The sequence below is a fragment of the Peribacillus sp. NPDC101480 genome (assembly GCF_050277335.1).
In the GTDB taxonomy this organism is placed as follows: domain Bacteria; phylum Bacillota; class Bacilli; order Bacillales; family DSM-1321; genus Peribacillus.
The window spans coordinates 1,213,235-1,270,905 of sequence record NZ_JBNNSB010000001.1; the positions used below are offsets into that span (position 1 = coordinate 1,213,235).

Below are 57,671 nucleotides of genomic sequence, written 5' to 3' on the forward strand. Positions count from 1 at the left end.
TCCTGAATTAATTTTTAAAGGAGGATTTATTCATGCAAACTTTTCCGGTGCAAGATGTCAAGCATTACATCAATGGTCAATTTGTTGATGGAATCTCAGGAAAAACATTTGAAAATCTAGGCCCTTTTAATAATCAAGCAATCAATAATGTGGCAGAAGGATTTAAAGAGGATATTGATCAAGCGGTAGCCGCCGCAAGAGCTGCATTCGATAACGGTCCATGGAGAACGATGAAAGTGGAAGAAAGATTGAAGTACATTAATAGGATTGCTGATTTAATTGAAGAGAATGCCGAAGAAATTTCCTTTTTGGAATCCCTTGATACAGGGTTGCCGATTAGCCAGACAAAAAAACAGGCGGCAAGGGGAGCGGAGAATTTCCGTTTTTATTCTGAAATGGTGAAAAGCAGGCTGATAGGGGAGTCGTATCAAGTGGATGACACTTTCATCAATTATACGATTCATAAATCGATAGGAGTCGCAGGATTAATCACTCCTTGGAATGCGCCTTTCATGTTAGAAACCTGGAAGATCGCCCCGGCTCTGGCTACAGGTAATACATGTGTCCTTAAACCGGCGGAGTGGTCTCCATTGACTGCCAATAAATTAGCACAAATCATTGACCAATCCGGTCTGCCAAAGGGCGTATTCAATATCGTTCACGGTTTTGGGGAGACAGCTGGGGCGTCCTTGGTTGCCCATCCAGAGGTCCAATTGATATCCTTTACCGGAGAAACGACAACTGGCGCTGAAATCATTAAAAATGGTGCGGATACGATGAAACGTTTTTCCATGGAACTCGGAGGTAAATCACCAGCCGTCATTTTTGAAGATGCCGATCTGGAAAAGGCCCTGGATTCGGTGGTTTGGGGAATCTATTCATTCAATGGGGAGCGATGCACAGCCAATTCCAGATTATTTGTCCATGAATCGATAATAGACCAGTTCGTTGCAGAATTGAAGGAACGTGTTCATAGTATCAAAATTGGAAACCCAATGGATCCAGAAACGGAAATCGGACCGCTGATCCATCGTGACCACTTTAATAATGTCTCCCGTTATCTGGATATAGCAAAAGATGAAGGGGCTGAAATTGTAAGCGGTGCGATACCAAGTGCGTTCAACGAAGGGAATTATATTGCCCCGACGCTTCTCTTGAACTGTACAAATGATATGACGGTAGCACAAGAAGAGATTTTTGGACCAGTCATGGCAGTCATTCCTTTCAAGACCGAAGAGGAAGTACTGAGAATGGCTAATGATGTAAAGTATGGGCTTGCTGCATATGTATGGACAAATGATATGAAACGGGGACATAGGTTTGCTCAAGCTGTCGATAGTGGGATGGTATGGGTGAATTCCCAAAACGTAAGGGATTTGCGGATACCGTTTGGAGGATCGAAATATAGTGGGGTAGGACGTGAAGGTGGCCATTATAGCTTTGAATTCTATACGGAAACACAAGTTATCCACGTAGCAATTGGAGAACATCACATTCCCAAATTTGGGGACATAAAACGAAATGCCGTTTCTTCTGCTGAAAAATAATCGGGTGTCATAAAGAAGGGGAGAATACAATGAATTTTTCTATTATTCGTGTTGCGAGAACGATACTTAATGTAACGGATTTAGATAAATCAAGAGCCTTTTATGTGGATGCTTTAGGTTTTATTGAAACGGAAAGAACGAATGATCACATATATTTACGTGGTTTAGAGGAAGCGCATCATCACTCGCTTATCTTGCAAAAGGCAGAAAAGCCAAGCGTTGAAGCGATAGGATACAAGGTTGAAAAAGAGGAAGACCTTGAAGAATTGGAATCTTTCTTCCTGTCCAAGGGAATGAAAATGAAGTGGATGAAGGAAGGAACACAGCATGCACTAGGCAAGTCGCTCCGAGTTCAGGATATTTCAGGATTGCCAATCGAGTTTTTCAGCAAAATGGATAAAGCAGAGAGATTGCTGCAAAGATTCGATATGCATAGGGGGTCAAGGGTCCAAAGGATCGATCATGTGAATTGTAATGTAACAAATGTCCAAAAAGCCTATGATTTTTATGTGAAAGAATTAGGTTTTGCCTGCTCGGAAGATACAGTGGATGAGTCGGGCCAATTATGGGCTACGTGGCTACATAGAAAGCAAACCGTCCATGACCAGGCATTCATGAACGGAATCGGTCCAAGACTTCATCATGTAGGCTTCTTTCTGCCTGACCCCCTTGCAATTATCCATGCCTGTGATGTACTGGCATCACTTGGATATGCACAGTCCATCGAACGCGGACCAGGAAGGCATGGCCTATCCAATGCATTCTTCCTATATTTAAGAGACCCGGACGGTCACAGAATCGAATTATACAATGGGGATTACTTAACATCTGACCCTGATATCGAACCGATTCATTGGGATTTGAATGATCCAAGACGCCAGACATTTTGGGGAGCAAAAGCCCCGGATTCATGGTTTGATGAGGCTTCTGCTGTCCTTGATATAATATCAGGTGAAGAAGTTCCTCTTAAAGAACCGATTCTGGCAAAAAGCAAGCCTGAATTCATCATCTGAAAAAAGCGGGATTCAGGATGAATGATCGAGTGTTTCGGCAAAAACATACATTGACCGCACATTGTCATTGATAGGGCGCAAGCTAAGTCTATTGCGAAAGTGCAAGCCTTCTATAAGATATAGTCTGGGACAGGGCAGCAGGGGAACTAACTGCTGCCCTGTCTGTATGTTTCACCGGTTAGACAAAATGCGTTCGGAAAGCTTAGGGATGGGCTTAGCCCTTCTTGTGCAGATGAGTTGTTTGGGTTTTTGGAAAAGATTTGGCAATGGAAAGGCTCAATACTAGTTATAGTACCGTCCTTTGAAAAATAAATATCAGAAGAGGTGTGAAGAGATGGTTCGGTTGGAAAAAAACCTTCAAGAATCGGAACAAACTAATCTAGTGGATTATGAAAGGATTGTTGCTTCCAAAGAGTTTCAGAATATGCTTTCCGATAAAAAGAAATTCGTCATCCCTTTTACGATATTCTTTATGGGATATTCCCTGCTTTTGCCCTTCTTAGTTTTTTACACTGATATCCTGGATCACCCTTTCATTGGAGACATAACATGGGCGTGGGTGTACGGTGTCTCCATCACGGTTATGTCTGTATGGGTTTGCAGCGTATATGTAAGGAAATCCGAAAGAATCGATGAACAAATAAAAGAAATCATCGAGAAAGAAGGGCTTTGAATCATGAATTGGACAGTTATTATTCTTTTTGCACTAATGTCGATAGGCACCCTTTTCATTACGTATTTCGCTTCCAAAAAAACTAAAACGGCAGGCTCTTTTTATACGGCTGGGGGCGGTTTGACAGCTAGGCAAAATGGACTTGCATTGGCCGGGGATTTTATGTCGGCTTCCACATTTTTAGGGTTGATTGGAGCATTTTCCTTAACGGGGTATGATGGATTTTTCCTGATGTACGGAGCACTTGTTTCATTCCTTGTTGTATTATTCCTGGTGGCTGAACCTTTAAGGAACTTAGGGAAATACACATTGGCTGATATGGTGACTACAAGGTTTAAATATAAACAGGTCCGGGGAGTGACCGCTTTTAATACCTTGGTGATATCAGTCATGTACATGCTGGGTCAACTTGTTGCGGCAGGTGCTTTATTTAAATTGCTTTTAGACATCCCGTATAATACCTCTGTCATTATCGTAGGTCTTGTAATGTTGGTATTTGTACTATTTGGGGGGATGACGGCGACGAGCTGGGTGCAGATCATTAAAGCAATCCTGCTGATTGGCGGCGTGTTTATATTATTTATGATCGTCATGTGGAAGTTGAATTTTAGTTTCATCGGAATTTTCACGGAAATGAAAACAGCGACACCCATGGGAGCAGCTTACCTGAAGGCAGGTATTAAATATGCCAGTGGGTGGGATGCAGCTTCCTTGTCCCTGGGCCTAATTCTGGGAACGGCAGGTCTACCGCACATTTTAATACGTTTTCTGACTGTCCCGAATGCACAAGTGGCAAGGAAGTCGGTTGTTTGGGTGATGTGGATTATGGGTGCTTTTCATATCATGGTCATTTTTCTCGGATTCGGTGCTGCGAAGTTGGTTGGAACATCGAATATCATGACCGCTAATCCAGCGGGTAACATGGCTGCACCATTATTGGCCCAACTTGTGGGCGGGGACATCTTATTCGCCTTTATTGCGGCCGTTTCCTTTGCAACGATACTGGCAGTTGTTGCGGGAATCGTTTTAACAGGTGCTACGGCATTTTCACATGATTTTTACAATGAAATTTTAAAAGATGGAAAAGCAACGGAAAAACAGCAAATGACGATGGCTAGATGGGCGTCCATTGGTGTGACTGCACTTGCAATCGTTTTATCATTAGGTCTGCAGGAATTCAATGTAGCGTTTCTGGCATCGATTGCTTTTACATTGGCAGCCAGTTCGAATTTGCCGGTCATCCTTCTCACCATCTATTGGAAAAAATTCAATAAAACCGGTGCAATGGTCGGTATGATGACAGGTCTTTTTGGTACACTTTTGCTCGTGGCCTTAAGTCCAAATGTCTGGAACCCGGTTCCCGGAGCCACCATAATGACAGGTGACCCGATTTTCCCTTTGAATTCACCAGGAATCGTTTCCATTCCTCTTGGGTTCCTCGCATGCTATTTAGGTTCCCTGTTCAGTAACCGCAGGACAGATTTGGAAACGGTTACAAAAGACAATTATAATGAAATCCTCGTAAAGTCCAATACGGGTCATGATGTTAAGGGTGTTTTGCGACATTGAATGATATGCATATAAATAAAGTGCAGCTCATCGAACTTGTGAATCGATTTTTAAAAGCAGCCATCTAGGTTGCTTTTTTTCTTTTCAATGGAATAGAAATTCCAACCAACACCATAGATTATTAGAAAAGGTGCAAATGAAATGAAGATTTAAGGATAACTGGCCATTCATTCGGAAAAAGTTTCTAGAAATTTGACGGCGCCTTTGGAAAGATAGCGTTCTTCGAGCCAAATAAGCGCGGCTTCGGATTGTACTTCACAATCTATCAATTCGACTATATTTATACCCTGGGTTGAAAACGAATTGGATGTGGTACGTGGCATGATGGTAGCTCCTATTCCTTCCTTCACTAAAGATAATATCATTGCAGCATCAGGACATTCACATACAATCGTAGGTTCAAATCCATGTCTGAAGCACTCATCCACTATAAGCTCATATGTACCTTGACCGCTTACCCTATGCAGCAACAAGAGGGGAACTTCCTTGATTTGTTTAAATTCGATGAAGTCTGGGATATCCCAATCATGTGGGGTGACAAGTACAAAATCTTCCGGTGGAAGGTTAACCGACGAAAACTGATTACCATTAATTGGGAGTCGTACGATGGCCAACTCGATTTCCCTGTTTATTAAGCCTTCCGTTAAACGGAACGTATCACCTTCCATTAACTTGAATCGTATATCAGGGTATTTTACTCTAAAGGTTCTCATCCTTTGCGGAATGTAAGAAAAGCAGGTTTTTACAGACCCTATGGAAAGAGTGCCCTTTACCCCTTTACTGACTTCCTTCACTTCCAGAAGTGTTTCTTCAAACTGATTCAATAGAGCTTCAGCTTTTTTATATAAAACCTGACCAGTCTCAGTGAGTTTAAGTTTCTTTCCATTCCGATCGAAAAGTTTTTCACCAATTTCCATTTCCATCAATTTAAGTTGCTGGCTAAGAGGCGGTTGAGCCATATGTAATTTTTTTGCAGCTTTGGTTACTTGTTCTTCCTGAACGATTGTCACAAAATATTTTAACTGCCGGATGTCCATTTTATACACCTCATACATATGATTTACATATACATTTTGAATTTTTAAAGTATTTTATATATATCATAACACATGGTATATTTTGTTATATAAATTAATTCAATATTTGGAATTTTAATTGTAAGCGCTTCATTTATATCGATTTTAAAGGGGGATGCAAGCATGCCGGCTAAAACAGGTAAAGAATATATCGATAGGGTAGACAAAGCAAAGGCGAATGTATGGATCAATGGAGAGCAAGTAAAAGATAAGATCAGTCAACACCCAGCTTTTAAAGGGGTCATGAAAACACAGGCTGAATTATATGATTTGCAGCATGATTCCGCGAAAAATGACATCATGACTTATATTTCACCAACTTCAAACGAAAGAGTAGGGACCTCATTCATGCAGCCGCGGACAAAGGAAGACCTTGAAAAAAGGAGGAAGATGTTTCAAGAATGGGCAAGGCATAATAATGGAATGATGGGACGTTCCCCTGACTATATCAACAGTGGGATGATGGCGTACGGTACTGCAGCGGATATGTTCGGCACTCAGGATTCGGCATTTTCAAAAAATATGAAGGATTATTATGAGCTCTGCCGGGAAAAGGATTTGTCGTTGACACATACCTTGATTCAACCACAGGTTAATAGGGGAGTTAGTGCCGCAAAGCTTCCGGACCCTTACATCGCTGCAAGAATTGCTGGCAAGAATTCAGAAGGGCTTATTATAAAGGGAGCCAGATTATTAGCTACACAAGGAGGAATAACGGATGAAATCATGGTTTTCCCTTCGACATTGCTAAAACAATCAGAAGAAGAAAACCCTTATGCATTCGCATTCTCCATTCCAAATAATACACCGGGGTTGAAATTCATCTGTCGTGAATCATTCGACTATGGCAAATCACATTTTGACCATCCACTTGGTTCACGATTTGAGGAGATGGATACGATTATCGTTTTTGATGATGTAGTCGTTCCTTGGAATCGGGTATTTGCATATGGGGATGTCGGCATTTGCAACCAGGCATATAATGAAAGCAATGCAGTTGTTCATATGACCCATCAGGTGGTATCGAAGAATATCGCCAAAACTGAGTTCATTCTGGGGATTTTGCAACTTATGGCGGAAACCATCAATATCGGGCAATACCAGCATGTTCAGGAGAAAATATCGGAAGTCATCATGGCGCTTGAAACGCTAAAGGCTTTCATAACAGCTTCGGAGGCAAACGCGAAATTGGATAAATGGGGAATGATGACACCTGATTTTACACCATTAAACATTGCCCGTAATTATTATCCGAAGATTTACCCTAGATTCAGTGAAATAATGCAGCTTCTTGGAGCTAGCGGCTTAATGGCGATTCCAAATGAAGCCGATTTCAATTCGGAGCTTCGACCGGATTTGGATAAATATCTTCAAGCCGCGAATGGTGGAGCATATGACAGGGTCAAATTGTATCGTCTCGCATGGGATGTATGCATGAGTTCATTTGGATCCAGGCAAACGCTGTACGAAAGATTCTTTTTTGGAGATCCGGTCCGTATGGCGAGCGCTTTATATAACGGCTATGATAAACAGGAATATGTGGATCGTGTCAAGGAGTTCTTGAACCGTACTGAAAACCTTGCAGAAATCAACTGAGCGCGGCAGCAGTGGCAAAACATAATGATTTAAAGGCCTCCCCAATGAAGGGGGAGGCCTTTAAATATGAAATCTTGTTCATTTATGATATCGATCATGGATATTATTCTTTTTATATGTGCCAAAATTACTGAATTCCGTAAGTTCCATGGAGAGTGCAAGATATCTTTTTGAAAAGAGGGATGCCAAATGAGATTCCATCGTTTCGAATAGATGGTCACATACTTTGGTTTTATCACCGTCCTGGCGTCCAGCGCCAATTTTTAGGATGGCATGAACAAAGGCATCATCCTCTGTACCATCGGCAACACGATAATGCTTCAATTCAATGGCCCGGGATCGAATGCCGCCAATTGGAAAGATGGAAGGGTAAGATATCAGGACATCATTCACCTTCTTTAATAAGCCATCAATCTGGATTTCATCTTTGATATTATCCGTATATTCAATAATTATATGAGGCATGTGATTAGTCCCTTCCGTTAATTATGGATTTTTAGATGCGGCCGATCCCCGCCTTCAGTAAATGCATCGTCACCTACTATTGTGCTGACGAGTTTCCCGATTCCTTCAATTTCAGTGATGATTTCATCGCCTACAGCGGTATCCGCCAATCCTTCAGGTGTGCCTGTCAAAATGATATCGCCTGGACTCAATGTCATGAAGCTGCTGAAATATTCAATTAAATCAGCAATGCCGAAAATCATGTCTTTCGTGTTGCCTTGCTGAGTCAATTTTCCGTTGACGTAAGTTTTGATGGCAAGGTTCGAAGGATCTGGAATATCTTCGGCATCGACTAGCCAAGGTCCAATGGGGGTGCAGGTATCGCGATTTTTGACCTTTAAGTTTGGTCGGTAGTAATTCTCCAGATAATCACGTATTGCATAATCATTTGCAATCGTATATCCACTTACATACTTATAGGCTTCTTCCTTTTTTATGTTTTTCGCCTTTTTACCTATGACGACTGCAAGTTCACATTCATAATGCATATAAGCTGCATCAGCAGGCCGCCTTGTCTGCCCACGGTGGCCGATAAAGGTATTGGGACCTTTTAAGAACGCAAGGGGTTCTTCCGGGGCTTTAAAAGCAAGCTCCTTCGCATGGTCTGCATAATTCAGGCCAAGCGCGAAGACAGTTCGTGGTTCCACCGGGGGAAGCCAGACAACATCCTGCTCATTGACAATCCGTCCATCCGCCAATTTGAGCTGGCCATAATATTCACTTGCTGGATGTACGGCACCTGCATAGGCTACACGTGCTCTCTTCATAAAATCCCCTCCAGTGATAGTTTTTCCTCGGAAATGATAGTATTTTCCAAATGCCCGATTTCGTCTATTTCTATTCTGACATGATCATTGGCTTTTGCCAGCGGTGCATTCTCTGGAACTCCAACTAGAAGGACGTCACCCGTACTCAAAGTCATGAAGTCTGTTACATCCTCAATAAGGCGGGATATGGAGCGAATTAGATTTGAAGTTGAATTTTCTTGCTTTAGCTCTCCATTTATATATACACGGATTCCTAAAGAATCGGGGCTGGATATCGATTCCTTGGATACGACCCATGGACCGATCGGGCAAAATCCATCACGGGCTTTATGGCGGATAGCAGGACGGAAAACACTTTCATGTGGAACGCTAATATCATTGGCGATCGTAAAACCTTCTATATAATCCAATGCATGTTCTTTCTTGACTCTTGTAGCCGTTTTACCGATTACAATTCCCAGTGCGGCCCCGATTTCCAATTCAGGTATGCCGTTTGGAAGGGGAACTGGATTTGAAAAAGAAGAAAACGTGTTTCTAGGTTTAATATATAGGATCGGCCCTTTAGGAGGTTCATTATAAGGAGGATGGTCGATCTTTCCCTTCAATGCTTCCAATGATCCTTTATAGTTTAATAATGTTCCATATACCGTTCCTGAAATAGGGTTATCCAAATTGATTTGTGATACCTCATACTTATCACCGTTCATTAATATATAGCGGTTCGACAGTATTTCCATTTCTTCCGAATAATCTGACTTTTTGAGTTTCACTCTTGCTTTTGCCATGGACACTCACCCCTTGATTTTATTAATAATCATATATGATATCGTATATGATTTTTTGTTTAAGTTCAACATATTTAGATTATTCAGTAAAATCAGACAAAAAATGTTAGAAAAAAGAGGGGTTTCAACAGAAAAATGCCTTGAACATTTAGTTAGTATAAAGCTAGAAATCTAAATTGAAAGATTGTGAATGGGGGATGTTCCGATGATGAATGGCAAAGAGTATTTAGAAAGTTTACGAGACGGAAGAACGGTATTCTTGAACGGCGATAAGGTAGATGATGTTACGACACACCCAGCATATCGCAATTCTGCAAGGTCAATTGCCCAACTATATGATGCTCTCCATGATCCGGTTAGTGCTCGGATTTTAACGGCTAAGACAGATGAAGGCCATACTACCCATAAGTTCTTCAAGGCTTCAAAGAACGCAAAAGAGCTGCTTGAAGCAAGGGATGCCATAGCAGAATGGTCAAAATTGAGCTATGGTTTCATGGGTCGTACCCCTGATTACAAAGCTGCTTTTACAGGGTCATTGGGACCGTATAGCGATTTTTATAAGGGATTTGAAGATAATGCGAAAAGATGGTATGAAAAAACCACAAAGGACGTTCCCTTCTGTAACCACACAATTATAAATCCGGCAATGGACAGGAATAAACCGCTACATGAAAATAAAGAGGTATTTGTACGTACGGTGGAAGAGCGGGATGATGGAATAATCGTAAGTGGAGCTAAAATGGTTGGAACTTCAGCAGCACTTACGAATTATAATTTTGTCGCGAATTATTCTCCTGTCGATCTTGGGGAAGGGGATAGAAGCCATGCATTGATTTTCTTTGTGCCGATGAATGCGCCGGGATTAAAAATGATCAGCAGACAGTCTTTTGAAGAAACGGCTGCGAGGACAGGCACTCCTTTCGATTACCCGCTTTCTAGTCGGTTCGACGAGAATGAAGCAGTCATCGTCCTTGATCATGTATTCATCCCATGGGAGAATGTATTCGCCTATAATAATGTGGAAATTGCCAATGGATTTAGATCCAAGACTGGGTGGATGAACCGATATACATTTCATGGCTGTACACGCTATGCGGTGAAATTGGACTTTATGGCTGGGCTTCTGATGAAGGCTACGGAGATGGCAGGAACGAATCAATTTAGGGGAGTACAAGCCAACATCGGGGAAGTGCTTGCTTACAGGAATATGTTTTGGGCAATCTCGACAGCGATGGCTACAGATCCGATGGTAGGGCCGTATGGCACTGTTCTGCCCAATAGCACATACGCAACTGCATATAGGGTGTTTGCACCTATGGTATGGCCAAAGGTAAAACAGATATTTGAACAGGTTGTAGCAGGTAATCTCATTCAACTCCCATCAAGCTCCAAGGATTTTTTAAACCCTGAGGTCCGTCCGTATCTCGAAAAATATTATAAGGGTTCTGGCGGGGTTTCGGCAGTGGAAAGGGTAAAACTGATGAAACTTATATGGGATTCCATCGGAACTGAATTTGGTGGCAGGAATGAATTATATGAAATCAATTATGCGGGTAACCATGAAAATATTAGGCTGGAAACCATGAAAATGGCAGATTCAAATGGACAATCAGATAAATTCAAAGCTTTTGTGGACTTGGCAATGGACGATTATGACCTTCATGGCTGGACAAACGATAAGTGGATAAATGAAGATGAAGGCATTGATGCTGATTTGATCCGGCTCCGAACGAATTAATCTGAGTAGAAAAACGTGAAAAAGAATGGTTTGTATCGGACTCCCACCGGCTTTTCCACCACTGCATGATATGAATGCGTTTACATTTTTATCTTGATAGGTAAGGTGTGGAAAAAGTATAATATTATGTAAAAGGAAAGCCGTGGGGAATCATGACGAATCTTTTGAATCTTAAGAATGATGAAGGGGAAATTCATTTAAATGATGAGAGGATGATCCTGACTTCCTCTTCAATTTTCGGTACCCTAAGAAAAGACTTGATCGAGAATATTGGATTTGAAAGAATGAAGTCTTTTTTAATACGTTATGGCTGGAATATCGGAGTCAATGATGCTAAAAAGGGATTTGTCAACGGTAAAGGAAATACTGAGGCAAGGTCCAATCTTACATATGCTGCAGGGTTATACAAAAGTTAATACTACGAACCTGGAATTATCAATGGATAATCAAACGGATGTACACTCTGTAAAGGTGGAAGGGGTTTGGGTGAATTCCTATGAGGCAGAGGAACATATCACCCAGATAGGCATTGCGGAAAAGCCAGTCTGTTATACATTGACGGGTTATGCAAGTGGATTTTATTCGACGGTCTGCGGTCACGAAGTGATTTTTAAAGAAAGTGCCTGTAAGGGAGCAGGGCAATCAGAGTGTAGATACGAAGGTAAATCGATACATTTATGGGGCCTGGAGATTCAAGATGAGTTGAAATATTATAAAACCAAACCGATTGTACAAGAGCTTGCCGTAACATATGAAAAGCTGCTGGAGGAACGCAATAGTTTATCAAAAGTGATGGATATTCATAATTTGCTGACAGAGGAGTTAATTAACGGAAGAAGCCTTCAATCGATAGTGAGGATGGTTTATCAGAAAACGAAAATTCCTTTGTTGATGGAGAATTTCAATAGCAATCAGGTTTATCATGCTGGGTTTCACATAGGGAAGGTAAGGGAAGTCAGGAATCAGCTCAAACTGATGAGGGAAAATGGTCCTGCCACATTGGAGACCGGAAGAATCGTAAAAGATGGGATGGAGCTGCTTTATACTCCCATAACGTTACAAAATAAAACTTACGGCTATTGTGTTTTTGCGCAATCGGATCCGGTTGAAGGAAAAACGAACCTGGAAATCAATCGAATGATTCTTGAAAGGGTTTCCATGACCGGTTCCTTATTCCTCTTAAATGAGAAAAGCAGTTTTGAAGCCCTTGAAAGGGTAAAAGGTTTATTTCTTGAACAAATATTAAATGGAGAGTTTGCTTCCAGAGAAGAAATAATTAAAAAAAGCATGTATTTAGACGCTTCATTGGATCATCCTTTCACCATTGCGTTGCTTGGCTATGGTTTTTCCTCCGATCGGGGGACAGCGAATGACTATTTCATTCAGCAGAAAATCATCGAAGAGATTTATAGTTTCTTTAAAAAGCGGAATCAAGTTGTCTTAACAGCCTTAAGGGATGGTAATATCGTATTGCTTATACCGCTGAGTCCGGGAACTGAATATCAGCTTCGCACCAAGGAATGCATCAATCACTTATATACTGTTTTTAGCGGATATAACTTTAAAATGGGTCTTAGCACAATAAGTGATGAATTGGAACGGGCTCACGAGGTTTTTCAAGAAGCTTTAACCGCATTGAATATGAATGAAGGAACTCGGGATATTATCAAATTTGAAGAAGTAGATCTGCTATCCATTTTAATGCATACGGGGAGTACTCCAGCGGTACTAAAAAAGGCAGAGAAAATGCTGGCTCCTTTATTAATGAAAGATGACCCAAAAATGAAGGAATTATTGAAAACGCTTTATGTATTCCTGCAATGTGGTGGAAATCTTGAATGCAGTATGAAAGAATTGAACATTTCAATGAGTGGTTTACGGTATCGGATCAAAAGACTTGAAGAGCTGCTTTCCTGCCAAATAAGAAATCCTAAAAGTGCTTTTCAATTATATGCATCATTTGAAACTTTGTTGAAGGCGAAAATGATTACCATTGGTTGATAGGATTCAATCCCTTGTTGAAAATGGAAATGTTGAATGATACATATACCAAGATGACTTTACTGTAATGAGCTTTGGGCGATAGTGAAAAATAATCTACCATATAATCTGGCGGGTATGCTCCAAACATAATAAGAGTGATAGAAAAGGCATGGAAGTTCTACTTCAATTGATTTATTTGCTTGTAAGCAGGGCTATGGGTATAATAAGTAGAGTAAATTCCTTAGTAAGTTAAGCTATTTTTGGAGGTAAATTCCGTGAAAATTACAATAAAAGATGCTAGCAAATTCGTCGAACAAGAAGTAACCATTGGAGGCTGGCTTGCCAGCAAACGTTCCAGTGGGAAAATTGCTTTCCTTCAAATCCGTGATGGCTCTGGTTTCATTCAAGGTGTGGTCGTGAAAGCTGATGTGGGTGAAGAAATATTCGCTCGTGCGAAATCGGTTTCGCAAGAGTCATCCTTGTATGTAACAGGTGTCATTCAAAAGGATGAACGCTCGCCGTTCGGTTTTGAGTTACAGGTGAAAGATATTGAAATCATTCATGAATCATTGGATTATCCCATTACACCTAAAGCGCATGGTCCTGAATTCTTAATGGATAACCGCCATTTATGGCTGCGTTCAAAACGGCAGCATGCAGTCATGAAGATCCGTAATGAAATAATCCGTGCTACATATGAATTCTTTAATGAAGAAGGTTTCGTTAAAGTGGATCCCCCAATTTTAACTGGAAGCGCACCAGAGGGAACGAGTGAATTGTTCGCGACCAAGTACTTTGATGAGGATGCATACCTTTCACAAAGTGGTCAGCTCTATATGGAAGCGGCTGCCATGGCACTTGGGAAGGTATTTTCATTTGGACCTACCTTCAGGGCAGAAAAATCCAAAACAAGACGACATTTAATCGAGTTCTGGATGATTGAACCAGAAATGGCTTTTATCGAATTTAAAGAAAACCTGGAGGTTCAGGAGCAATTCGTTTCTTCAATCGTCCAATCCGTATTGAAAAACTGTCAGCTTGAGTTGAATACACTGGGCCGTGACATAGCGAAGCTTGAACAAATTCAAGCTCCTTTCCCGCGTATTACATATGATGAGGCCATTAAGTTCCTTCATGAACAAGGATTTAATGATATCCAATGGGGTGATGATTTTGGGGCTCCGCACGAAACTGCGATTGCGGAAAGTTATGATAAGCCCGTTTTCATAACTCATTACCCAACTAAAATCAAACCTTTTTATATGCAGCCAGACCCTGACAGGGAAGAAGTCGTTCTTTGTGCCGATTTGATCGCTCCAGAAGGATATGGAGAAATAATTGGCGGTTCAGAGCGGATTCATGATCAGGAATTGCTAGAGCAGAGAATCAATGAGCATGGCTTGAGCGAGGATGCTTACAAATGGTATATGGAATTAAGAAAATATGGCTCTGTACCGCATTCAGGCTTCGGTTTGGGATTGGAACGTACCGTTGCATGGATCAGTGGAGTCGAGCATGTCCGTGAAACCATCCCGTTCCCACGCCTATTAAATCGATTATATCCTTGATTCCGTAATGAAGCGGTTATCTTGCCATATTTGGCAGATAACCGTTTTTTGTTAAAATTATAAACTTATTCGGGGAGCCGTATTCATGTTATACTTAACCAGAGGTGTCCAAAAACATGAATAAAGAACATTTATATGCGTGGTTTAAGGAAGGAACGATAACGATTCCATCCTTTTTGCTGACTAACTATAGTACAATGGGACTAAATGAACAAGAAATGGTCCTTTTATTACAATTGCAAAGCTTCATAGATAAAGGTAACCATTTCCCTGCACCATCCCAACTTTCTGACCGAATGACATTGCAGGAAACGGAATGTCTATTCTTGATCCAGCGTTTGGTCCAAAGGGGATTTATTGAAATGATGGTTGAGGATAGCCAAGAAATCGGACAGGAAAAATACTCGTTGTCTCCACTTTATGAAAAAATGATGGACTGTTTCTTGAAAACTTTGAAACAGACAGAGTCTGCTGAAATCCAAAAAGCGGGGGAGAGTCTTTATACGATTTTTGAACAGGAGTTCGGCCGCCCTTTATCTCCTTATGAATGTGAGACATTGGCAATGTGGATGGAGGATGACCATCAACCCGAAATCATTAAGTCAGCTTTGAGGGAGTCTGTCATTTCCGGAAAATTGAATTTCCGATATATTGATCGAATTTTATTCGAGTGGAAAAAGAATGGAATTAAAACCTTGGAACAGGCAAGGGAGCAAGGACAAAAATTTAGAGTTCACCAAAAGAGGGACCGAAAGACGGAAAATGCACGACCATTGAAAGATGTGCCTTTCTATAACTGGCTTGAGCAGTAATGTAAATTGAAGGAGAACCAATATGTTGAATAAAGCTCAAATTCGATATTGTCTGGATACGATGGGTGAAATGTTTCCGGATGCCCATTGTGAGCTGAATCACTCCAATCCATTTGAATTGGTGATTGCTGTTGCCCTGTCAGCTCAGTGTACGGATGTATTAGTCAATAAAGTAACGAAGGATTTATTTCAAAAATATAAAACGCCTGAGGATTACATAAGCGTTCCGATAGAAGAGCTGGAAAATGATATTCGCTCAATCGGTTTGTTTCGTAACAAGGCTAAGAATATACAAAAGTTGTCGCGCATGCTGATCGAAGAATACGGTAAGGAAGTTCCCAGAGATCGTGATGAGCTTGTTAAATTGCCTGGCGTTGGCAGAAAGACGGCGAATGTAGTCGTTTCCGTTGCTTTTGATGTGCCTGCGATTGCTGTGGATACCCATGTAGAGCGTGTTTCCAAGCGTCTGGGATTATGCCGTTGGAAGGATAGTGTCCTTGATGTTGAGAAAACGTTGATGGCTAAGATACCAAAGGATGAATGGTCCGTTACGCATCACCGCCTGATATTCTTTGGACGCTATCATTGCAAGGCCCAGTCACCAAGATGTGAAACCTGCCCGCTTCTTGAATTATGCCGTGAAGGAAAAAAAAGAATGAAAAGGAAAGAAGCCAATTGACGCAGTCCATATCATTAAAAGTCCCTGAAGTATTGGACCACCCTTTGTTTTTCCCTGAAAAGGAAACCATCTTGGAAAAAGAGCGTTTTGCAGGTTGGAGTGGAACGATCCCATTCGAGGCTTTTCCGTATGAGTTACTTTATTATAATAATGTAGAGGCTTATGCTCCTTGGTCTATGGGGGCATTGCATATAAAGGAACTGCTGGAAAAATGGAAGGGAATTGATTCAGAATGCAGTTTGCTATTTTCCGAGCGAAAAGTGGGGCAGACTTTGTTACTCATGAAGCAGGGGATCGGTTTATTTTTAACCGCAATCTTCTGGATGCATGGAAAGCCAGTGGTTTTGAGTGATTTACGGGCAAAAATAGAATCCTTTACCAATATTCCGGTGAACCTTGCTGAAAGGCTTTCTTTCATCCTTGCTAGACCCGCTTTTTTTCATTCATATAGACAGCTTAGTGAGTTGTTCCGAGAATTTGAAAAGCAATATGTGAAGTTCATGATCAAAAATAAGAACATCCAAAAAAACGTCTAAGCTTTTAGCTTAGACGTTTTTTAAGTCAATCTTTATATATATTTATTCCGTATCTTTGTTTGGATCTGGGTCCGGGTTAGGGTTAGGGTTAGGGTCAGGGGTCTCGACTGGTTTTTCCTCTTCAACCGTTCCAGGGTCAGTGGCATCATCCCCGCCTTCGACGTCCTCATCACCACCATTATTGCCATTTCCATTTCCATCATCAGTGTTGTTGCCATTACCATTATTATCATTGTTGCCATTACCGTTATTACCATTATTACCATTATTGCCGTTATTTTCGTCATTTCCATTATTGCCGTTTTCGCCATTATTATTTTTGTCTTCGCCTTGCTTATCTTCTTCGCCCTCAGCAGGCGTTTCTTGTTCAGGATCTTCACCTTCGGCCGGATCTTTAATCTCCTCGTCCTCAGTATCCTCAGGAGCTTCCGCTTCAGCAGGTATTTTGACTGATGTACTCGCAGGATCACTTTGTTGGTTATCCACTAAAGCTACCACTGAGAAAGTATATTTACTACCAGGGGTTGGATTAGGGATCGTTAAACTAGTATCCTTCGATTTTTTTAATACGCTCTCTGCTCCGCCATCTACGGACATCTTAACCTCGAATTGGGTATTCCCATTTCCTTTAGGATATGACCATGAAAGATTGATTTCATTGCTTTCCTGATTGTAAGAAGCGTTAATGCCAGGTGAGTCGATTTTTTCATATTCTGTCGTCACTTGTGTCGGTTCGTGACCTTTAACATAATATTCATAAGTGATTTTACTGCTTGGTGTGTATTCATTGGCTTTAACAGCTGGATTCGAACCTTTGATGACTCCAACCTTCACAACACTGTCAGGTTGATCAAAGTCTTTCGTTTCTTTTGATTGAGCCATATGTTCCATTAAGTTCTTAAAGATGGATTTAGGGATCCTTTGAGATGATTCACCCAGATATTCCATTTTCTCACCAGATGCATTATCATAACCAGCCCAAACCGCGACAGTATAATTGGTTGTATAACCTGCCATCCAGCTATCTTTTACACCGGAAGATGGGATGTTGTTCGCTGCACGCTGTTCAGGTGTGAAATTGGTTGAACCCGTTTTACCGGCTACAGGGAGACTTGGTATATTGGCTAACCTTCCTGTTCCATAAGGTTCTTTCATGACGCTTTTCAACATATCCGTCACGATGAAAGCTGTGGAATCTTTCATGACCGGTTTTGATTCCGTCTTGTTTTTGATGGTTGTTTTATCACGTAAAACAATCTTTTTCACACTATGCGGTTCATTATATATACCGTTGTTTCCGAATGAACTGTATGCACCGGCAAGTTCAAGTGTTGAAACATCCTTACCGCCGCCCAATGCTGCAGATTCGGTAATTTCCTTGTCAAAAGGAATGCCAAGTTCAGTGGCGAAATCACGTGCCCGGTCCAAGCCGACTGCTTGAAGGGTTTTTAAGGCAGGAATATTTAATGACCGTGCCAGTGCTTCACGAGTCGTTACAGTACCATAATGTCGTCCGGAAGCATTTTTAAGCGATGTTCCATCACTGTAAGAATATTCCTCATCCTTGATTTGATGGTAGGTGGACCAATTTAAATATTCTACGGCAGGACCATAATCCAGAATCGGCTTGATGGTCGAACCAGGTGATCGCTTGGCATCCGTTGCGTAATTCCAGCCGCGTTTAACCGTCGTGTTCCTGCCGCCGCCAACTGCTTTGATTTCACCAGTTTCTGTATCGAGTAATGTGACTCCGGCTTGGAGATCTTTACTTGGATAATTGATGATTTCATCACTGTTCAACATGTTATAGACATATTCCTGGGCATCTTTATCAATGGTCGTTTGGATTTCCAAACCATCGGTAAAGACGTTATAGTCACCCATATCCCCGACTTCCTCAATTACCAAATCGATGAATGCATCGTATGCGGTCGTATCGATTTGGCTCTTATCGATTTCTTGAAGTCCTTCTGTAATATCGATGCTTTGTGCATTTTTCATTTCCGTTTCGGTGATATAACCATGTTTATTCATTAAGTGCAGGACAATATCACGGCGTTCTTTCGCACGTTCAGGGTATTTATACGGGTCATACCTGCTTGGGCTTTGCGGTAATCCTACAAGCATGGCCGCTTCGTTCAATTTCAATTCGCTAAGATCTTTTCCATAATAAGTTTGCGATGCAGTTAAGATCCCGTTGGCACGGTTTGCAAAGAAAATCTTATTCACATACATTTCGAAAATTTCTTCTTTTGTATATTTTCTTTCAAGCTGTATGGATAGCCACATTTCCTGGACTTTCCTTTTAATGGTTTTATCAGGTGTTAAATAAGAACGCTTGATAACCTGCTGGGTCAATGTACTTGCACCCTCTGAGCCGAATCCGTTTTTGACGTTGGCTATGACGGCACTGCCCAGACGTAAGAAATCGACCCCGTGGTGTTCATAAAAGCGGGAATCTTCCGTTGCCAGGAAAGCTTCTTCGACAAGGTCGGGTATGTCTTCATAATTTACATAATCCCGGTTTTCCTTACCGATTTCAGCTAACAATTTACCATTTTCATCGAGAATCTTGGATGTTACCGGATCTTTCAAAAGCTTTTCGTCAAGTTTTGGAGCGTCGCTGATAAAGTAAGCCATTGCAGCTCCTCCGGCAACAAGGCCTATTATTCCGATTGTAACAAGTATAAGGAAAATTCGCTTAAGCATATTTGTTGGCTTTTTAGGACCTGTTTTCTGTCCCTTTTTTTGAGTCTGCCCCTGCTTTCGGCGTTCTTCTCTAGTATTATATTTTTCAGCCATTACAGCTAACCTGCCTTTCTAAAAAAACTAAAAATTTTCTGCGATGAGCGAATCTACTACTTTAATATAGTCAATTCTCGGTTGAAAGCCAAGAGTAATCTTTCGTGAACTGCTTTCAACCTCTTGAAGAGTTATAGATTTGCGCCCGCCTTCTTTCATTCTCTTCCAATAAAAACTCAGTTGTTCAGAACTCATTACATATATATCATCCATTGCTGAAAACCGAATGATCACAAATGCAATTCCGTCATGCTGAACGATTTGTTTCATATGTTCAATTTGATGGTCATGAAAATTCTTCAGAGGGAAAGAACTGCTGTTTTTCGTCTCCTTTGCCTCAAAATCAATGTACTTTCCTTTATAAACACCATTGTAATCGGTGGTCGATGCTTGTTTGAAATAAGCTTCTTTAATGACTGCAGCACTTCTTTTCGGATAGTGGACATCGACAATTTGAATGGGTGTCGGTTTTTTATGGATGACGGCAATGCCGTGTGCTAAATAATACTGATTGGTTTCGTTCAAATCGTCTTCCAATGTTTTTCCCCGGTTGCTGTAACTGATTTTTTTAAGTGGGCTTTTCTTTTCTTCCATAGCCTGCGGTACAAATCTTCGTCCGTTGGGATAATGAAATGCCACTTTTACCCCTCCTTTTTTTCACTTATCTATATTAGCAAAAAAAGAATCCAAAATGTGAATAAAAAGAATTGTTTCTTAGAACGATAGGATTTATGTACAACTATATGTCACAATTCATCTCTATAGAAAGGCGGACACATAGATGCGAATATTAATGACGGAAAAGCAATTGCTACATTCCATAAAAGCCCAAACCGCTAAAGGAAATAGGGATAATATATCAAGGACAAAGGCATATGAACGATTTTTCAAAATGCATCCCGAAATACAATGGTCTTTTTTAGCGGGGATGGTTTCTAGAAATGCAGGCTGGAATATGTGTGATCTTGAAGGGATTTGGTTTTCCCATTTGCTTGGCCAGAAATACAGGCATCTTTTATTCCTGACGTATGAAGAAGCTAACTGGAGAATATTCCAGGATGCTTATCCGCAATTACTTCTCTATCATTATTCGACGAAGTATGGACGTCCTTTGTTTCACTTATGTCATTATTTTTTTATTACCAAATTCATGACGAACGAATGGTATTCCTTTTGGAAACATGGAAATCGGGAAAAATTAGTCACTGCGCTCATCATAAATGAACAAAACATCATAGAAGAACCGGTTATTAAAAAACAATCTTTCGTATTTCATTCTCTCTTATTTTTCCTGCAGGACTGGATGCATTTTAGCACGGTTTTATTTCCTGCTTGCAATGGAGAACTATATGGATCGTCCGTTTCGCATTTTAGAAATATCGATAAAAGGATTGAATTGGGGAAAAGGTTGGCCGGCCTTTTATTTTCTGAAGATTTGTTTCCGCTATTCTATGAATTTTCCTGCAGGACAGAACCAACGGGTGCCAGATATGATTATGAACAATATCGAAAAAATCCTAGGTACCATGAAACCCCGATGCTGAGGGGAGTATATCCATTGATTCATCATCAAGCAGGAATGACAGAGCAATGGGATATGAAAAAAAAGGTTAAAAAAAAATGGTTCATTGAACCCAAATGGGAAGAAGACCCGCATTTGACCGATTGGTATGACCTTAAACAAAAGCAGCTACATACGGCAGCAATGATTAAAAATTGGATATTATAATAGCAAACAGGGAAGGCGTCATGTAAGCCTCCCCTGTTTTATCAGTCAGTATTTATGTCTTACGTAGAGGGGCGGTTTTCTCCGCTAAGCTTCGGATTTCCCGTTCCAGCCTTTTTAGTGGGCGGCTTTTGTCGTTTTTCGTTTTTTTGCTGTCTGCTTTCATTCGACTGCATAAAATCACCTCCTGTCTGTATTCTTGTTTAAAACTTCATTCTTCATTCTGCCATTGTTGTCGAAGGGCATAATAAATTAAGCGAATTGCACTTTCTTTGCCGATTCCCTTCTAGTTTTGTCAGTCATGAAGGGCTTTCTGATAAAAAAAAGAATAGTACAGGTAAAGAATGGGAGGGATCAGCATGGTCAATAAAAGTGTCGCAACAGAGGAGATATTAAGGATGATAGCTGAGATCAGTACCAGCCTGGATCGTTTGGAAATTTCATATGGGGAAACTGTAAATACAGTGCGGTGCAAACTATGGGCGGAGCAATATACATTAGTTAACGAAGCCCAGGAAGCCATTGAGAAAGCCGAGGATTATTGGGTGAATGCTGAAGGTGTAAACCATTCCTTTTCCATTGTCCCGAAAAAAACAATAATAAAGCACAATGTTCTCACTGAATTGCACGTATAAGCCAGAGGAATATCATTTTATAATGAACTGGATTATAATAAGGGAAACAATTGTGCGGAGGAATATATTGTGCAAAAAGAAAAACTGCAGCTATTAACAGAACAATTAATAAAATATACGGACCAAGTGGATGATATCTATGAGGGTGTACGGAAGGAAGGAAAGGAAAAGGATTTTTTTTCGGAAGTCAAGCCGTTTGCAGACCAGGTAAGGACCGCATGCATCGAATGGGAAACCGGAATGAAGGAGTGGATGAAAGAAACTGAATTTAGGCATCTTTTCCCCGAGCAAATCGAACAAACCGCCCATAACCTTTCTGATGTGGCCGTACAGGCATTTTTTCCAAAAACAAGTTATAAGCGATTTAAAAGCCATGTTCAATCGGTGGAATTCATCCTTAATAATGTAAGAACGGAAATCAATCGGATTTTATCATAAAATACCTACACTTTATTCCCCTTTTTTTCATATATTATCAGAACCATGTAATGAAAAAAGAGGAGGGCTCATTGACATGATGAGATCCGGTTTTAACCATATCTCCCCAAATCAAGGACAGTTTCCTCAATCAATGACGGAATATTGGGGAGGGTACCAGCAGCCAATGCCGTATCCTCCGCCCAATAATCATGAACAACCATTTATGTATCCATATCATCTCCAGGATACAGGGGGCTATATGACACCATATCATGATCCTTATCAGCAAGCGGCCTATCATCCATTCCAATCTGTCCAGCAGCAGGCGATGCCTGTGGGAGCTTATCCGGGCAGCAGTGTAATGCAGCCAATGGCACAAATGCAGCCAATGGCACAAATGCAGCCAATCCAGTCCAATCAGCAGCCGCAAGCTTTTAGCCCGTTCGCCAATCCGTTACAGCCAGCTAAAAGACCTCCGCAAGGTCAGCTGCAGGCTCATAATCCATATCCTAAGCAGCAGTTCATGCAAAAACCCCAGCCATCGGGTTTCAAATCGGTCATGAATCAATTCAAAACACAAGATGGCTCGATGGATATAACGAAGATGATGAATACAGCTGGACAAATGATGAATACAGTTTCTCAAGTATCTTCAATGGTCAAAGGAGTAGGGGGCTTCTTCAAAGCTTAGATGGTGAATAAAGGAAAAGCAGACTTACAAGTGACCCAGCCACTTTTTTAAGTCTGCTTTTATTCATGTCTAATGGATTTCAATCCGATTCCCCCTGATTTTGGGTAGCTGAAGCGTGAGGATGCCATCGCGATGTCGAGCGGTGACTTTTGCTTCATCAATGGGTTTTGGAAAAGAAATGGTTCTTGAAAGAGTACCTGCTGAAACTTCTTTTTGAAACATTCCTTGATTTTTATGTCTTCTATCTACTTGCTTTGCAGTTATGGTTACAGCATGGGCCAGTACATCAATTGATATTTGGCTGCGTGCAATTCCAGGCAAAGTGGCGGTAAGTGTATATTCTGAATGCGTTTCGTGAACATCAACCGGAAAGCTGCGTTCTTTCGCCGAACCGAAGAAATCGTCAAGAGATTGCAGCATGCCTTTAGGAGGCCTTTCGGAAAACAGCCGATCCATTTTGTTAATGAAGTGGGTAAAGGGTTCTATTCTCCGATTATTATTTTTTTCAGAAGAGGTCATCACGGTGCTCCTTTCTAAAAAATTCCTTTGCCTATAGGCTATGTGAGGAATTAAGAAATGTGAATGCGCTGTTGGGTTTCAGATAAAGGACTATAGGGAATAACGTTACTGAATGATTAGAAAAGGAAATGAGGGTTTTATATGAAAAATAATGGCAAGCTTTCCTACATAGATACCGGGAAAGGAAATAAAACATTGTTGTTTATTCATGGATTTTGCGGAAGTCATGAATATTGGAGTGACATCATTGCTGAATTAAAGGATGATTACCGGGTTATTGCCGTTGATTTACGGGGGCATGGTGCAAGTGAGGAAATAGGGGAATCTTTCTCGATTGATGATATGGCTGCTGATATTGCGTCGTTACTGGACGAACTGGAAATCGCAAAGGTATATATGTTTGGTCATTCGCTTGGGGGATATATCACCTTGGCGTTCGCAGAAAGGTTTCCTGGGAAATTGTCTGGTTTTTCATTGGTACATTCTACAGCTTTGCCGGACGATGAAACAGGAAAGGCTGGGCGCTTAAAATCTGTCGAGAAAATCAAAAGTGAAGGAATTCCCGCTTTCATTGACGGACTTATACCAAAGCTTTTCTCTAATCCCGAAGATTCCAATATTGAACAAACTAAGGAAATCGGATATAAAACAAGTGAAAGCGGTGCGATAGGGTCTTTACATGCCATGAGGAACAGAATAGACAGAAATCATGTACTCAAAGACACAAAGCTGCCTGTCTTATTGGTTGCAGGTGAAGAGGATAAGCTAATTCCCGTTGAAAAAACCTTTTCTGCAAAAGGGAGCCATATCCATGAAGTTATACTTAAGGGAAGCGGCCATATGGGGATGCTGGAAGCTCCAAGCAGACTACTCGAAGAAATCATTCGCTTTGCCGAAAAGAATTAAATGATAAAAAAGACCGAGCTGGAGACGGGATGTTGCCGTTTCCAGCTTTTTTTTGTGAATAGGAAATAGTTTCCCTTTTGCATAGAACGTTCATTCGGTAGAATAGGAGTATGAGGTGGTTATATGAAACTGCGAAAAAATTTACAAGAAGTTATTAAGGATTTAAAAACTAATGAGGATTTTAAAGATAACATCGTACATTGGCAAGTAATTGAAGCGAAAGAGGCAAAACATGTCCCTTTTCCCGCTGCAATGAATGATAAGATCAAGCATGCTCTTGAAATACGGGGGATAAATGGGTTGTACACCCATCAGGCAACTGCATTCGACACTGCTGTCAGTGGCAATAGCCTTGTGGCGGTCACACCAACAGCTTCTGGTAAAACATTATGCTATAATTTGCCGGTCCTACAAAAAATACTGGAAAATGAAAAAACCAGGGCGCTTTATATATTTCCGACAAAAGCGCTAAGCTATGATCAAAAAAGCGAATTGAATGAAATGATTGATGAAATGGATGCTAATATAAATAGTTATACATACGACGGGGACACACCTTCAAACATCAGGCAAAAAATTCGCCAGGCCGGGCATATCGTGATCACCAATCCTGATATGCTCCATTCGGGAATCCTGCCCCATCACACGAAATGGGTCTCTTTGTTTGAAAACTTGAAGTATGTGGTCATTGATGAACTTCATATTTACCGCGGCGTTTTCGGAAGTCATACAGCCAACGTCATTAGAAGGTTAAAAAGGATCTGCAAGTTTTATGGAAGCGACCCTGTTTTCATCTGTACTTCCGCTACGATCAATAACCCAAAAGAGTTAGCAGAAGAGCTTACGGAAAAACAAATGGTCCTGATCGATAATAACGGAGCCCCAAGTGGGAAAAAGCATTTTGTATTTTATAATCCCCCAATAGTCAATAAACCGCTCAACATACGAAGGAGTGCGGTATTGGAAGTCAGGAAGCTGGCAAATGAATTTTTGAAAAATAAAATACAAACCATCGTTTTTGCGCGAAGCAGGGTTCGAGTGGAAATTCTATTGACATATTTACAGGAACTTGTGTCAAAGCAATTGGGGCCAAAATCGATCAGGGGCTATCGAGGCGGATATCTGCCAACACAGCGTAGGGAAATTGAACAAGGCCTCAGGGATGGTTCCATTTATGGGGTGGTTTCCACAAATGCACTTGAGTTGGGTGTCGATATCGGTCAGCTTCAGGTTTGCATAATGACAGGTTACCCTGGATCCATATCGAGTGCCTGGCAACAGGCTGGGCGAGCAGGAAGAAGGCATGGTGAAGCATTGATCATCATGGTCGGCAGTTCCAGTGCCCTTGATCAATATATCGTACAACATCCCGATTATTTCTTTACCAGAAATCCAGAAACTGCAAGAATCAATCCGGATAATCTTTTGATCTTGGTTGATCATGTAAAATGCGCAGCATATGAGCTGCCATTTAAAAAAGGCGATACTTTTGGGAAAACAGAGATTATCGACGTTCTTGAATTCCTTACGGAAGAAAGGGTCTTACACCTAAATGGGGACAAATGGCATTGGATGAATGATGCTTTTCCCGCAAGCAATATCAGCCTGCGCTCAGCGGCACAGGAAAATGTCGTCATCATCGACCAAACGAATGCACCGGTTAATCGGGTCATAGGGGAAATGGATACTTTCAGTGCAATGACCCTTCTTCACGATGAAGCCATTTATTTGCACCAGGGTATTCAATTTCAGGTGGAAGAACTTGATTGGGATGAAAAAAAGGCTTATGTACGTGAAGTCAATGTGGACTATTATACGGATGCTAACCTTGCTGTTCAATTGTCTGTATTGGAAGTCGATAAACAGCGAACTTTCGCTTCCACAGCAGCTGCTTTTGGTGATGTCGCAATCCGGGCGATGCCTACGATCTTCAAAAAAATCAAATTCGAAACTCATGAAAATATTGGTTCAGGTCCAATCAGCCTCCCTGAGATGGAACTGCATACGAGTTCGGCCATGCTTTCCATGGATCCTGATATATTTAAGTGGGACGAAAATCGAATAGAACAAGGAATGATAGGTGCGTCGCATGCTCTTAATTACATGATTCCGCTATATGTTATGTGCGATCCGCATGATATTCATGTTTATCCGCAGGTTAAAGCAGCGCATAATGAAAAACCGACCATTTTTATCTATGATAGTTATCCGGGTGGCATAGGGTTAAGTGATAAAGTATATGAAAACTCTGAAGTCATTTTGCTGGAAACAATATCAATGATTGAAAATTGCACTTGTGAGAGCGGCTGCCCTTCCTGTATCGGTACGGAATCCGCAACGAAAACAGCCAAGAGTGATGCCAAACAATTATTAGGTCAATTTTGTAAGCAAAAACATTAATAGATTGCATTGATAGGTGAAAAGAGGTGTAATTTCATGTCTTTAAAAAATAAATTGAACCGTATGAAAACGCATATGAACCTAGGGAAACAACCTTCTCCTGTAGAAGAAAATGACCAGAAAGTGAATGAAGAAATTCCTTACTTTGAAAAGTGGCTTGAGAACGATACCGTTTCCTTTCATTTCGACGGTGACTATTGTTTCATTAGGGAAGTCCGCTACCCTATAAATCACAAACACGGGTTATATGAATTTTCCGAGCTGAAAAAGGTCGTAAAAGAGTGGAATCAAACTTCATTGGAGCATCCACTTTCCGCCAGGGGCGTTAAAAGTGAAGATCTGTTTTTCTTCGATACGGAAACGACAGGACTAGGAGGCGGAGCCGGTAATACCATTTTTTTACTAGGGTATGCCTATTTAGAAGGTGAAGAAGTAGTCGTGAAGCAACATATCCTTCCGCAGCCTGGAAGTGAAATACCGCTTTATCAAAGCTTTTTGGAAAACATCAATTACGAAACACTTGTCACTTATAATGGTAAGTCCTTTGATTGGCCACAGTTAAAAACGAGACATACCTTGATAAAGGAACATGTGCCAAAACTACCGGAATTCGGACATTTCGATTTGTATCATGCTTCAAGACGCCTATGGAGAAACAAATTGGAACGAGTGAAATTATCAGCTGTCGAAACAGATATTCTAGGTGTACATAGGGAGGATGATATTCCTGGATATTTGGCACCGATGATTTATTTTGATTTTGTTGAGAGGAAGAATCCGGAAATACTGTTTGGAATCATGAAGCATAATGAATTGGATATCTTATCATTGATCACTTTGTATATTCATTTGTCCCGAAAAATCCTCCAAATCGACGGATATACGGAAGAGTCCATGGAAATTGCACGATGGCTTGCTTATTTGGGGAAAAAAGAGGAGTCAGTTGAGACATATCAAAAAATATTGGAAGCGGGTAATGAGGAAGATCGGATTATAGCTGGCCATGCATTAGCCTTCCAGAAAAAGAAGCAAAAACAATTCGATGAAGCTTTGGAAATTTGGAAGGAAGTCGCCTTAAAAGGGAATGTGCAAATTAGGGTACAGGCACAGATTGAATGTGCGAAATTATACGAACATCAATTTAAGGACGTCGGTCTTGCTCTAAAATGTTCAATAATCGCGCATCAAGAGATGGTTAGGGAAGGGACCGCCCTGGGGAAAAAACAGTTGGAATTGGAAAAGAGGATCCGGCGGCTCGAAAAGAAAGAGGAATCAAAGGATATTTCTGTATAAGATTAGGGAGCGAGAAACTTCTTTTAGTGCAAAAGGCCGAAAATAAAAAATATGTATACATTTATTGTAGCCTTCAACTATTGTGTGTAAAATGGAAAGAGTTGAGGGTGAAATTCCGAAGCGTTCATTTCATGCCTTTACATCATATAAAATTAAGGTGAAAGCGGAGCGGAGAAATGTATAAAACGACTTTATTTCTATTTTTTGTAGTTCTTTGTTTAACGATAGTTTTGTTTACTTCATTAAAAGACAGTCTCTATTCCTTTTTATAGAAAATTCCTCATTTCATTTGACGGTTAGCCAGATATAATAATGATAGTGTACTTATTGACAGCCATCCATCGTTTTATACTTATTCTGTATAAATAGGTCATTTCATCAGTACACGTATCCCCTTTTTTTCATAGTCTGTAATGGTAAGACTAAACTTATCATGATGAAAGGGGACGTATTATAAATGTATTTTCGTAATTGTGGAGGAAATAAACCCCATGTAATGGGAGCATCCAACAATGTAATGGGAGCATCCGACAATGTAATGGGAGCATACGGGAACGCACCTGGAGTAATGGGAGCATCAACCGGTAAACACCCCAACAACGTAATGGGAGCGTCAACCGGTAAAAACTCTAACGTAATGGGAGCCTATAGTCCATCGGCTGTGTCTCCAGCGCAATATGGTCCATCGGCTGTGTCTCCAGCGCAATATGGTCCAACACAAACATCTCCATCTCAAGTTGCCCCAGCGCAAGTCTCTCCAACACAGCAATTTGTCAATACGAATGTATCGAACACAGTGATTCCTGTCGTTCATCCATCACATACTACAAATGTCAATAAACATGTGAACACGTATAAGCATTATTTCCCGCATACTCAATCCGTGGTGAACGAGTGCTATAATCAACACTTGATTTGTGGAAGGCCGCCGCAAAACCCATGCTGTCCGCCTAGGCATTTCGGATACTAAAAAATAAGGGCTTATTAAGCCCTTGTTTTCTTATATAATCATGTTAAAGGAGATTAGCCAAGAGATGAAGGTTTTGTATATGACGGGCTACAAAGCTTTTGAATTCGGGATATTCAAAAATGACCATGATGCCGTAAAATATATAAAGAAAGCGATGAAGCAGCGTCTCCTGCCATTGGTGGAAGACGGGCTGGAATGGGTGATCATCTCAGGTCAGTTGGGTACGGAACTATGGGGTGCAGAAGTGGTTTTCGAATTACAGGAAGAATATAATCAGCTTAAATTAGGGGTGCTTACTCCTTTCCTGAAACAGGAAGAGTCATGGAACGAGACGAATCAAGAATATTACCGATCCATATTGGCCCGTGCCGATTTTGTTGAGTCCATTTTCAACAAACCATATGAAGGGCCACAACAGCTGAAAATCAAAAATAGGTATATGGTCCATAAAAGCGATGCCATGCTCATCATTTTCGAGGCTGAAAAAGAAGGATCAGCCCGATATCCTTATTTCGAGGCGATGAAAAAGGCAGAAACACAGCGATACCCCATCTTTCAGATAAACTTTGATGATCTGCAACTGGCTGCGGAAGAAGCCAGCTGGTCCGAAGAATGATGGAGTGAAAATAATTATGGATTAAAAGTTGTTTCTAAAGCATAATCATATTATGATGAAATTTAGATACAGATATAATGGGAATACATATCGTTCTCTGAAACAGTAAGCTTATAAAATGGTGTTTCGTTGACAAACCCAAGCAGATTTGAAAAAATAATAAAAAGTCGATTGTATTGGCGAAAGTATTGAGGTGAAGTCTTATGCTATCCGATAAGATAAAATTAACGGCTAAAGATATTCTTGAAAAAGATTTTAAAACAGCCATGCGCGGTTATAAACCTGAAGATGTGGATCAATTCCTGGATCTGATCATTAAAGATTATGAAGTGTTCCATCAGGAAATTGAAGATCTAAAACAAGAAAATCTTAAATTGAAAAAACAAGCCGAAGAGAGTACAAAACGTCCAAATCAACCTGCTCCAAGTGCCACTCCGGGAACCACTAACTTTGACATCCTTAAACGGTTATCCAACTTGGAAAAGCACGTGTTTGGTAACAAGCTTTTTGACTGAGGTTTTGCATTGTAAAAGTGAAAATGATTTTGGTATTGTGTTTTCGTGAATAATGGAGTATAATCAATTATGTTATGTTAACGTTTGGGTAATTGCTGCTGCATTTATGCAGTAGAGGAAAGTCCATGCTCGCACGGACTGCGATGTCCGTAGTGTTCGTGCCTGGCGAAAAAATAAGCTTGGGCAGCAATCTTTGATTGCTGACGGCTGGGAAAATGCCTAAGTCCTTTTGGATATGGCATGAATACCTATAAAAGTGCCACAGTGACGGAGCCTTTACAGAAATGTAAAGGGTGGAACGAGGTAAACCCCACGAGCGAGAAACCCAAATTAATGGTAGGGGCGCTTTCTTCCTTGGAATTGAACGAGGAGAAGGACAGAAGCACTTGCTTCTGTAGATAGATGATTACCGCCGAAGTACGAGACGCGAGTCGCTTGCAGTACTGAGGAACAAAACATGGCTTACAAAACGTTATCATATAACACCAAAAGCACAACTCTCCTTTTAAAAGGAGAGTTTTTGTTTATGGAGAATGCATTATTATAAAAAGATTGGGCATTTCCATTTATTTTTCGTTTTCTGAAACATGGCTGTGTTAAACTTAAAACTTGGCAAGTTTTTCATTGCGTTCGAATGATTAGGAAAATGGCTTAAATGAAGTCTGTCGGTAACGTTTTTAAAAATAGTGTTGGAATGTTAAGCATTTCTTTGATTCTGGGTATCCTATTTATAAAGGTTCCTTATTAGCCCTAAAATGAAGGTATCAAAACAGAACTTCAAACTTCAGGATAATGGATGGGAAGCATACATAATTGGTCGGATGATTTAATTGCAGCATGTATCCTAAGGTACATGGATAATTGAGTATAGCTTTACATCACGGTGATTAATACGCTATATGATCGGCTAACTGAAATATAAAAACGCGGTGGGCCATAAGGTTTACATGTAAAAAATCAATGCCTGATTCTAAATACATAAATGAAAGAAATTCGGGAAAAAGTGCCATTGATTGGATTAATGGAAAGAAGGTGCAGGATTAATGAAACAATTCGATATAATTGCAACATCAGCAATGGGATTGGAATCAATTGTTGCCAAGGAGGTGCGGGATCTTGGTTACGATTGTCAAGTCGAAAATGGTAAGATCACCTATAAAGGGGATCAATCCGCCATTGCCCGCTCTAATTTATGGCTGCGCAGTGCCGATAGGGTGAAAATTAAAGTCGCGGAATTCAAAGCATATTCATTTGATGAGTTGTTTGAAAAAACAAAGGCCTTGAATTGGGAGGATTTCTTATCAGCCGATGTCGAGTTCCCCGTTAGTGGAAAATCCGTTAAGTCAAAGCTATACAGTGTCCCTGATTGTCAGGCTATTGTAAAAAAGGCGATTGTTGATAGATTGAAAAGTAAATATAAGCAAGTATCTTGGTTTGCAGAGACAGGTCCTTTGTTTAAAATTGAAGTGTCTATTTTAAAAGATGCAGTGACACTTACCATAGACACTTCAGGTGCGGGTTTGCATAAGCGGGGTTATCGGACGGGGCAGGGAGAGGCGCCCCTTAAAGAAACATTGGCGGCTGCGTTAATCATGCTGACCAATTGGAAGCCTGATAAACCTTTCATAGATCCATTTTGTGGATCGGGAACGATTCCCATCGAGGCGGCCTTAATTGGACAAAATATAGCACCGGGGTTTAACAGGGAATTCGTTTCTGAAACCTGGTCATGGATGGACAGCAAGGTATGGGATGAAGCGCGGATTGAGGCTGAAGATTTAGCCGACTATGATCAATACTTGGACATAACCGGTTGTGATATTGACCATCGAATGGTCGATATAGCTAAAGCGAATAGTTTTGAAGCCGGTCTTGGTGATTTGATTGAATTCAAACAAATGCAGGTAAGGGATATCTCAACCAAGAAAGAGTATGGTGTCATTGTCGGGAACCCGCCTTATGGAGAACGTCTTGGTGAGAAAAAAGCGGTAGAGCAGATGTATAGGGAAATGGGCCAAGCCTTTAAGAAGCTTGATACATGGTCGGTATACATGATTACCTCCAATCCTGACTTCGAACAGCATTATGGTAAGCCTGCAACGAAAAAAAGGAAATTGTTCAATGGTTTCATCCGTGCTGACCTTTATCAATATTGGGGGAAAAGGCCGCCAAGGCAGCCTCAAGGTGAATGAGTAGGTAGAATATAATGGAGGATTTTGCTAGTCAGGACGATTTATTCATAATAGGTTCCAGTCTTGCTTATCATTTCCTTTTCTGTTATTCTAATAATGAATTATTTTTGTTCAGATTTAAGGAATACCTTAATATTCTTTTGAGCAAGGATAGTAATATAATGTGTGGAGAACACACTAGGAGGCAACAAAAATGGAACAAGGTAAAGTAAAATGGTTTAACGCAGAAAAAGGTTTTGGATTCATCGAACGTGAAGGTGGAGACGATGTATTCGTACATTTCTCAGCTATCCAAGGCGAAGGTTTCAAAACACTTGAAGAAGGCCAAGACGTTACATTTGATGTAGAACAAGGTCAACGTGGACCACAAGCATCAAACGTAAACAAAGCTTAATTCAACCCTATATTATTTACAGACAGGCTCTCTTGGAGCCTGTCTTTTATTTTACGAATCGGGCAACCAGACAGCATACATACATATTGCCTTTCATTCTGATAATAGGTAAATATCTTGACTACTAATGTGAAATAAAGGATAATATACTTTTGCCTAAGATAATAATGATTCGGATTTTATATAATGATGAAGATAAAAGGGGAGACCATGATGCTTAAAACACTGCCTTTTTCGGTAACAAAGGAAGATTCTTTTTACGATAAGCTTTCAGAATGGATCGGTGATGTTTTTTACGATATTCTTCCCGAAAAAGGATTTGAGCTGCGTGACGAACAAATCTTCATGGCTTTTCAGTTAGAAAAAGCCTTTAAAGAAAAAAATATAAGTTTTGCTGAAGCAGGGGTAGGGACTGGTAAGACTTTGGTCTATTTACTGTATGCGATTTGTTATGCGAGATATACGAATAAACCGGCAATTATTTCATGTGCAGATGAAACGTTGATTGAACAGCTTGTCAAAGAGGAAGGCGACATCCAAAAAATCAAGAATGCTTTAGGTATTGAAGTGGATGTCCGGCTTGCCAAATATCACGATCAATATGTATGTCTTAAGAAATTGGATTATGCTGTGAATCATGAGGATTCAGAGGGGATAGATCAGCTCTATGATGAACTTCCCAAGTTTGTTCATGATAACTCATCCATGAACGCCTATACACCATATGGGGACCGTAAACAGTATCCATATTTAAATGATGAAGACTGGTCTAAAGTTGGCTGGGATCAGCTTCAAAACTGTTTTACTTGTGATAAACGCCATCGTTGTGGGCAAACCCTATCACGGGACCACTATCGAAAATCAAGTGATTTGATCATTTGTTCACATGACTTCTTCATGGAGCATGTATGGACTAAGGAAAAGCGTAAGCGTGAAGGACAGTTACCATTACTGCCTGAACATAGCTGTGTTGTCTTTGATGAAGGCCATCTTTTGGAATTTGCTGCTCAAAAGGCTTTAACTTATAAAGTTGGGGAACAAACCCTCGCTTCGGTTCTGGAATTGCTAACAGCCAATCAGGTTCGTGAAGAAACCTTATACATCATCGAGGACTTAATTGATATCAATGAAGAGTTTTTTGATTTGTTGGATGAAAAAGCGATACATGTCAGCGGGTCTAATCGTTATGAAATCCCAATGTCAAAAGAAATAACAAGCTTTGCCCAAAAGCTTCATAAAAAGGTTGAAGAGTTAGAGGAGAACCTAGTTTTTGAAGCGGAAATGTACACGATCAATGATTATGATTTAAAAGTGACGGAAGAGTATTTAGAGCAGCTGGGCTACTCCCTTTCTCTATTTGTGAAGGATGAACAGGCCGTTTCCTGGTTTGAAGAAAATGAAATGACCAAAACATTGGTGATCATGCCAAGGCTAGTGCAGGATATCTTGTCTGAACAGGTATTCTCGAAAAAAATCCCTTACATTTTTTCATCGGCAACATTATCGGATAATAAATCCTTCCAATATATTGCAGATAGTTTAGGGATAGAAAAGTATGACAGCTTTTCCGTTGAATCACCATTTGATTACGATGAAGTCATGAAAATGAACATGCCGGTCTTCGAAAATGGAGACCAATTGGCAAAACTTCAATATACAATGAATACAATTGAGGAAAATGAAGGTCGAACACTAGTGTTATTCCACTCAAAAGAAGAATTGCAATGGTTCAAGGAAAACTGCCCAGTATCATCCTATCCATTTTATTTTGAAGGCGAAGCGGAAATCAGCGAGCTTGTTAAGAAGTTCCAAGAGGATGAGCAATCTGTCCTTTTCTCCTATCATTTATGGGAGGGACTTGATGTTCCAGGACCTTCATTACAAAATGTAGTGATACACTCGCTTCCTTTCCCGCCTCGCGATCCGGTTTTCGAAGCCAAACGTAACTCGGTTACCGATGCATTCGAAGAGGTGGATCTTCCATACATGCTCCTTCGATTGCGCCAGGGAATAGGGCGTTTGATCAGGACGAGCAATGATTCGGGAACCGTCCAGATTTTGATTGAAAAGAATCTTTCGGAACATGTGAAAGAGAAGATTGTATCCATTCTTCCTGTAACGATTTAAATATAACCCCAAAAAAAAGAGCCAAGGGAACCCCTTGGCTCTTTTTTATTTTAATTTATTAATCGGAGTGGTTCTGATATGAAAGACTTTTGTATAATATGGTAAAGTATAGTTGGAAGGAGCAGTGAATATGAAAAAAAAGGGTATAGATCTGATAGAAAAAGAGTTTAAAGAATATGTAAAGAAAATCTCTGCTTATAATGAAGCTCTCGCGTTAATTTTTTGGGATTTGCGTACAGGTGCACCTAAAAATGGAGTTGAGCAGCGTTCCGAAGTTATCGGTATGCTTTCCTCCGAAGTGTTTAATATGAGCACAAGTAAGGAAATGGAATCCTTCATTGCAGAACTTTCGATGGATAAAGCCATTCTTGGTGAATCGACGAATAAGATGGTACAAGAGTGTAAAAAAGAGTTTGAAAGGAATAAGAAAATTCCTGTGAACGAATATAAGGAATTCGTCATTTTACAATCGCGTTCCGAAAGTGCATGGGAAGAGGCAAGGGAAAAAACTGATTTTTCTTTATTTCAACCTTATCTGGAGCAAATTGTAGCATATACCCGCAGGTTCGTAGAGTACTGGGGATATGAAGGGACGAAATATAATACCCTTTTAGACATATATGAACCAGGAATGACTGTAGATATACTTGATGGCGTATTCAGTGAGCTTCGGTCGAGGATCGTTCCCTTGGTAAAACAGATTGCAAAAAGCGAACATAGACCGGAAACAGCGTTCCTATATAAAGAATTTCCAAAAGAAAAACAGCATCAATTCAACTTGGAAATATTAAAACAGCTAGGATACGATTTCAAGGCTGGCAGGCTTGATGAAACAGTTCACCCTTTTGAAATTAGAATAAATAGGGGCGATGTCCGGGTGACGACCCGATACGATGAAAATGATTTTAGGGGGGCAATCTTTGGTACCATTCATGAATGTGGACATGCCATTTATGAGCAGAATATCGCTGAAGAGTTAACCGGAACACTTCTCGATAGCGGGACATCAATGGGGATCCATGAATCACAATCTTTGTTTTTTGAAAACTTCATTGGACGGAACCATAGCTTTTGGAAAAATAAATTTTCCTTATTAAAGGAATATGCTCCCGAACAATTCCAAGATGTGACACTGGATGAATTTTACCGGGGCATTAACGAATCAAAACCATCGTTCATCCGTATTGACGCAGATGAACTGACGTATCCTCTACATATTATGATTCGGTATGAACTGGAAAAGGCCCTCTTTAATGGGGAACTTGAAGTGAAGGATTTACCGGAAGTCTGGAATGAAAAATACAAGGATTATCTGGGAATTGTGCCTGAAAATGATGCAATGGGCGTGTTGCAAGATGTACACTGGGCAGATGGCAGCTTTGGTTATTTCCCTTCTTATGCATTGGGATATATGTATGCAGCTCAAATCAAGCAATCGATGCTTAAAGATTTGCCTGATTTTGATGAACTGTTGGAAGCGGGTGATATTGAACCAATCAGGAAATGGCTTAATGAAAAAATACATAAATACGGAAAAACAAAAAAGCCTCTGGAGATTTTGAAAGAAACGACAGGGGAAGGCCTGAATGTTCAGTATTTAATAAAGTATCTTGAAGATAAATATAAAGAAGTTTATAAAATCAAATGAAGCAAAGAAGAAGGACTTGGATTAAATCTCAAGCCCTTCTCAGTTTGTAGACAAAAGGGGTTCGGAATTAAAAATTCCGAAACCCCTTTTGAAATTCCCTTTAAATTTCCGCCTGAAATTAAGAGATTGGGGGCTCTGCAAGCCCACCAGGTTAGGCCATTTTTGGACCTTACCATGTCCAATTGGCCATCTTCTTTAAAATAATAGCAGCGAAAGTAAGCATCGCCTGCATTGACAATTTTTAAGTCCCCTTAAAGTAGTCCACTGAATACCATTCTTTTGCATTTGCGAATACACGCTCAATCTTTCTTTACGTTTCGTATATATAGGTTTTACATCTTAATGATGACGCAGATGATCTGCTTCTTCCGCATATGTTTGCCAGATAGGCCGTGTCACCACTTTTTGATATTCTTTTGTACACCGTGATAAAGATGATGAGCATGTTGCACAGAGGTGTTTTGGTGATTTGTACTCACGATAGCCCTCTTTATATGTTGAATACATATCTTTCACCAAATCATAAATGAAAAAAAGTCAATGGCAGCCTCCATTTCACGAACCAAATGGTTCGCTGGCACTAGTTGATTTAAAGTAATCATTTTCATTTGATTTCGCTGAATAGAATCATGATAGAAAGCATCCTCATTCCCTCAAGTTTTATAAATTTAAAAACAATCAAGACTTTAAGCAAAAGGATTCTATCTAAAAGTTTAAAAAAAGTTGATTGGTGCGGGTGTGCGAGACTCCTGCGGGAAAAGCGAGTACAGGGGAGACCCCGGAGGCTCCCGGACCGCCCGCGGAAAGCGAGTGCCTGTAGAGGAAATCAACGGTCGAATTGTACAAACCATAAAAAACTGTAGACAAACTCGATTTTAATCGAAGTTTGCCTACAGTCTGAGAAGGACTTGGGTTAAATCTCAAACCCTTCTTCTTTTTTTAGGGTCGCTACAAAAACGCATGGTATATACCAGTAAAATGGAAAATGGTGTTTTTTTTGATAGGAAATCCAAGTTATTTAGGTTTGGTGATTTCACAATTTTCTAATAATACGAATAATGATTTATTTTTTTAATTTAAAGTTCGGCTTTTTATCAAAAATTACTTTTCAAATAGAGCCAGCGTTGGTATAATTCAGATATTAATATAATATAATGTTTCACTCGTATAATAGCAGGGATATGGCCTGCAAGTTTCTACCGAATTACCGTAAATAATTCGACTATGGGTGAGTAATAGATCTTGTTGCGTAATGAAGGCTTTTGTTGATTCATTTTTCATTCATGCCCAAGAAGTATTGCTTCACTCCAAAAAAGTGCCGCAATATTTCTTGGGCTTTTTTATATGCCGGGAAATAATTGTGTGGTTTATGGGTCAATAAACATCCAAGATTGGGAGGAACCTTCATGCAACTTTTAAAGGAAAAAATCTTGTCCGAGGGTCAAGCTTTATCAGAAGATATTTTAAAGGTAGATTCATTCTTAAATCATCAAATGGATCCTATGCTAATGAAAGAAATTGGTAAAGAATTCGTTAAACGTTTCGAACACAAGGAAATCACGAAAGTGCTGACAATTGAATCATCAGGCATTGGTCCTGGCTTGATGGCTGCTTTGGAATTGGGAGTTCCGCTCATTTTTGCCCGTAAACGTAAATCACTTACTTTAACAAATGATTTAGTGACGGCTTCCGTTCATTCCTTTACAAAAAAAGAAACCAATACCATTACGGTTTCCAATAAATATATTGAAGCTGGAGATAAGGTCTTGATCATCGATGACTTCCTTGCGGTCGGACAGGCAGCCAGGGGCTTGGTGGAAATCTGTAAGCAGGTTGGAGCAGAAGTGGCCGGAATCGGCATCGTGATTGAAAAAGCATTTCAAAGTGGTGGTAAGGATCTTAGGGAACAAGGCTTCCAAGTGGAATCACTTGCGAGAATTGCTGAGTTGAAATTCGGTGAGATAACGTTCACTGATGAAAAGGAAGGAGCAGCCGTCAATGTCTAATCAATCACCATTAAAAGTTGCATCCTTAGGATTACAACATGTTCTCGCCATGTATGCCGGTGCCGTCGTCATTCCATTGATTGTCGGTGGGGCGCTGGAATTGACTGCAGCGCAGTTAACTTATTTAGTTTCGATAGACATTTTGATGTGTGGGATAGCAACTTTATTGCAAGTGTGGAAAAATAAATTCTTTGGAATTGGGCTTCCGGTCGTCTTAGGCTGCACATTTACAGCAGTTAGCCCGATGATTGCAATTGGTACGCAATATGGAATCAACTCCATTTATGGATCTATTTTGGCGTCGGGATTGATCGTCATTATCATTAGTAAGTTCTTCGGAAAACTGGCAAGGTTCTTCCCGCCCATTGTCACTGGATCGGTCGTTTTGATTATTGGCATTACGCTCATTCCTGTTGCCATCAACAACCTTGGTGGAGGCCAGGGAGCTGCTGATTTCGGAGACTTGAATAATGTAGCTCTTGGTTTTGGAACTTTGTTATTCATTATATTCATGTATAAATTCTCGACGGGATTCGTACGCTCCATTTCTATTTTATTGGGGCTGTTAGTGGGAACCTTTGCGGCCTTCTTCCTTGGAAAAGTGGATTTTAGCTCAGTGGTCAGTGCCAATTGGCTGCATATGCCACATTTTTTCTACTTTGGAACTCCGACATTTAACGTCACGGCAATCATTACAATGACATTGGTGGCGATCGTCAGCTTGGTGGAATCGACTGGTGTTTATTATGCCCTTGGTGAAATCACGGACAAAGAGATTTCAGAAGACGATCTAGCTCGCGGATATCGTTCTGAAGGACTTGCCATCATGATTGGCGGTTTGTTCAATTCGTTTCCTTATACAGCTTTTTCACAAAATGTCGGCTTGATTCAATTGTCAGGCATTAAAACAAGAAATGTCATATACACAACAGCCGGCATTCTCATTTTCATAGGTTTTGTTCCGAAAATCGGTGCATTCACGACTATTATCCCTTCATCCGTGCTTGGCGGTGCAATGGTTGCAATGTTCGGGATGGTAATTGCCGCTGGAATTAAGATGTTGAGCAAAGTGGACTTTGCTTCTCAAGAAAATTTATTGATCATCGCTTGTTCAGTAGGTATGGGACTTGGAGTGACGGTCGTTCCTGAGTTATTTGCACAAATTCCGGAAAGCTTTCAAATCTTAACTGAAAACGGTATTGTAGCCGGAAGTTTGACAGCCATTTTCTTGAATATTGTCTTTAACATCGTCCCTACAAAAGGCAAAGTGAAGGAAACGCGTATTGAAGGTCAAAATGTAGCCTGAAAATAGTTTCGCTAAACTTGATAGATTCACCCATTAAATGCCCAAATTTCTCAGATGATGAGGATTTTGGGCATTTTTACATTTAGGCCGAATAATATCATTGATAATCAAATTGGCCTTTTGTCAGATAAAAGGAAACTCTCTTCACTTTTTGAATATATTGATAGTATATGTTCAGGAAAGTAGTGATAGGGATGGAGAAAAAATATTGTATTCATTGTCGGACCATTCTAAGCCAGGAGTATAGGTGCAGTGTGTGTGGAAAAGAGGAGTTTCAAAATATCATCATACAAGTGCAAAATCAATCTTCAGTAAAGAAGGAAGAATGAAAGTGCCCCCTTACCTAAAATCGGTAAGGGGGTTTTATTGTTTCGTGAATTACATTTCGATCATTAAGATGATAAGAAGGGTACCTACGCCTTTTTATGATATGGGTAACATGCATTTCGCCATTGCCCACAATGACGGTGGGCGGTGTAATATAAATCAATGGATTCTCTTCTGCTAAAGGGGCGGTAATATTACCGGCAATTATGTTGCCGAATTCTACTGCATAAGATCAAGCATTTCACCTTCTAACGGGATGCCGAACATACTTTCACCTATTTTACTCATGCATCCGTTAGTCCCCTCAATCATTATTCTCCCACGGATATCCCCTGTCATGCCAATAAGGACGCTATTGGGTTCCTGTTCGAAAGGCAGTCTTATAATGTAAGGCTTTTGAATGTCCAAAGAGAAAGGAATAAGGGACTACCGCCCTGGATGGTTCCATATAACAATTTTGTGATTATAGTGTTGATTTCCAATTTCATTCCCACTTGTATGGTTATGTTCTTTTATCGAATTTATAGTCTTTTTTTCTATAAGAAAAAAGGAAAAAATATTATAAAATCCAGATAAATATAACCATTTAGCTATAAAGCATAATTGATATCCTGGTGGGTATATTAACCATATCATGAATAATTAGGGGTGGGATCATGCCGTATTTATTATCTGCATCACATGTAAAGCTGCCATATTTACTTTCACAGGAAAAAATCATGGAATTTTCGAGAGAAATATTTGGAGCATCTTTTAAGAATATAGAACGGTTACTGAAGGCCTTTAAGAATGGACAAGTGGAGAATCGATATTTTTCAAATGATCTCGATTGGTTTAAAGAGGATCATTCTTTTGCCGAGCGGAATGATTTATATATACAGCAGGCAGTCAAGTTTGGGAAAGAAGCTATAGAAAAATGCTTAGCGAACACATCATTTTTAAAAGAAGAACTGCCGGCAAACGAGTTAGATGCTTTCTTCTTTATCTCAAGCACTGGGATTGCCACCCCGACCATTGATGCCAGGATAATGAATGAACTTCCATTTAACCCGCATGCTAAAAGGATTCCGATTTGGGGGCTTGGCTGTGCAGGGGGAGCGAGTGGACTATCACGTGCTTTTGAATATTGCCAAGCATACCCGACTGCGAAGGTCATTGTTTTAAGCGTGGAGTTATGCAGTTTGACATTTCAAAGGAATGATATCTCCAAAAGCAATTTAATTGGGACTTCCTTATTTTCCGACGGAGTAAGCTGTGTTTTGGTTTGCGGTGATGAAGTGCCGAATGAACAGTTTTCAAAAAAAGTAAGACATTTGCAATTTTTGGATTCGCAATCGACGCTTATGCCGGATTCATTGGATGTCATGGGTTGGGATGTAAAAGATCAAGGGTTATACGTGATCTTTTCGAAAGATATCCCTACAATCATCAAGGATTGGCTTAAACCGAATGTTCAAGAGTTCTTAATGGAGAATGGATTCGATTTAAATGATATAAAAGATTTCATCGCTCATCCTGGAGGCAAGAAAGTAATTGATGCATATCACGAAGCTCTCGGGTTCGATGAAAGCATGACGGCAGAGTCAATGAGCGTATTGCGCGAATTTGGCAATATGTCATCAGCGACTATTTTGTATGTTCTGGAGAGGTTCATGCATCGGGGCGGGAATAAAGGTGAGATGGGCCTGGCTGCTGCATTAGGGCCTGGGTTTTCATCTGAACTTGTGTTAATGAGGTGGAAGTGATGATCTTTGCCATTCTCATTATCTTGATCGCTATACAGCGCCTGGTTGAATTATATATCGCCAAACAAAATGAAAAACAGCTGAAAGCTGCAGGAGCAGTGGAATACGGTGAGTCCCATTACAGGTGGATGGTTCTAATGCATCTTAGTTTTTTTATTGTTCTCATTATTGAAGTGATCGTGCTTGAAAGGAATATGTCTGGACTTTGGCCAATTTGGCTGACCCTTTTTATAATTGCGCAGTCAGGCAGGATTTGGGTAATCCGTTCATTAGGAAAACATTGGAATACAAAAATCATAGTGGTTCCTGATGCCGATGTAGTCATTAAAGGTCCTTATAAATATTTCAAACATCCGAACTATATCATAGTCGCAACTGAGATTTTAGTTATTTCCTTATTATTCAATGCATATTATACTGCTATCATCTTTAGTTTATTGAATGTTTGGATGATGACGGTAAGAATCCCGCTGGAAGAGAAGGCATTAAAGGAACATACGGAATATTCTACGGTTTTTAAGGGAAAATAATAAAAAAATTTAATTTCTTATTGAAAATGATTATCGTTCGTGATAAGATTCTAAATGAAGATGAAAATTATTCTCATTCGGATCTCGATAATTTTATTTAAATAACTAATAACTAATAACTAATAACTAATAACTAATAACTAATAACTAAAAGCTAAACAATATATAAGAGGATGGTGTTGGTAATGGTTTGGGTATTCATTTTATTGACAATCGCTACATATGGTTTTGTGATGAAACATGTATTGAATAATATTCAAAAACCGGCAAAGGCATTAAAACCTTATACCGAGTCACCAATTGAAAACCGAGCTGCTTTTAACCCCACCCCTACAACCAGGTAAACATCCTGGTTTTTTTTTGCATTCCAAGTCAATATGAATCAAACTGCATGAATCCACCAATCGGTGGTTTTTTTTTTGAACATGGAATGTAATGAATCATATAGTAAAAATAAAGCTGATGGTATGAATAACAAACGAAATCGTTTACAATAAGAATATCAAAATGACGATAGATTAAGGGGTATGGATTCATGATTCAAGAAACATTAAAGCAACAGTCCAAATTGGGGATTTTGACTGCCATGTATGAGAAATTTCAATCGGCAGGTGATACAGGCAATGCCGATAAACTGAAACAGTTAATCATGAAAGTGAATAAAGAGGAGTTCATCATTGCATTTTGCGGGCATTTTTCAGCGGGGAAATCCAGTATGATCAATTTTTTCCTTGGTGATCAAGTACTGCCTTCAAGTCCGATTCCAACGAGTGCGAATACGGTAAAGGTCCAAAAAGGGGAAGACTATGCCAAGGTCTTTTACCATCATCAGCCACCAGTATTATTTCCTGCACCTTATGATTTTAAAGAGGTCAAGAAATTTGCCAAGGATGGAGACTCAGTATCGGCAATAACGATAAGCTCCAATGATTTTTCACTGCCGGATTCATGTGCGATCATGGATACGCCAGGAATTGATTCAACAGATGATGCACATAGAGTTTCTACGGAATCTGCCTTGCATCTAGCTGATGTCGTCTTCTATGTCATGGACTACAATCACGTCCAATCAGAGGTGAACTTCCTATTCACTAAAGAGCTGTTAGAGGCTGAAAAACCGACATACTTAATTATTAATATGATTGATAAGCATGATGAGAACGAGCTTAGCTTTCAAGACTTCAAGCTTTCCGTTTCTGAAGCATTTGCGAACTGGAATGTATATCCTGACGGGATTTTTTATACTTCCGTAAGAGACTTGAACAATAGTGAAAATGAAATAGAAGTGGTCAAGCAATTCATATATGAAATGGCTGGCAAAGGTCTAAATGATGGCAAAGATGCCATCATGCAATCTGCTAATGCCCTTGTCGAAAGGCATCTTAATTGGCTGAAGGAGCAGTATGAAGAGGAACATGCCGATGATTTTGAAGTATTGTCAGAACTTCCTCATGAAGAACGAGTACACCTGACGAATCAAGTGGACAGCCTATTGAAAGAAAAAAAATCATTAACGGGACGCATAGAGGACATCAAGGTCCAATACGCTGATGCATTAGAAACGATTTTGAAAGGTGCGTACATCATGCCCGCGGCAACACGGGACCTGGGTAAATCTTTCTTGGAATCGGCTCAGCCAGATTTTAAAATGGGTCTATTATTTGCCAAGAAAAAAACGGATGCCGAACGTGAGGCACGTATCAAGGCGTTCTTGAGCGATCTACAAGAAAAGGTAAAAACCCAGCTTGAATGGCATATTAAAGAATTAGCAGTTAAAATGCTTAATCAAGCGGAGATCCATGATTCAACACTTGAAGGTAAGGCTCAGGCACTTCAGATCGAGGTAACGGAATCTTACATAAAAAATTCTTTGAGGCCTCAAGTCGATATTACGGGTGAATACGTTTTAAACTATACGAATGATTTAGCATCAGCCATCAAAAAGAAAGCACGTGATGTATCTGAAGGATTTTTGAATGAAATGGTTACCGTTATGGAAGGAATAGTGGAACGGCAGTCTATATCCATCGATAAGGAGCTTGAAGGATATTCTGAATTTGCGGAAGCCCTTAAAGTTACTGCTGCGATGAACGCGGAAATCGTTTACCAAACGGAGCGTTTAGAGGCCATTGCCCATCAAACTGAATCATTAGCAGATGAGCGTGATATCGATATGCTGTTAACTCAATGGAATGAAGAGGAAAAAAATATTACGGTCAAAATCATGAAAACCGAAAAAGGAAGTAATTCAAGGTCCGTCAACGAACAACCTGAAAGTGATTATGATAAAGAAAACAAGGAAGCTGTACCTTCCGTGACAGTTTCTTCATCTGATGCTGCTGATTTACGCGGAAAAGAAAAGCTGATGGAGACTGCAGCGAGTTTACAACAGGCAGCCAAGCTTATACAACCTTTGAGAGGATTTCAATCACTTTATAAGGAATTGAAAGAGAAGGCAAATCGCTTGGAACAGCAGACGTTCACGGTTGCCCTCTTCGGTGCATTCAGTGCGGGCAAATCTTCCTTTGCCAATGCGTTGATGGGAGAAAGCGTTCTTCCTGTTTCACCAAATCCGACAACTGCCGCAATCAACAAAATCATGTCTTCGGACGCTGAGCATCCACATGGAACGGCAACCGTCAAATTAAAGACCGAAGCAATGCTGTTGGAAGATGTAAGCCTGGCCTTGGCAGCTTTTGATAAATCGGCAAAGACTCTAGATGAAGCCCTCCAACTAGCAGGGCAAATCATTGCGAAGGCGGGGGAAGTCGATAAGGGGAAGACTCATTTATCCTTTCTAAGGGCTTTTCATCAAGGGCTGCCTGAGTACCAAAATGATCTAGGAAATGTGGTTACGGTAGATCTTGAAGGATTTAAACGTTTTGCTGCAGAAGAGTCCAAGTCATGTCTTGTTGATCTGATTGAATTGCGTTATGACTGTGAAATGACAAAGCAGGGGATGGTCCTTGTTGACACGCCTGGGGCGGATTCGATAAATGCACGACATACAGGAGCAGCTTTCGAATATATTAAGAATTCGGATGCCATTCTTTTTGTGACCTATTATAATCACCCATTCTCACGGGCGGACAGGGAGTTCTTGATACAACTTGGACGTGTGAAAGATTCATTCGCTATGGATAAGATGTTTTTCATTGTCAATGCCGTCGATCTGGCTCAAACCACTGACGAATTGGACGAAGTGATGGATTATGTCACAGATCAATTGAATGGATTCGGAATCCGTTTTCCAAAACTGTTCCCGCTTACGAGTAAGGGAGCGTTGATGGAAAAACAAACGCCTGGTTCATTTAAGCATTCTTTCCTTCCTAATAGCGGAATTTCCGAATTCCAAGGCCAATTCGATTCTTTCATAGAAAACGATTTAACTGGACTTGCAATTGAATCGGCTCAAGCGGCTGTAAAAAGAACGGAAGAACTGCTACGAGATGTAATTACAGCTTCAAGGCAGGATGAGAAAGCGAAACGAAATGCCCTGGAGACCCTTTCTCAAGAGTCACAGTCCATTTCGGAACTCCTCTCAGTCATTAAAGGGGATGCAGAAAGGCAGCGTTTGAAAAAAGAAGTCGACGAATTGACCTTCTATAGTAAACAACGAGTCTTCTTCCGGTTTAATGATTTCTTTAAAGAATCGTTCAATCCGGCTGTTTTAAAAGATGATGGAGGCGATCTGAAAATTGTCCTCAAGCAATCGATGAAGAACTTATTGGATGCGTTAGGCTTTGACCTTGCCCAGGAAATGCGGGCAACGGCATTAAGGACGGAAATGTTCGTAAATAAATTACTGAATGAGAAACAAAGCAGTTTGCTTCAGCAAATGCAAAAAGTAAGAAGAACCCTTTCATTGCAGCCATATGAGCCTAATGAGAGGGAGTCCATTGAATTTACAGGAGCTTTTGCCCAATTGGATACGGGAGAATTCAAAAAGGAATTAGCATTATTTAAAAATCCAAAATCTTTCTTTGAAAAAAATGAGAAAGCGAAAATGAGCGAAGGGCTTCAGAAGCGTTTGGATGAACCTGCCCTTATATATGTTAAAGAACAGGGTGAGCGGATTTTCGAAATGTATACTGAAGTCCTCGATCAAGAGTTACTTGCGATTCAAAAAGAGTTTAAAACGGAAATATCGGATATCTTTGCAGGCTTACGTGCAGCATTGGAGGAAACGGTCGATTTACCGTATTATGAAAATGCTGTAGCTGAATTGGCAAAAATGCATTCGAAATAGAAACGAGGTTCATTCATGAAAGAAAACCTTATTTCAAGATTGAGATACCTGGAAAAGAAAGAGGATATGACCATTTTGATGGCTGCTGTTACTGGCAGCCATTCTTTTGGTTTAGCATCCGGCCAATCTGATTATGATGTTCGATTTATATATGTTCATAATGATAAGCGATCATACCTCAGCTTAAGTCAGCCAGTTGAAGTCATTCAAATGAAAGAAGGCCAATTTGACATGGAAGGCTGGGATCTATTTAAAACATCACGTCTTACCTTAAAGAGTAATCCTGCTTTATTTGAATTATTTCAGTCGCAAATCAAGTTGATTATGCATCCGGATTATTATAGGAAGATGAATGGTTTGATAGCGGATTGCTATTCCAAAAAGGCACTGGGGCACCATTATTATCGGATGATGAGCGACAATCTTCAACAATTGACAAAAACAAAAGAAACCAAAAGAAAAGAACTAAAAATATGGGTACAAGTATGCCGTTCATATTTAATCTTGGAATATATCATCCAACGGGGTTCACTGCCACCTTTATCGGTATGGGAATTACTTGATTTGGTTTCAATTGATCAAGAATTGAAAACCGGGATGACCCGGATATTCAAGGCAAAACAAATGGAAGAATGTATAAGCAACAATGAAAGTGAAAAGAATCTTTTGCTATTGGAAGGGAAATCACTTTCCTTAAAGAATGAGATAACTGGGCTACATCAAGGGAAGAGCATGGAAACGGAGCTTAATGAATTAATTTGGGCCATTTTGAAGTAGGGGGTTATACAGATGAGTTTAATAATCGAAAAAGAAGAGCTGTTGCCGTTGTTGAATTCCAATGATATCAGAATTTGTGACTGCCGCTTTCAGCTAGGCACTCCTGATGCAGGGTATAAGGCATACAAAAAAGACCATATTTCAGGCGCTGTTTATTTCGATCTAGAAAAGGACTTATCGGGTCAGGTTAAAGAACATGGAGGAAGACATCCTCTTCCTGACCTGGAAACCATTAAAGGTAAACTGGAATCACATGGAATCACCAATGATACGGTACTCATTGCTTATGATGGCGGAGAAGGTTCTTTTGCTTCCAGGTTTGCGTGGCTGCTGAGCTACCTTGGACATAGGAAAGTTTTTGTTCTTAACGGGGGATATCGCGCCTGGAGGGATGCGGGCTATCCCATTGACTCGAATCAAACGAATTATGTGCCAGCTGAATATCATATTGATTTAAATGAGTCCGTTTTTGCTTCTTTCCAAACAGTAAAGAATTACACAATGAATAGGCCAGACGATGTCATTTTAATCGATTCAAGGGAATCTAAACGCTACGAGGGAATTGAGGAGCCGATTGATAAAAAAGCCGGCCATATACCTGGTGCCGTAAATAAGGTGTGGACGAACGTTCTGGAAAATGGCTATTTTAAAAAGAAGGAAGATCTTCAGTCGAATTTCACAGGCATCGGTAATGATAATGAAATCATTGTTTACTGCGGTTCAGGTGTAACCGCATCACCAAATTATATCGCCCTGAAAGAAGCGGGTTTTAAAGATGTGAAGATTTATATTGGCAGTTTCAGTGACTGGATCTCCTATGATGATAATCCAATTGAATAATATTTTTTCCAATTAAACGATCCTTAAAAAAGGGGACGGTTATGTTAAAATGGAAGTACATCATGATAGAGGTGATAATGTGTTAATGAAAGAAAACGAGCAGCACCCTTCCTTTATGCTTGTCGATGGGATGGCGCTTTTATTTAGAGCTTTTTATGCAACGGCTGTTACTGGTCAATTCATGATTAACTCGAAAGGCATACCAACCAATGCCGTTCAAGGTTTTTTGAAGCATATGCTGACGGCGGTGAATCACTTTTCACCCAGTCATGTAGCGGTTTGTTGGGATATGGGCAGCAAGACCTTCAGAAATGAATTATTTGATGGATACAAGGCTAATCGATCAGAAGCTCCAGTCGAAATGATTCCTCAATTCGACCTGGCGAAAAAAGCGGTTGAAGCATTTGATATCCCTAACATAGGGCTCTCTGGATATGAGGCGGATGACTGTATCGGGACAATTGCCAAGGCATCTGCCCAAAATAGCCGGGTGGGTATATTGACTGGCGATCAAGATATGCTGCAGTTAATAGATGAAAACATTTCCGTACTTTTGTTAAAAAAAGGGTATGGTAACTATGAGGTGCATAATCCCGATAGCTTTTTTGAATGGAAAGGGATTACACCAAGACAAATGATCGATTTAAAAGCTTTAATGGGTGATACAGCTGATAACTATCCCGGAGTTAAAGGAATAGGGGAAAAGACAGCGTTGAAATTATTGATCCAGTATCAAAATATCGAAGGGATTCTTGAAAATGTTGCTTCATTGACGAATGGGCAGCGGGCTAAAATTGAATCCGCCGTCGATATGCTTCATTTATCCAGAAAGCTAGCAGAAATAAAATGTGATGTACCAATTTCATGTTCTTTGGACGATGCGGTCTATCAGTATGATCGCGAGAAGGTAAAAAATCTGGCTAATGATCATGAATTCAGGGCTTTACTGCGAATGATTTAATCAAACAAGCGGAGCTTCCAAATGGGAGCTCCGTTATTTTGTATGGTGATTTTTTTGTCGAAAAATGGATAGTCAAAATCTTTGATATACGGTAAGATGAAAATAAGGTATGAAGTATGGAGTGGATGCAGAATTGGCGAAGTCAACTGAAGAGTATGTTAGTTTTTTAGAGGGTAAGGGATTCACTTTTGGTAATGACGCTATTGGTTTTATTTATTTTGGTAAGCGCTACACGGATGCAAGTGATATTTTAGTCAATGCAGCAATAGAATTGACATTGAAGGTACAAAAGAATTTTGATGGCAGTTTTTATATTTCCTTTTTGGAAAACTTAAAACAAAATGGCATTGAAACGCGTAGTGCAGCGGTATCGTTTGCAAAAGAACAGGGGCTGCTTAAATAAATCGGACTTCGTAACTGGGAGTCCGATTTATTTAATTGGGCTTTTCAAGAAAACTCCTGTGTCACCGATTTCTTTTTCTTAACAGGCAGTTCAGCGAAAATCATTCCCAAGAAAATGAATGCGCAGCCGATGATGGAGGCGGTAGTCAATTTTTCCCCTATCAATATGTATGAGGATAACGCAGCAAAAACCGGTTCCATAGAAAAGATCAGCGCCACTCTTGTAGGTGTCGTATAAGCTTGGAAGAAGGTTTGTGCGAAAAAGGCGAACGCCGTGGCAAGGGCTGCAGTAACCAATAAAGCAGTCCATACATCCTTCTGTAACATGACCTCAGAGCTGAAGATGACGGAATGATTCTCGTTGAAAATGAAGGCTGAAACAAATGATAATAAAGATACGGTCGAAACCTGAATAAGCGTCAACGGTAAAGCGGGTAGGGTCTTGGCATATCTAGCGGTAGTTATGATCTGCATGGCAAAACTGATTGCGCATAAAAATACCAGTAAATCACCGATATTCAAATTGGAGCGGTCAGCGAAAGTCATTAGATAAAGCCCAATGGTTGCCGCTGCGACACCGATCAATGTATTGCGGGAAAGCCGATGTTTTAAAAGCAGCAAGGAAAAAACCGGTACCATGACGACACTTAATCCTGTTATGAAGCCTGTCTTCGCAGGAGTCGTATAATTCAATCCGATCGTTTGAAGCCCATATCCCAGAAAAAGCCAAACCCCAATATGAAACCCGGCTATAATGAGGCCCTTATTCCAAGTTTTCCCCCTTTTGTGTAAAGTCGATATATATGGAATGAGCAAGAAAACGAAGGCCATGAAGAAACGGACGGCATTAAACGTGAATGGGTCAAGAAATGACAGGGCGTTTTGAACCATAACAAAAGTCACGCCCCAGATGAATACAACGAATAATAACGAAAAATCAGCTGTCTTGTTCATGAATTTCCTCAGCCTTATTCATGCGAATGGCCCGTCTCGCCAATTCATCCGCGGACTTGTTTTCAAGGTTTGGAATCCATTTCATGAAAAATAATTCAAGTTCGTCGGAAAGCTTTAGCGCCCGTTCCAGCAATATCGCATACTTATTTTTTGCAAATCTTTTTTCAATGGCCTGGTTGATGGCTTGGGAGTCAGTACGGAAAGAAACGACTTGATACTTATTGGCTACACAAATTTCCAATGCTTTGATTAAAGCATGGTATTCCGCTTCATGGTTTTCCATATTTCCAAGCGGAATTGAATGCCTCTCGACCACACCGTTATTATTTATGAAAACACCTGCGCCGCTCGGCCCGGGATTGCCCGCACTGGCACCATCAATATACACTTCGATCAATATATGCTCCTCCTCGAGTTTAACTGTCAATATGCCTTTATAAAAAATGTTTCATATAAAATAAGATTGAAACATGAGAATTTCAGGCTGATATGGGAACTATAATTAAAAAGAGTGATTCAAATGCTTACAATATATTATAAAGGGTATGACGAAAAAAAGGTATGAAAATTGTAAGCTGTTCTGCATGAATGGTGAATGGATAAGGAGCTGGAAATCTTTGAAGGTAATTATGCAATGGACATATCATGCTTCAAAAAAACCATCTGCCGATTTCGTTTCAGATTGGCTTGATGCCGGGACTGCACTGGTCATTACGGAGGATCTTGAAAAGGCAGGAAGGCTGAAAGAAGTGGAATTCAAGGATGAATTCGATACAACATGGACGAAGAAAGAGCTAAAGAAACTCCTGACGGAAGTTGAGGAAGAGCCGCAGGATGTGACGGTTTTTTTTGATGGCGGTTTTCAAAAAGATGAAAGGGTGGCAGGACTCGGTGTAGCTATTTACTTTCGACAAGGTAAGAAGTTCTGGCGGTTACGCACCAACGTGAAATTGGACCAATTCGAATCCAATAATGAAGCGGAATATGCGGCATTTCATGAAGCGGTCAGTCAGATGGAAGAACTTGGGGTGCATCATCAAAGCTGTGTCTTTAAAGGGGATTCTCTCGTTGTCTTAAATCAACTTTCCGGTGAATGGCCCTGTATGGAAGAAAACTTAAATAAATGGCTGGACCGCATTGAAGCGAAACTGGATAAATTAAAGATCATTCCGGTCTGCAAACCAATTTCTCGGAAGGAAAACCAGGAAGCTGATCGCCTGGCAACACTTGCACTGCAGGGAAAAGCTATTTTCAGCAAAATAGAGATTGTTGAATCAAAGGAGCCATAACAACAATGAACAGGAAAAAAATATATGAAGAAGTGGAAGATGTTCTTGCTTCATTTTGCCAGGATTGTTTTTTACGAAAGCATTTTCGAAAAGAGAAGGGGCGTACGTATGCCCATCAGTTTTGTATTTCAGAATGTACGGTTGGTGAAAAATTAAAACGCCTAGGCAATGAACTTAGTGACCGAACTTAAGTGCCAAAAAATTGTTTTCATTAAGACACAATGTCAGATATGGTATTATAGGTAAAAAATAGAGAAAAGTGTGAGAGCGATGAAAAATAGAAGAGGGAAGCTGATTAATAAAGCGAATCCGCCTCTTACCATACCTGAAATTGATTTCAAAATGGAAGAATTGAAAAAAGGTGAATCTACTCTAACTGAAGATCATGTACAACCTAAAGTAAAGATTCATGAAAGAATCAATAAAGCTTCTATTCGAATCAAAAACATCTTTCAAGATATACGTAATGAAGGAAAAATACAGCTTGAAAATGTTGAAGAGATTAAAGCGGAGGTAGCACCTGTCATTGCACAAGCTGCAAAGAATCCTGATGTTTATTACCTTTTCGAAGAGCTGCAAGCAAATAACGAGTACACGTATAAGCATAATATCGGTGTCGGAATCATTGCCACTTATCTAGGGATGAAGCTTGGATTATCGAAAGAAAACCTTTCAGCACTGACACTGGCAGCCACACTGCATGACGTGGGTAAAACAAGGATTCCGGATAGTATATTGGAAAAGCCGGGTAAACTGACTGCGGCAGAATATGAAGAAATGAAACGCCATGCCATTTATGGTTATGAATTACTTAAAAGTATCCCAGGAATCCCACCATCGATTGCATTAACAGCCCTTCAGCACCATGAACGGGAAGATGGGAAAGGCTATCCACATGGTCTGATGGGGAATGATATCCATCATCATTCGAAAATCGTCGCAATAGCCGATGTATTCCATGCGATGTCTTCAAATCGTGTATATCATCAGGCCATGCCGTTTTATAAGGTGATTGAGCAAATGAACAGCGATAAGTTCGGTAAATTCAATCCAGAGATACTGCTGGAGTTTGTAAACCGATTAATGTCCACTTTAGTCGGAAAAGAAGTCACGCTTACCAATGGGCGAAACGGGACGATCATCATGATCAATCCATACGATCCCCTTAAAGTCCTATTGAAAACGGGTTCAGGGATCATGGATTTGCGAATGGAAAAGGAATGGCAGATTGAACGAATCATCGGTTAATGAAAAAGAGCCCGATTATAAAAAATCGGGCTTTTCGTCATGCTGCTTAACTGAATCGAAATAAGTTTTGAGCATCACTTTATTTTCGCTGAAGTCTGCAATCGTATATTGATCAAGGACCTTTAAAAAAGCATCCAAGGCATTATTAAGGACAAATTTCAATGAACAAACGGGAGAAATTACACAGTTATCGTGATCTTTAAAACATTCCACTAAATAAAAATCTTCTTCAGTTCTCCGTACCAGTTCCCCTACATTTATTTCGGCGGGTGATTTTGCAAGCCGGAAACCGCCATTTCTTCCACGTATGGTCTCAATATAGCCTAATTTACCTAGATTATGAACAATCTTCATCAAGTGATTTTTAGACAGTTGATAAACTTCAGATATCTCTTTAATATTTGACAATTTGCTTTGGTCGTGGGAAGCCAGGTAAATCAACACTCTTAGTGAGTAATCGGAATAACTCGTCAACCTCATGTTTATCGCCTCACATTCTATCCCCATTAGACTATATCATAAATGTGAACATTTTATAAACATGAAAACTTATTATTTAAAAAGATGTATAAAAAATATTGCTTTTAATGCATTTAAGTTCTAATATAAACATGTATTTAAAATACTTGTTTATGAAGAGGGGTTTACCTATGCTATCCCAAAAAACTATCGATGTTATCAAATCAACCGTACCCGTATTAGAAGTGCATGGTGCAACTATCACAACTGTATTCTATAAAAATCTTTTCGAAGCACATCCTGAATTGTTAAATGTCTTTAATCACGCCAATCAAAAAAAGGGGCGCCAGCAAACTGCACTTGCCAACACGGTTTTGGCAGCGGCTAAACATATAGATCAACTTGAAACAATCTTACCTGCCGTGAAGCAAATAGCACAAAAACACAGAAGTCTTGCTGTTAAAGCTGAACATTATCCTATTGTTGGAGAATATCTATTAGGAGCAATCAAGGAAGTGTTACAAGATTCGGCTACAGAAGAGATCCTCCAAGCTTGGGGAGAGGCCTATGGAGTCATTGCCGATGTTTTCATTAGCATTGAAAAGGAAATGTACAATCAAGCTTCCAATCAGGTCGGCGGATGGTCTGATTTCAAACGATTCACAGTGGTGGAAAAAGTGCGGGAAAGTGACGTAATCACTTCCTTTTATTTAAAGCCATCAAATGGTGACAAGGTTCCAGCATTTCTTCCTGGACAATATATTACCGTTCGTATCGAGATACCGGGTGAACGCTATTTATTCAACCGTCAGTATAGTTTGTCTGATGTTCCGGGAAAAGATTACTTCCGGATTTCCGTTAAAAAAGAAAAGCCTGGAACCTCTCCTGATGGAAGGGTCTCTAACTACTTGCATGAATCCATTCAGATGGGTGACAGTATAGAAGTAACGGCTCCTGCAGGTGATTTCACCATTGATTTGGGAAAACGAACTCCGGCAGTATTCTTGAGCGGAGGCGTTGGCATAACGCCTTTCATGAGTATGGTTCATGCAGTAGCTGAACAAACACCTGAGCGTGATGTCCAATTCATTCACGCATCCGATAAAGGCACTTTACAGCCGTTCAGAACGGAACTGACAGAACTAACGCACAAGCTTGCCAGTTATCATTTATCCCTTGTCTTTAAAAATCCGAGTGAGGATGATAAGAACCTGCCGAATTTTGCAAAGCAAGGGTATGTTGATAAGGAATTATTGAGCAGTATTGTTAAACCTGAGGCTGATTATTATGTGTGCGGCCCTGTGCCTTTCATGAAGGCCGTCATCACTTACCTGAAAGAGCTTGGGGTAGATACGGATAAAATCCACTATGAATTCTTCGGCCCAGCCATGGCGCTATAAGGTTCATTCATCGAAGGAATGTTATTGACATCAAGAAGATAATTTTGCATACTATATTAAAACAATGAACGTTGAGAGAAGATTAGTATGCGAGAATCACTGTGACAGAGAGCGGCGTCAATTGCTGGAAGGCCCGCGACAGGAATGCGCAGAACCTGCTTCTTGAGTCCTATGCAAAACATAGGCGCAAATCCTGGCGTTATCAGGCAAAGTGGAATGCATGAATTTGCATTCAATGAAGGTGGTACCACGGAGAGCAGCCCTTTTCGTCCTTATTTCGAGGATGAAAAGGGCTTTTTTTCATGTCTTAGATATTTATTGGAGGAAGTAATCGATGGAAAAGAAACGCATCGTTGTAAAGATAGGAAGTAGTTCTTTGACCAACACACAAGGTGAAATCGACCAGAATAAATTTTCCGATCATATCCAGGCAGTGGCAGCTTTAAGGAAAGCCGGACATGAAGTTGTCCTTGTTTCATCAGGTGCTGTAGCGACAGGTTTTCGCAAGCTTGGCTACCCGACGAGACCTGTCACTCTCAAAGGAAAACAAGCTGCTGCAGCTGTAGGTCAAAGCCTATTGATTCAATCGTATATGGAACAATTGGGGCATTTTGGAATCGTTCCGGCGCAGATTTTATTAACAAGGAAAGATTTCTCGAAAAAAGATAGATATAAAAATGCATATGCCACATTGATGGAATTGCTTGAACGCGGCATCCTTCCGATCATAAATGAAAATGATACAGTATCGGTCGAGGAGTTGACTTTTGGTGATAATGATATGCTATCCGCCTTAGTAAGCGGCCTGGTCCACGCGTCCAACTTGATCATATTAACGGACATTAATGGGCTTTATGATTCCAATCCACAGACAAATCCAGGGGCTAAACGATTTGATAAGCTATCCGAAATAACGGATGATTTATTGCAAATGGCAGAAGGTGCAGGTTCCAATGTCGGAACCGGTGGGATGAAATCGAAGCTGATTGCAGCGCAAACTGCATTGTCTCTAGGGGTGAAAGTATTCATCGGTTCTGGTTTGGGGAGTGATAAACTTCTAACAATCCTTGAAGGCAATGGTGATGGCACGTATATTGGGAATGATCTCTTGACGACGGTAACGAAAAACAAACAATGGATATCACTTCATTCAAAAGTATCCGGGAAAATTTTCGTTGATGAAGGTGCCGAAAGGGCCTTAGTTTCAAATGGCAGCAGTCTGCTGCCAGCTGGAATTTATGAAATTAAAGGAGTCTTCAATAAGGGTGATGTTGTCGAAGTCTTTGGTGCAAATGGGTTATTAGGGCGGGGTGAGGTCCTTTATTCCGACGAAGAATTAAAACAGGCGATGGGAAAGAGGACATCCGAGCTTATAATCACTTCCATAGAAGTTATCCATCGCGATAAATGGGTGAAAGCATAAAAAATAAATTTCAAGAAAAAAGGGTGAATTTGGAAATGAGTGAAGTGACGGCGAAAGGAAAGGCAGCCAAAAAAGCCAGTTATCAGCTAATCGGTTTGAGTACGGAAAAGAAGAATGAGGCACTTGGAAAAATTGCTAAACAACTTATTATCGATAAAGATTTTTTGATAAAGGAAAACCAAAAGGATCTGGAAGATGGCAGGAAAAAAGGTCTCAGCGAGTCTATATTAGATCGAATTATGTTGAATGTTAACCGTATTGATGACATGGCAGCGGCCATTATGCTTTTAATCGATTTAAATGATCCGATTGGGGAACGATTGGAGACGATCGAAAAAGAGAATGGTTTATTGATTAAAAAGCAACGGGTGCCGATCGGGGTAATCGGAATGATTTATGAAGCAAGGCCTAACGTGACCATCGATGCAGCTACATTATCCTTGAAAACGGGGAATGCTGTCATCTTAAGAGGCAGCTCTTCAGCTAAATACTCCAATATGGCACTAGTCTCTTCCATTCATAAAGCATTGGAGAATACGGAAATCCCTGTAGAAGCTGTTCAGTTGATCGAGGATACAAGTCGTGAAACCGCTAAGGAACTTTTTCATCTTAATGAGTATTTAGATGTTTTGATTCCCCGCGGCGGAAAGAATTTAATTGAAACGGTCATTAAGGAGTCCACTGTTCCCGTCCTTGAGACAGGTGCAGGCAATTGCCATATCTTCATCGATCAGACCGCAGATATCACGATGGTCGAGAAAATTGTCTTAAACGGTAAAACTCAGCGCCCATCCGTATGCAATGCTATTGAGGGGCTTCTAATCCATGAAGAATGGTTTAAAGAAAATGGAGTGCGTATTCTGGAACTCCTGGACGAAAAGGGTATTGAATTATATGGAGATGAAGCGGTTTGCAGCTCCTTTCCGAGAGCGAAAACGGCTACGGAGGAAGATTGGTCAACTGAGTACCTGGCTTTAAAACTCAGCGTGAAAACTGTAAAAGGTGTATCCGATGCCATTGATCACATAAACCGGTACGGTTCCAAGCATTCTGAA

Annotated in this window: 52 protein-coding genes, 1 other RNA gene, 1 pseudogene, 1 riboswitch and 1 other annotated feature (1 of these 56 cut by a window edge); of the genes and pseudogenes, 43 read left to right on the forward strand and 11 right to left on the reverse strand. The window is 40.3% G+C overall.

The genetic code is table 11. The features are described 5' to 3' along the window. The first annotated feature begins 32 nt into the window (after window positions 1–32). The 4 genes from hpaE (at window position 33) to ACQKMF_RS06105 (ending at window position 4,802) form a co-directional block, all read left to right on the forward strand. Complete coding sequence (gene hpaE / locus ACQKMF_RS06090; protein ID WP_402938099.1) at window positions 33–1,547, forward strand: 5-carboxymethyl-2-hydroxymuconate semialdehyde dehydrogenase; 1,515 nt, start codon at window positions 33–35, stop codon at window positions 1,545–1,547. Between the two features lie 29 nt (window positions 1,548–1,576). After that, the gene (gene hpaD / locus ACQKMF_RS06095) at window positions 1,577–2,560 is read left to right on the forward strand and encodes a 3,4-dihydroxyphenylacetate 2,3-dioxygenase (protein ID WP_101222390.1); all 984 of its coding nucleotides are present in this window, start codon (window positions 1,577–1,579) and stop codon (window positions 2,558–2,560) included. Window positions 2,561–2,894: 334 nt separating this feature from the next. Beyond that, complete coding sequence (locus ACQKMF_RS06100) at window positions 2,895–3,233, forward strand: DUF485 domain-containing protein (RefSeq protein ID WP_101222389.1); 339 nt, start codon at window positions 2,895–2,897, stop codon at window positions 3,231–3,233. A gap of 3 nt (window positions 3,234–3,236) precedes the next feature. Beyond that, window positions 3,237–4,802: a solute symporter family protein gene (locus ACQKMF_RS06105; protein ID WP_402938095.1), complete on the forward strand. Its 1,566-nt coding sequence runs from the start codon at window positions 3,237–3,239 to the stop codon at window positions 4,800–4,802. A gap of 167 nt (window positions 4,803–4,969) precedes the next feature. Here ACQKMF_RS06105 and ACQKMF_RS06110 read toward each other — a convergent pair whose 3' ends face one another. Next, window positions 4,970–5,839 carry a LysR family transcriptional regulator gene (locus ACQKMF_RS06110; protein WP_402938092.1) on the reverse strand — a complete coding sequence of 290 codons (870 nt, stop codon included), beginning with the start codon at window positions 5,837–5,839 and terminating at the stop codon, window positions 4,970–4,972. 162 nt (window positions 5,840–6,001) lie between these two features. Here ACQKMF_RS06110 and hpaB point away from each other — a divergent pair, with 162 nt between their 5' ends. Further along, on the forward strand, window positions 6,002–7,474 hold the full coding sequence (gene hpaB / locus ACQKMF_RS06115; protein ID WP_260358983.1) for a 4-hydroxyphenylacetate 3-monooxygenase, oxygenase component: 1,473 nt from the start codon (window positions 6,002–6,004) through the stop codon (window positions 7,472–7,474). A 78-nt stretch (window positions 7,475–7,552) separates the two neighbouring features. Here hpaB and ACQKMF_RS06120 read toward each other — a convergent pair whose 3' ends face one another. From ACQKMF_RS06120 to ACQKMF_RS06130, 3 genes are read right to left on the reverse strand one after another with little or no spacing between them, the layout of a single operon-like run. Beyond that, on the reverse strand, window positions 7,553–7,939 hold the full coding sequence (locus tag ACQKMF_RS06120) for a 5-carboxymethyl-2-hydroxymuconate Delta-isomerase (protein ID WP_402938088.1): 387 nt from the start codon (window positions 7,937–7,939) through the stop codon (window positions 7,553–7,555). A gap of 17 nt (window positions 7,940–7,956) precedes the next feature. Beyond that, window positions 7,957–8,745, reverse strand: a complete 789-nt coding sequence (locus tag ACQKMF_RS06125) for a fumarylacetoacetate hydrolase family protein (protein ID WP_260358982.1) — start codon at window positions 8,743–8,745, stop codon at window positions 7,957–7,959. Further along, the gene (locus ACQKMF_RS06130; RefSeq protein WP_402938083.1) at window positions 8,742–9,530 is read right to left on the reverse strand and encodes a fumarylacetoacetate hydrolase family protein; all 789 of its coding nucleotides are present in this window, start codon (window positions 9,528–9,530) and stop codon (window positions 8,742–8,744) included. The genes ACQKMF_RS06125 and ACQKMF_RS06130 overlap by 4 nt, the downstream gene beginning before the upstream one ends. A 205-nt stretch (window positions 9,531–9,735) precedes the next feature. On the opposite strand from ACQKMF_RS06130, the gene ACQKMF_RS06135 reads away from it, so the two are divergent. The 7 genes from ACQKMF_RS06135 to ACQKMF_RS06165 all read left to right on the forward strand — a co-directional run bounded on the left by ACQKMF_RS06135 (window position 9,736) and on the right by ACQKMF_RS06165 (window position 16,846). Beyond that, window positions 9,736–11,268 (forward strand): 4-hydroxyphenylacetate 3-hydroxylase family protein, encoded by a 1,533-nt coding sequence (locus ACQKMF_RS06135; protein ID WP_402938079.1) that lies wholly within the window; start codon window positions 9,736–9,738, stop codon window positions 11,266–11,268. Between the two features lie 152 nt (window positions 11,269–11,420). Continuing rightward, on the forward strand, window positions 11,421–11,684 hold the full coding sequence (locus ACQKMF_RS06140; RefSeq protein ID WP_427572153.1) for a XylR N-terminal domain-containing protein: 264 nt from the start codon (window positions 11,421–11,423) through the stop codon (window positions 11,682–11,684). 22 nt (window positions 11,685–11,706) lie between these two features. After that, on the forward strand, window positions 11,707–13,269 hold the full coding sequence (locus ACQKMF_RS06145; RefSeq protein ID WP_427572155.1) for a helix-turn-helix domain-containing protein: 1,563 nt from the start codon (window positions 11,707–11,709) through the stop codon (window positions 13,267–13,269). A 257-nt stretch (window positions 13,270–13,526) separates the two neighbouring features. Further along, window positions 13,527–14,819 carry an asparagine--tRNA ligase gene (gene asnS, locus ACQKMF_RS06150; protein WP_101222380.1) on the forward strand — a complete coding sequence of 431 codons (1,293 nt, stop codon included), beginning with the start codon at window positions 13,527–13,529 and terminating at the stop codon, window positions 14,817–14,819. A 116-nt stretch (window positions 14,820–14,935) separates the two neighbouring features. Beyond that, the gene (locus ACQKMF_RS06155) at window positions 14,936–15,631 is read left to right on the forward strand and encodes a DnaD domain-containing protein (protein WP_101222379.1); all 696 of its coding nucleotides are present in this window, start codon (window positions 14,936–14,938) and stop codon (window positions 15,629–15,631) included. A gap of 22 nt (window positions 15,632–15,653) precedes the next feature. Then, window positions 15,654–16,310, forward strand: coding sequence for an endonuclease III (gene nth / locus ACQKMF_RS06160; protein ID WP_101222378.1), 657 nt, complete (start codon window positions 15,654–15,656; stop codon window positions 16,308–16,310). Continuing rightward, window positions 16,307–16,846, forward strand: a complete 540-nt coding sequence (locus tag ACQKMF_RS06165; protein WP_402938069.1) for a YpoC family protein — start codon at window positions 16,307–16,309, stop codon at window positions 16,844–16,846. Before nth ends, ACQKMF_RS06165 begins: the two co-directional genes overlap by 4 nt. Before the next feature lie 42 nt (window positions 16,847–16,888). On the opposite strand, the gene ACQKMF_RS06170 is transcribed toward ACQKMF_RS06165, so the two are convergent. Together ACQKMF_RS06170 and recU are read right to left on the reverse strand one after the other, a co-directional pair. Further along, complete coding sequence (locus tag ACQKMF_RS06170) at window positions 16,889–19,648, reverse strand: PBP1A family penicillin-binding protein (protein ID WP_427572159.1); 2,760 nt, start codon at window positions 19,646–19,648, stop codon at window positions 16,889–16,891. 27 nt (window positions 19,649–19,675) lie between these two features. After that, entirely contained in the window at window positions 19,676–20,287 is a 612-nt protein-coding gene (gene recU / locus ACQKMF_RS06175; RefSeq protein ID WP_101222375.1) for a Holliday junction resolvase RecU, read from the reverse strand. A 142-nt stretch (window positions 20,288–20,429) separates the two neighbouring features. Here recU and ACQKMF_RS06180 point away from each other — a divergent pair, with 142 nt between their 5' ends. The 4 genes from ACQKMF_RS06180 to ACQKMF_RS06195 all read left to right on the forward strand — a co-directional run bounded on the left by ACQKMF_RS06180 (window position 20,430) and on the right by ACQKMF_RS06195 (window position 23,120). Beyond that, window positions 20,430–21,377 (forward strand): DUF2515 domain-containing protein, encoded by a 948-nt coding sequence (locus ACQKMF_RS06180; RefSeq protein WP_260358978.1) that lies wholly within the window; start codon window positions 20,430–20,432, stop codon window positions 21,375–21,377. 356 nt (window positions 21,378–21,733) lie between these two features. Beyond that, on the forward strand, window positions 21,734–22,009 hold the full coding sequence (locus tag ACQKMF_RS06185) for a hypothetical protein (RefSeq protein ID WP_101222373.1): 276 nt from the start codon (window positions 21,734–21,736) through the stop codon (window positions 22,007–22,009). Window positions 22,010–22,078: 69 nt separating this feature from the next. Continuing rightward, on the forward strand, window positions 22,079–22,447 hold the full coding sequence (locus ACQKMF_RS06190) for a YppE family protein (protein ID WP_157830997.1): 369 nt from the start codon (window positions 22,079–22,081) through the stop codon (window positions 22,445–22,447). 76 nt (window positions 22,448–22,523) lie between these two features. Further along, window positions 22,524–23,120: a YppG family protein gene (locus ACQKMF_RS06195; RefSeq protein WP_427572162.1), complete on the forward strand. Its 597-nt coding sequence runs from the start codon at window positions 22,524–22,526 to the stop codon at window positions 23,118–23,120. 69 nt (window positions 23,121–23,189) lie between these two features. Here ACQKMF_RS06195 and ACQKMF_RS06200 read toward each other — a convergent pair whose 3' ends face one another. Next, window positions 23,190–23,639: an Hsp20/alpha crystallin family protein gene (locus ACQKMF_RS06200; protein WP_101222371.1), complete on the reverse strand. Its 450-nt coding sequence runs from the start codon at window positions 23,637–23,639 to the stop codon at window positions 23,190–23,192. Between the two features lie 141 nt (window positions 23,640–23,780). On the opposite strand from ACQKMF_RS06200, the gene ACQKMF_RS06205 reads away from it, so the two are divergent. The 11 genes from ACQKMF_RS06205 (at window position 23,781) to ACQKMF_RS06255 (ending at window position 36,700) form a co-directional block, all read left to right on the forward strand. Further along, entirely contained in the window at window positions 23,781–24,545 is a 765-nt protein-coding gene (locus tag ACQKMF_RS06205; protein WP_402938054.1) for an alpha/beta fold hydrolase, read from the forward strand. A gap of 123 nt (window positions 24,546–24,668) precedes the next feature. Then, window positions 24,669–26,945 (forward strand): DEAD/DEAH box helicase, encoded by a 2,277-nt coding sequence (locus ACQKMF_RS06210; RefSeq protein WP_260358976.1) that lies wholly within the window; start codon window positions 24,669–24,671, stop codon window positions 26,943–26,945. A 36-nt stretch (window positions 26,946–26,981) separates the two neighbouring features. Then, window positions 26,982–28,238 carry a ribonuclease H-like domain-containing protein gene (locus ACQKMF_RS06215; protein WP_402938048.1) on the forward strand — a complete coding sequence of 419 codons (1,257 nt, stop codon included), beginning with the start codon at window positions 26,982–26,984 and terminating at the stop codon, window positions 28,236–28,238. 457 nt (window positions 28,239–28,695) lie between these two features. Continuing rightward, window positions 28,696–29,208, forward strand: coding sequence for a CotD family spore coat protein (locus tag ACQKMF_RS06220; protein WP_427572165.1), 513 nt, complete (start codon window positions 28,696–28,698; stop codon window positions 29,206–29,208). Window positions 29,209–29,272: 64 nt separating this feature from the next. Continuing rightward, window positions 29,273–29,824, forward strand: a complete 552-nt coding sequence (locus ACQKMF_RS06225; protein ID WP_402938042.1) for a DUF1273 domain-containing protein — start codon at window positions 29,273–29,275, stop codon at window positions 29,822–29,824. Window positions 29,825–30,027: 203 nt separating this feature from the next. Then, on the forward strand, window positions 30,028–30,339 hold the full coding sequence (gpsB, locus tag ACQKMF_RS06230; RefSeq protein WP_061463822.1) for a cell division regulator GpsB: 312 nt from the start codon (window positions 30,028–30,030) through the stop codon (window positions 30,337–30,339). 80 nt (window positions 30,340–30,419) lie between these two features. Continuing rightward, window positions 30,420–30,809, forward strand: an RNA gene (gene rnpB, locus ACQKMF_RS06235) — RNase P RNA component class B. A gap of 573 nt (window positions 30,810–31,382) precedes the next feature. Then, window positions 31,383–32,531, forward strand: a complete 1,149-nt coding sequence (locus ACQKMF_RS06240) for a THUMP domain-containing class I SAM-dependent RNA methyltransferase (protein WP_402938039.1) — start codon at window positions 31,383–31,385, stop codon at window positions 32,529–32,531. A gap of 193 nt (window positions 32,532–32,724) precedes the next feature. Further along, on the forward strand, window positions 32,725–32,925 hold the full coding sequence (locus tag ACQKMF_RS06245; protein WP_034307871.1) for a cold-shock protein: 201 nt from the start codon (window positions 32,725–32,727) through the stop codon (window positions 32,923–32,925). Between the two features lie 210 nt (window positions 32,926–33,135). Further along, window positions 33,136–35,052 (forward strand): ATP-dependent DNA helicase, encoded by a 1,917-nt coding sequence (locus ACQKMF_RS06250; protein WP_427572424.1) that lies wholly within the window; start codon window positions 33,136–33,138, stop codon window positions 35,050–35,052. A 130-nt stretch (window positions 35,053–35,182) separates the two neighbouring features. Then, entirely contained in the window at window positions 35,183–36,700 is a 1,518-nt protein-coding gene (locus ACQKMF_RS06255) for a carboxypeptidase M32 (protein WP_427572168.1), read from the forward strand. A gap of 169 nt (window positions 36,701–36,869) precedes the next feature. Here the strand turns inward: ACQKMF_RS06255 and ACQKMF_RS06260 are convergent. Further along, window positions 36,870–37,201, reverse strand: a pseudogene (locus tag ACQKMF_RS06260) (transposase); the annotation flags it as partial. Between the two features lie 642 nt (window positions 37,202–37,843). Beyond that, window positions 37,844–37,945: riboswitch (purine riboswitch) on the forward strand. A gap of 161 nt (window positions 37,946–38,106) precedes the next feature. On the opposite strand from ACQKMF_RS06260, the gene ACQKMF_RS06265 reads away from it, so the two are divergent. The 10 genes from ACQKMF_RS06265 (at window position 38,107) to ACQKMF_RS06310 (ending at window position 49,844) form a co-directional block, all read left to right on the forward strand. After that, window positions 38,107–38,706: a xanthine phosphoribosyltransferase gene (locus ACQKMF_RS06265; protein WP_260358973.1), complete on the forward strand. Its 600-nt coding sequence runs from the start codon at window positions 38,107–38,109 to the stop codon at window positions 38,704–38,706. Then, window positions 38,699–40,012 carry a nucleobase:cation symporter-2 family protein gene (locus tag ACQKMF_RS06270; protein ID WP_101222361.1) on the forward strand — a complete coding sequence of 438 codons (1,314 nt, stop codon included), beginning with the start codon at window positions 38,699–38,701 and terminating at the stop codon, window positions 40,010–40,012. The genes ACQKMF_RS06265 and ACQKMF_RS06270 overlap by 8 nt, the downstream gene beginning before the upstream one ends. 983 nt (window positions 40,013–40,995) lie before the next feature. Continuing rightward, a complete protein-coding gene (locus ACQKMF_RS06275; protein WP_427572171.1) occupies window positions 40,996–42,084 on the forward strand; it encodes a type III polyketide synthase in 1,089 nt (362 codons plus the stop codon). After that, window positions 42,084–42,614 (forward strand): isoprenylcysteine carboxyl methyltransferase family protein, encoded by a 531-nt coding sequence (locus ACQKMF_RS06280; protein WP_230176926.1) that lies wholly within the window; start codon window positions 42,084–42,086, stop codon window positions 42,612–42,614. The genes ACQKMF_RS06275 and ACQKMF_RS06280 overlap by 1 nt, the downstream gene beginning before the upstream one ends. A 179-nt stretch (window positions 42,615–42,793) precedes the next feature. Then, window positions 42,794–42,958 carry a hypothetical protein gene (locus ACQKMF_RS06285; protein ID WP_157830996.1) on the forward strand — a complete coding sequence of 55 codons (165 nt, stop codon included), beginning with the start codon at window positions 42,794–42,796 and terminating at the stop codon, window positions 42,956–42,958. 191 nt (window positions 42,959–43,149) lie between these two features. After that, a complete protein-coding gene (locus ACQKMF_RS06290; RefSeq protein WP_427572174.1) occupies window positions 43,150–46,863 on the forward strand; it encodes a dynamin family protein in 3,714 nt (1,237 codons plus the stop codon). Between the two features lie 15 nt (window positions 46,864–46,878). Then, window positions 46,879–47,640: a nucleotidyltransferase domain-containing protein gene (locus ACQKMF_RS06295; RefSeq protein ID WP_402938020.1), complete on the forward strand. Its 762-nt coding sequence runs from the start codon at window positions 46,879–46,881 to the stop codon at window positions 47,638–47,640. Between the two features lie 12 nt (window positions 47,641–47,652). Continuing rightward, on the forward strand, window positions 47,653–48,480 hold the full coding sequence (locus tag ACQKMF_RS06300; RefSeq protein ID WP_402938017.1) for a sulfurtransferase: 828 nt from the start codon (window positions 47,653–47,655) through the stop codon (window positions 48,478–48,480). 85 nt (window positions 48,481–48,565) lie between these two features. Further along, window positions 48,566–49,441, forward strand: a complete 876-nt coding sequence (locus ACQKMF_RS06305) for a 5'-3' exonuclease (protein ID WP_101223445.1) — start codon at window positions 48,566–48,568, stop codon at window positions 49,439–49,441. Between the two features lie 121 nt (window positions 49,442–49,562). Beyond that, window positions 49,563–49,844, forward strand: a complete 282-nt coding sequence (locus tag ACQKMF_RS06310; protein WP_230176922.1) for a DUF6123 family protein — start codon at window positions 49,563–49,565, stop codon at window positions 49,842–49,844. A 44-nt stretch (window positions 49,845–49,888) separates the two neighbouring features. On the opposite strand, the gene ACQKMF_RS06315 is transcribed toward ACQKMF_RS06310, so the two are convergent. Continuing rightward, window positions 49,889–50,797 (reverse strand): DMT family transporter, encoded by a 909-nt coding sequence (locus ACQKMF_RS06315; RefSeq protein WP_402938012.1) that lies wholly within the window; start codon window positions 50,795–50,797, stop codon window positions 49,889–49,891. Continuing rightward, window positions 50,781–51,194, reverse strand: a complete 414-nt coding sequence (locus tag ACQKMF_RS06320; RefSeq protein ID WP_402938009.1) for a reverse transcriptase-like protein — start codon at window positions 51,192–51,194, stop codon at window positions 50,781–50,783. The genes ACQKMF_RS06315 and ACQKMF_RS06320 overlap by 17 nt, the downstream gene beginning before the upstream one ends. Window positions 51,195–51,414: 220 nt before the next feature. On the opposite strand from ACQKMF_RS06320, the gene ACQKMF_RS06325 reads away from it, so the two are divergent. The 3 genes from ACQKMF_RS06325 to ACQKMF_RS06335 all read left to right on the forward strand — a co-directional run bounded on the left by ACQKMF_RS06325 (window position 51,415) and on the right by ACQKMF_RS06335 (window position 53,334). Continuing rightward, window positions 51,415–52,086, forward strand: coding sequence for a ribonuclease H family protein (locus ACQKMF_RS06325; RefSeq protein ID WP_230176920.1), 672 nt, complete (start codon window positions 51,415–51,417; stop codon window positions 52,084–52,086). 5 nt (window positions 52,087–52,091) lie between these two features. After that, the gene (locus ACQKMF_RS06330) at window positions 52,092–52,277 is read left to right on the forward strand and encodes a zinc-finger domain-containing protein (protein WP_101222353.1); all 186 of its coding nucleotides are present in this window, start codon (window positions 52,092–52,094) and stop codon (window positions 52,275–52,277) included. Between the two features lie 79 nt (window positions 52,278–52,356). Then, a complete protein-coding gene (locus ACQKMF_RS06335; protein ID WP_427572178.1) occupies window positions 52,357–53,334 on the forward strand; it encodes an HD-GYP domain-containing protein in 978 nt (325 codons plus the stop codon). 15 nt (window positions 53,335–53,349) lie between these two features. Here ACQKMF_RS06335 and ACQKMF_RS06340 read toward each other — a convergent pair whose 3' ends face one another. Continuing rightward, window positions 53,350–53,814 carry an RrF2 family transcriptional regulator gene (locus tag ACQKMF_RS06340; RefSeq protein ID WP_101222351.1) on the reverse strand — a complete coding sequence of 155 codons (465 nt, stop codon included), beginning with the start codon at window positions 53,812–53,814 and terminating at the stop codon, window positions 53,350–53,352. A 170-nt stretch (window positions 53,815–53,984) separates the two neighbouring features. On the opposite strand from ACQKMF_RS06340, the gene hmpA reads away from it, so the two are divergent. The 3 genes from hmpA to ACQKMF_RS06355 form a co-directional block, all read left to right on the forward strand. Further along, window positions 53,985–55,193 carry an NO-inducible flavohemoprotein gene (gene hmpA / locus ACQKMF_RS06345; RefSeq protein ID WP_402938001.1) on the forward strand — a complete coding sequence of 403 codons (1,209 nt, stop codon included), beginning with the start codon at window positions 53,985–53,987 and terminating at the stop codon, window positions 55,191–55,193. A gap of 62 nt (window positions 55,194–55,255) precedes the next feature. Beyond that, window positions 55,256–55,470, forward strand: a binding site (T-box leader). Between the two features lie 57 nt (window positions 55,471–55,527). Beyond that, window positions 55,528–56,616 carry a glutamate 5-kinase gene (proB, locus tag ACQKMF_RS06350; protein WP_063593971.1) on the forward strand — a complete coding sequence of 363 codons (1,089 nt, stop codon included), beginning with the start codon at window positions 55,528–55,530 and terminating at the stop codon, window positions 56,614–56,616. Between the two features lie 35 nt (window positions 56,617–56,651). Then, a protein-coding gene (locus ACQKMF_RS06355; protein ID WP_252266974.1) for a glutamate-5-semialdehyde dehydrogenase crosses the window boundary here: on the forward strand, window positions 56,652–57,671 show its 5' portion. 228 nt of this gene lie beyond the right edge of the window; only the first 1,020 of its 1,248 coding nucleotides appear in the window; its start codon is at window positions 56,652–56,654; the stop codon falls past the right edge of the window.

Excerpts from the sequence above, each read along its gene's own strand:
- hpaE (WP_402938099.1), top strand. The coding sequence starts at position 33 with ATGCAAACTTTTCCGGTGCAAGATGTCAAGCATTACATCAATGGTCAA.
- hpaD (WP_101222390.1), top strand. The coding sequence starts at position 1,577 with ATGAATTTTTCTATTATTCGTGTTGCGAGAACGATACTTAATGTAACG.
- ACQKMF_RS06100 (WP_101222389.1), top strand. The coding sequence starts at position 2,895 with ATGGTTCGGTTGGAAAAAAACCTTCAAGAATCGGAACAAACTAATCTA.
- ACQKMF_RS06105 (WP_402938095.1), top strand. The coding sequence starts at position 3,237 with ATGAATTGGACAGTTATTATTCTTTTTGCACTAATGTCGATAGGCACC.
- ACQKMF_RS06110 (WP_402938092.1), bottom strand. The coding sequence starts at position 5,839 with ATGGACATCCGGCAGTTAAAATATTTTGTGACAATCGTTCAGGAAGAA.
- hpaB (WP_260358983.1), top strand. The coding sequence starts at position 6,002 with ATGCCGGCTAAAACAGGTAAAGAATATATCGATAGGGTAGACAAAGCA.
- ACQKMF_RS06120 (WP_402938088.1), bottom strand. The coding sequence starts at position 7,939 with ATGCCTCATATAATTATTGAATATACGGATAATATCAAAGATGAAATC.
- ACQKMF_RS06125 (WP_260358982.1), bottom strand. The coding sequence starts at position 8,745 with ATGAAGAGAGCACGTGTAGCCTATGCAGGTGCCGTACATCCAGCAAGT.
- ACQKMF_RS06130 (WP_402938083.1), bottom strand. The coding sequence starts at position 9,530 with ATGGCAAAAGCAAGAGTGAAACTCAAAAAGTCAGATTATTCGGAAGAA.
- ACQKMF_RS06135 (WP_402938079.1), top strand. The coding sequence starts at position 9,736 with ATGATGAATGGCAAAGAGTATTTAGAAAGTTTACGAGACGGAAGAACG.
- ACQKMF_RS06140 (WP_427572153.1), top strand. The coding sequence starts at position 11,421 with ATGACGAATCTTTTGAATCTTAAGAATGATGAAGGGGAAATTCATTTA.
- ACQKMF_RS06145 (WP_427572155.1), top strand. The coding sequence starts at position 11,707 with ATGGATAATCAAACGGATGTACACTCTGTAAAGGTGGAAGGGGTTTGG.
- ACQKMF_RS06155 (WP_101222379.1), top strand. The coding sequence starts at position 14,936 with ATGAATAAAGAACATTTATATGCGTGGTTTAAGGAAGGAACGATAACG.
- nth (WP_101222378.1), top strand. The coding sequence starts at position 15,654 with ATGTTGAATAAAGCTCAAATTCGATATTGTCTGGATACGATGGGTGAA.
- ACQKMF_RS06170 (WP_427572159.1), bottom strand. The coding sequence starts at position 19,648 with ATGGCTGAAAAATATAATACTAGAGAAGAACGCCGAAAGCAGGGGCAG.
- ACQKMF_RS06180 (WP_260358978.1), top strand. The coding sequence starts at position 20,430 with ATGCGAATATTAATGACGGAAAAGCAATTGCTACATTCCATAAAAGCC.
- ACQKMF_RS06185 (WP_101222373.1), top strand. The coding sequence starts at position 21,734 with ATGGTCAATAAAAGTGTCGCAACAGAGGAGATATTAAGGATGATAGCT.
- ACQKMF_RS06195 (WP_427572162.1), top strand. The coding sequence starts at position 22,524 with ATGATGAGATCCGGTTTTAACCATATCTCCCCAAATCAAGGACAGTTT.
- ACQKMF_RS06200 (WP_101222371.1), bottom strand. The coding sequence starts at position 23,639 with ATGACCTCTTCTGAAAAAAATAATAATCGGAGAATAGAACCCTTTACC.
- ACQKMF_RS06205 (WP_402938054.1), top strand. The coding sequence starts at position 23,781 with ATGAAAAATAATGGCAAGCTTTCCTACATAGATACCGGGAAAGGAAAT.
- ACQKMF_RS06210 (WP_260358976.1), top strand. The coding sequence starts at position 24,669 with ATGAAACTGCGAAAAAATTTACAAGAAGTTATTAAGGATTTAAAAACT.
- ACQKMF_RS06215 (WP_402938048.1), top strand. The coding sequence starts at position 26,982 with ATGTCTTTAAAAAATAAATTGAACCGTATGAAAACGCATATGAACCTA.
- ACQKMF_RS06220 (WP_427572165.1), top strand. The coding sequence starts at position 28,696 with ATGTATTTTCGTAATTGTGGAGGAAATAAACCCCATGTAATGGGAGCA.
- ACQKMF_RS06225 (WP_402938042.1), top strand. The coding sequence starts at position 29,273 with ATGAAGGTTTTGTATATGACGGGCTACAAAGCTTTTGAATTCGGGATA.
- gpsB (WP_061463822.1), top strand. The coding sequence starts at position 30,028 with ATGCTATCCGATAAGATAAAATTAACGGCTAAAGATATTCTTGAAAAA.
- ACQKMF_RS06240 (WP_402938039.1), top strand. The coding sequence starts at position 31,383 with ATGAAACAATTCGATATAATTGCAACATCAGCAATGGGATTGGAATCA.
- ACQKMF_RS06245 (WP_034307871.1), top strand. The coding sequence starts at position 32,725 with ATGGAACAAGGTAAAGTAAAATGGTTTAACGCAGAAAAAGGTTTTGGA.
- ACQKMF_RS06250 (WP_427572424.1), top strand. The coding sequence starts at position 33,136 with ATGATGCTTAAAACACTGCCTTTTTCGGTAACAAAGGAAGATTCTTTT.
- ACQKMF_RS06255 (WP_427572168.1), top strand. The coding sequence starts at position 35,183 with ATGAAAAAAAAGGGTATAGATCTGATAGAAAAAGAGTTTAAAGAATAT.
- ACQKMF_RS06265 (WP_260358973.1), top strand. The coding sequence starts at position 38,107 with ATGCAACTTTTAAAGGAAAAAATCTTGTCCGAGGGTCAAGCTTTATCA.
- ACQKMF_RS06270 (WP_101222361.1), top strand. The coding sequence starts at position 38,699 with ATGTCTAATCAATCACCATTAAAAGTTGCATCCTTAGGATTACAACAT.
- ACQKMF_RS06275 (WP_427572171.1), top strand. The coding sequence starts at position 40,996 with ATGCCGTATTTATTATCTGCATCACATGTAAAGCTGCCATATTTACTT.
- ACQKMF_RS06280 (WP_230176926.1), top strand. The coding sequence starts at position 42,084 with ATGATCTTTGCCATTCTCATTATCTTGATCGCTATACAGCGCCTGGTT.
- ACQKMF_RS06290 (WP_427572174.1), top strand. The coding sequence starts at position 43,150 with ATGATTCAAGAAACATTAAAGCAACAGTCCAAATTGGGGATTTTGACT.
- ACQKMF_RS06295 (WP_402938020.1), top strand. The coding sequence starts at position 46,879 with ATGAAAGAAAACCTTATTTCAAGATTGAGATACCTGGAAAAGAAAGAG.
- ACQKMF_RS06300 (WP_402938017.1), top strand. The coding sequence starts at position 47,653 with ATGAGTTTAATAATCGAAAAAGAAGAGCTGTTGCCGTTGTTGAATTCC.
- ACQKMF_RS06305 (WP_101223445.1), top strand. The coding sequence starts at position 48,566 with ATGAAAGAAAACGAGCAGCACCCTTCCTTTATGCTTGTCGATGGGATG.
- ACQKMF_RS06315 (WP_402938012.1), bottom strand. The coding sequence starts at position 50,797 with ATGAACAAGACAGCTGATTTTTCGTTATTATTCGTTGTATTCATCTGG.
- ACQKMF_RS06330 (WP_101222353.1), top strand. The coding sequence starts at position 52,092 with ATGAACAGGAAAAAAATATATGAAGAAGTGGAAGATGTTCTTGCTTCA.
- ACQKMF_RS06335 (WP_427572178.1), top strand. The coding sequence starts at position 52,357 with ATGAAAAATAGAAGAGGGAAGCTGATTAATAAAGCGAATCCGCCTCTT.
- ACQKMF_RS06340 (WP_101222351.1), bottom strand. The coding sequence starts at position 53,814 with ATGAGGTTGACGAGTTATTCCGATTACTCACTAAGAGTGTTGATTTAC.
- hmpA (WP_402938001.1), top strand. The coding sequence starts at position 53,985 with ATGCTATCCCAAAAAACTATCGATGTTATCAAATCAACCGTACCCGTA.
- proB (WP_063593971.1), top strand. The coding sequence starts at position 55,528 with ATGGAAAAGAAACGCATCGTTGTAAAGATAGGAAGTAGTTCTTTGACC.